The sequence below is a fragment of the Actinomadura oligospora ATCC 43269 genome, assembly GCF_000518265.1.
Classification (GTDB): Bacteria; Actinomycetota; Actinomycetes; order Streptosporangiales; family Streptosporangiaceae; genus Spirillospora; species Spirillospora oligospora.
The window spans coordinates 971790-1028105 of record NZ_JADG01000003.1; the positions used below are offsets into that span (position 1 = coordinate 971790).

The 56316-nt window shown below is 70.5% G+C and carries 51 protein-coding genes and 3 pseudogenes (2 of these 54 running past the window's edge); 29 read left to right on the plus strand and 25 right to left on the minus strand.

Annotation, left to right across the window (positions count from 1 at the left end; genetic code table 11):
* Both P696_RS0103870 and P696_RS0103875 read right to left on the minus strand, forming a co-directional pair.
* Window positions 1-490 carry the beginning of a hypothetical protein gene (locus tag P696_RS0103870; RefSeq protein ID WP_026411291.1) on the minus strand. The gene continues 1775 nt to the left of window position 1, outside the view, so only the first 490 of its 2265 coding nucleotides appear in the window; the start codon lies at window positions 488-490; the stop codon falls past the left edge of the window.
* Window positions 491-590: 100 nt separating this feature from the next.
* Window positions 591-1325, minus strand: coding sequence for a VOC family protein (locus P696_RS0103875; protein ID WP_026411292.1), 735 nt, complete (start codon window positions 1323-1325; stop codon window positions 591-593).
* Between the two features lie 78 nt (window positions 1326-1403).
* Between P696_RS0103875 and sigJ the strand changes: the two genes are divergently transcribed.
* From sigJ to P696_RS0103895, 4 genes are all read left to right on the plus strand, one after another.
* Entirely contained in the window at window positions 1404-2276 is an 873-nt protein-coding gene (gene sigJ / locus P696_RS0103880) for an RNA polymerase sigma factor SigJ (RefSeq protein WP_026411293.1), read from the plus strand.
* Window positions 2277-2343: 67 nt separating this feature from the next.
* On the plus strand, window positions 2344-3510 hold the full coding sequence (locus tag P696_RS43120; RefSeq protein WP_034482812.1) for an NAD(P)/FAD-dependent oxidoreductase: 1167 nt from the start codon (window positions 2344-2346) through the stop codon (window positions 3508-3510).
* Window positions 3511-3668: 158 nt separating this feature from the next.
* Window positions 3669-4295 carry an SAM-dependent methyltransferase gene (locus tag P696_RS0103890; protein ID WP_026411294.1) on the plus strand — a complete coding sequence of 209 codons (627 nt, stop codon included), beginning with the start codon at window positions 3669-3671 and terminating at the stop codon, window positions 4293-4295.
* 17 nt (window positions 4296-4312) lie between these two features.
* A complete protein-coding gene (locus P696_RS0103895) occupies window positions 4313-4804 on the plus strand; it encodes a DinB family protein (RefSeq protein WP_026411295.1) in 492 nt (163 codons plus the stop codon).
* Window positions 4805-4822: 18 nt separating this feature from the next.
* Here P696_RS0103895 and P696_RS0103900 read toward each other — a convergent pair whose 3' ends face one another.
* Window positions 4823-6151 carry a M14 family zinc carboxypeptidase gene (locus P696_RS0103900; protein WP_026411296.1) on the minus strand — a complete coding sequence of 443 codons (1329 nt, stop codon included), beginning with the start codon at window positions 6149-6151 and terminating at the stop codon, window positions 4823-4825.
* Window positions 6152-6177: 26 nt separating this feature from the next.
* Here P696_RS0103900 and P696_RS0103905 point away from each other — a divergent pair, with 26 nt between their 5' ends.
* Window positions 6178-6792, plus strand: a complete 615-nt coding sequence (locus P696_RS0103905) for a TetR/AcrR family transcriptional regulator (RefSeq protein ID WP_026411297.1) — start codon at window positions 6178-6180, stop codon at window positions 6790-6792.
* A 22-nt stretch (window positions 6793-6814) separates the two neighbouring features.
* On the opposite strand, the gene P696_RS0103910 is transcribed toward P696_RS0103905, so the two are convergent.
* On the minus strand, window positions 6815-7780 hold the full coding sequence (locus P696_RS0103910) for an NADP-dependent oxidoreductase (protein WP_245627486.1): 966 nt from the start codon (window positions 7778-7780) through the stop codon (window positions 6815-6817).
* 209 nt (window positions 7781-7989) lie between these two features.
* Here P696_RS0103910 and P696_RS0103915 point away from each other — a divergent pair, with 209 nt between their 5' ends.
* The 3 genes and pseudogenes from P696_RS0103915 (at window position 7990) to P696_RS57860 (ending at window position 9316) form a co-directional block, all read left to right on the plus strand.
* Window positions 7990-8418 carry an Rrf2 family transcriptional regulator gene (locus P696_RS0103915; protein WP_026411299.1) on the plus strand — a complete coding sequence of 143 codons (429 nt, stop codon included), beginning with the start codon at window positions 7990-7992 and terminating at the stop codon, window positions 8416-8418.
* Between the two features lie 21 nt (window positions 8419-8439).
* Window positions 8440-8709: pseudogene (locus tag P696_RS59180) on the plus strand (MFS transporter); the annotation flags it as partial.
* Window positions 8710-8713: 4 nt separating this feature from the next.
* Window positions 8714-9316 carry an MFS transporter gene (locus tag P696_RS57860; protein ID WP_281174912.1) on the plus strand — a complete coding sequence of 201 codons (603 nt, stop codon included), beginning with the start codon at window positions 8714-8716 and terminating at the stop codon, window positions 9314-9316.
* 203 nt (window positions 9317-9519) lie between these two features.
* Here P696_RS57860 and P696_RS0103925 read toward each other — a convergent pair whose 3' ends face one another.
* A complete protein-coding gene (locus P696_RS0103925; RefSeq protein ID WP_157429502.1) occupies window positions 9520-10026 on the minus strand; it encodes a DinB family protein in 507 nt (168 codons plus the stop codon).
* A gap of 681 nt (window positions 10027-10707) precedes the next feature.
* On the opposite strand from P696_RS0103925, the gene P696_RS0103930 reads away from it, so the two are divergent.
* On the plus strand, window positions 10708-11514 hold the full coding sequence (locus P696_RS0103930) for a VOC family protein (RefSeq protein ID WP_026411301.1): 807 nt from the start codon (window positions 10708-10710) through the stop codon (window positions 11512-11514).
* A gap of 60 nt (window positions 11515-11574) precedes the next feature.
* Here the strand turns inward: P696_RS0103930 and P696_RS0103935 are convergent, their stop codons facing one another.
* On the minus strand, window positions 11575-11910 hold the full coding sequence (locus P696_RS0103935) for a hypothetical protein (RefSeq protein ID WP_026411302.1): 336 nt from the start codon (window positions 11908-11910) through the stop codon (window positions 11575-11577).
* A 520-nt stretch (window positions 11911-12430) separates the two neighbouring features.
* Between P696_RS0103935 and P696_RS57865 the strand changes: the two genes are divergently transcribed.
* Both P696_RS57865 and P696_RS0103950 read left to right on the plus strand, forming a co-directional pair.
* The gene (locus P696_RS57865; RefSeq protein WP_026411303.1) at window positions 12431-13003 is read left to right on the plus strand and encodes a hypothetical protein; all 573 of its coding nucleotides are present in this window, start codon (window positions 12431-12433) and stop codon (window positions 13001-13003) included.
* Between the two features lie 988 nt (window positions 13004-13991).
* Complete coding sequence (locus P696_RS0103950) at window positions 13992-14423, plus strand: hypothetical protein (RefSeq protein WP_026411304.1); 432 nt, start codon at window positions 13992-13994, stop codon at window positions 14421-14423.
* 247 nt (window positions 14424-14670) lie between these two features.
* On the opposite strand, the gene P696_RS57870 is transcribed toward P696_RS0103950, so the two are convergent.
* Window positions 14671-15111, minus strand: a complete 441-nt coding sequence (locus tag P696_RS57870; protein ID WP_342668994.1) for a helix-turn-helix domain-containing protein — start codon at window positions 15109-15111, stop codon at window positions 14671-14673.
* Window positions 15085-15573: pseudogene (locus P696_RS57875) on the minus strand (AraC-like ligand-binding domain-containing protein); the annotation flags it as partial. The gene P696_RS57870 and the pseudogene P696_RS57875, both read right to left, overlap by 27 nt.
* A 132-nt stretch (window positions 15574-15705) precedes the next feature.
* Here P696_RS57875 and P696_RS0103960 point away from each other — a divergent pair.
* From P696_RS0103960 to P696_RS0103985, 6 genes are all read left to right on the plus strand, one after another.
* Window positions 15706-16695 carry a HEAT repeat domain-containing protein gene (locus P696_RS0103960; RefSeq protein WP_245627487.1) on the plus strand — a complete coding sequence of 330 codons (990 nt, stop codon included), beginning with the start codon at window positions 15706-15708 and terminating at the stop codon, window positions 16693-16695.
* Window positions 16696-16698: 3 nt separating this feature from the next.
* Window positions 16699-17703, plus strand: coding sequence for a HEAT repeat domain-containing protein (locus tag P696_RS0103965; protein WP_026411306.1), 1005 nt, complete (start codon window positions 16699-16701; stop codon window positions 17701-17703).
* Window positions 17704-17815: 112 nt separating this feature from the next.
* Window positions 17816-19597, plus strand: coding sequence for an aminotransferase class I/II-fold pyridoxal phosphate-dependent enzyme (locus P696_RS0103970; RefSeq protein ID WP_211245598.1), 1782 nt, complete (start codon window positions 17816-17818; stop codon window positions 19595-19597).
* A complete protein-coding gene (locus P696_RS0103975) occupies window positions 19594-20397 on the plus strand; it encodes a phosphatidate cytidylyltransferase (protein WP_026411308.1) in 804 nt (267 codons plus the stop codon). Before P696_RS0103970 ends, P696_RS0103975 begins: the two co-directional genes overlap by 4 nt.
* A gap of 116 nt (window positions 20398-20513) precedes the next feature.
* Entirely contained in the window at window positions 20514-22724 is a 2211-nt protein-coding gene (locus P696_RS0103980; protein ID WP_026411309.1) for an MMPL family transporter, read from the plus strand.
* A 5-nt stretch (window positions 22725-22729) separates the two neighbouring features.
* A complete protein-coding gene (locus P696_RS0103985) occupies window positions 22730-23902 on the plus strand; it encodes a sensor histidine kinase (protein WP_026411310.1) in 1173 nt (390 codons plus the stop codon).
* 68 nt (window positions 23903-23970) lie between these two features.
* Here P696_RS0103985 and P696_RS0103990 read toward each other — a convergent pair whose 3' ends face one another.
* Window positions 23971-25095 (minus strand): FAD-dependent oxidoreductase, encoded by a 1125-nt coding sequence (locus tag P696_RS0103990; RefSeq protein ID WP_026411311.1) that lies wholly within the window; start codon window positions 25093-25095, stop codon window positions 23971-23973.
* A 53-nt stretch (window positions 25096-25148) separates the two neighbouring features.
* On the opposite strand from P696_RS0103990, the gene P696_RS0103995 reads away from it, so the two are divergent.
* The 3 genes from P696_RS0103995 (at window position 25149) to P696_RS0104005 (ending at window position 27465) form a co-directional block, all read left to right on the plus strand.
* Entirely contained in the window at window positions 25149-25841 is a 693-nt protein-coding gene (locus P696_RS0103995) for a TetR/AcrR family transcriptional regulator (RefSeq protein ID WP_026411312.1), read from the plus strand.
* An 87-nt stretch (window positions 25842-25928) separates the two neighbouring features.
* Window positions 25929-26633 carry a PIG-L deacetylase family protein gene (locus P696_RS0104000; protein ID WP_034483201.1) on the plus strand — a complete coding sequence of 235 codons (705 nt, stop codon included), beginning with the start codon at window positions 25929-25931 and terminating at the stop codon, window positions 26631-26633.
* 142 nt (window positions 26634-26775) lie between these two features.
* Window positions 26776-27465, plus strand: coding sequence for a right-handed parallel beta-helix repeat-containing protein (locus tag P696_RS0104005; RefSeq protein ID WP_026411314.1), 690 nt, complete (start codon window positions 26776-26778; stop codon window positions 27463-27465).
* A gap of 96 nt (window positions 27466-27561) precedes the next feature.
* On the opposite strand, the gene P696_RS0104010 is transcribed toward P696_RS0104005, so the two are convergent.
* Together P696_RS0104010 and P696_RS59010 are read right to left on the minus strand one after the other, a co-directional pair.
* Window positions 27562-27972 carry a DUF6069 family protein gene (locus P696_RS0104010; RefSeq protein ID WP_026411315.1) on the minus strand — a complete coding sequence of 137 codons (411 nt, stop codon included), beginning with the start codon at window positions 27970-27972 and terminating at the stop codon, window positions 27562-27564.
* Between the two features lie 89 nt (window positions 27973-28061).
* On the minus strand, window positions 28062-29816 hold the full coding sequence (locus P696_RS59010; RefSeq protein WP_084336734.1) for an NAD(P)H-binding protein: 1755 nt from the start codon (window positions 29814-29816) through the stop codon (window positions 28062-28064).
* A gap of 158 nt (window positions 29817-29974) precedes the next feature.
* On the opposite strand from P696_RS59010, the gene P696_RS43140 reads away from it, so the two are divergent.
* From P696_RS43140 to P696_RS0104035, 3 genes are all read left to right on the plus strand, one after another.
* Window positions 29975-30973 carry an AraC family transcriptional regulator gene (locus P696_RS43140; protein ID WP_051466749.1) on the plus strand — a complete coding sequence of 333 codons (999 nt, stop codon included), beginning with the start codon at window positions 29975-29977 and terminating at the stop codon, window positions 30971-30973.
* Window positions 30974-31092: 119 nt separating this feature from the next.
* Window positions 31093-31446 carry a hypothetical protein gene (locus P696_RS0104030; protein ID WP_026411316.1) on the plus strand — a complete coding sequence of 118 codons (354 nt, stop codon included), beginning with the start codon at window positions 31093-31095 and terminating at the stop codon, window positions 31444-31446.
* A 729-nt stretch (window positions 31447-32175) separates the two neighbouring features.
* A complete protein-coding gene (locus P696_RS0104035; RefSeq protein WP_281174913.1) occupies window positions 32176-33006 on the plus strand; it encodes a sensor histidine kinase in 831 nt (276 codons plus the stop codon).
* 65 nt (window positions 33007-33071) lie between these two features.
* Here P696_RS0104035 and P696_RS53925 read toward each other — a convergent pair.
* From P696_RS53925 to P696_RS0104065, 6 genes and pseudogenes are all read right to left on the minus strand, one after another.
* Window positions 33072-33728: pseudogene (locus P696_RS53925) on the minus strand (glycosyltransferase); the annotation flags it as partial.
* On the minus strand, window positions 33722-34306 hold the full coding sequence (locus tag P696_RS53930) for a hypothetical protein (protein WP_084336736.1): 585 nt from the start codon (window positions 34304-34306) through the stop codon (window positions 33722-33724). The gene P696_RS53930 and the pseudogene P696_RS53925, both read right to left, overlap by 7 nt.
* Before the next feature lie 58 nt (window positions 34307-34364).
* Window positions 34365-34973: a D-Ala-D-Ala dipeptidase VanX gene (vanX, locus tag P696_RS0104050; protein WP_026411319.1), complete on the minus strand. Its 609-nt coding sequence runs from the start codon at window positions 34971-34973 to the stop codon at window positions 34365-34367.
* Window positions 34970-36010, minus strand: coding sequence for a D-alanine--(R)-lactate ligase (gene vanA / locus P696_RS0104055; RefSeq protein WP_026411320.1), 1041 nt, complete (start codon window positions 36008-36010; stop codon window positions 34970-34972). The genes vanX and vanA overlap by 4 nt, the downstream gene beginning before the upstream one ends.
* Window positions 36007-36993 (minus strand): NAD(P)-dependent oxidoreductase, encoded by a 987-nt coding sequence (locus P696_RS0104060; RefSeq protein ID WP_064743889.1) that lies wholly within the window; start codon window positions 36991-36993, stop codon window positions 36007-36009. Before P696_RS0104060 ends, vanA begins: the two co-directional genes overlap by 4 nt.
* Window positions 36994-37299: 306 nt before the next feature.
* Window positions 37300-38259, minus strand: a complete 960-nt coding sequence (locus P696_RS0104065; protein ID WP_026411322.1) for a helix-turn-helix domain-containing protein — start codon at window positions 38257-38259, stop codon at window positions 37300-37302.
* A 123-nt stretch (window positions 38260-38382) separates the two neighbouring features.
* On the opposite strand from P696_RS0104065, the gene P696_RS43145 reads away from it, so the two are divergent.
* A complete protein-coding gene (locus P696_RS43145) occupies window positions 38383-39516 on the plus strand; it encodes a sialidase family protein (RefSeq protein WP_051466751.1) in 1134 nt (377 codons plus the stop codon).
* 137 nt (window positions 39517-39653) lie between these two features.
* Here the strand turns inward: P696_RS43145 and P696_RS0104075 are convergent, their stop codons facing one another.
* Window positions 39654-40676: a CinY protein gene (locus P696_RS0104075; RefSeq protein ID WP_157429504.1), complete on the minus strand. Its 1023-nt coding sequence runs from the start codon at window positions 40674-40676 to the stop codon at window positions 39654-39656.
* Between the two features lie 410 nt (window positions 40677-41086).
* Between P696_RS0104075 and P696_RS0104080 the strand changes: the two genes are divergently transcribed.
* Entirely contained in the window at window positions 41087-43474 is a 2388-nt protein-coding gene (locus P696_RS0104080; RefSeq protein WP_026411324.1) for a WD40 repeat domain-containing protein, read from the plus strand.
* A gap of 742 nt (window positions 43475-44216) precedes the next feature.
* On the opposite strand, the gene P696_RS0104090 is transcribed toward P696_RS0104080, so the two are convergent.
* Both P696_RS0104090 and P696_RS0104095 read right to left on the minus strand, forming a co-directional pair.
* Complete coding sequence (locus P696_RS0104090; protein ID WP_026411325.1) at window positions 44217-45185, minus strand: alpha/beta hydrolase; 969 nt, start codon at window positions 45183-45185, stop codon at window positions 44217-44219.
* Between the two features lie 105 nt (window positions 45186-45290).
* A complete protein-coding gene (locus P696_RS0104095; protein ID WP_026411326.1) occupies window positions 45291-45608 on the minus strand; it encodes a putative quinol monooxygenase in 318 nt (105 codons plus the stop codon).
* A 149-nt stretch (window positions 45609-45757) separates the two neighbouring features.
* Between P696_RS0104095 and P696_RS0104100 the strand changes: the two genes are divergently transcribed.
* The 3 genes from P696_RS0104100 (at window position 45758) to P696_RS0104110 (ending at window position 49547) form a co-directional block, all read left to right on the plus strand.
* Window positions 45758-46663, plus strand: a complete 906-nt coding sequence (locus P696_RS0104100) for an AraC family transcriptional regulator (protein ID WP_026411327.1) — start codon at window positions 45758-45760, stop codon at window positions 46661-46663.
* Between the two features lie 157 nt (window positions 46664-46820).
* On the plus strand, window positions 46821-47570 hold the full coding sequence (locus P696_RS0104105; RefSeq protein WP_026411328.1) for an SDR family oxidoreductase: 750 nt from the start codon (window positions 46821-46823) through the stop codon (window positions 47568-47570).
* A 456-nt stretch (window positions 47571-48026) separates the two neighbouring features.
* A complete protein-coding gene (locus tag P696_RS0104110) occupies window positions 48027-49547 on the plus strand; it encodes a ricin-type beta-trefoil lectin domain protein (RefSeq protein ID WP_026411329.1) in 1521 nt (506 codons plus the stop codon).
* Window positions 49548-49604: 57 nt separating this feature from the next.
* Here the strand turns inward: P696_RS0104110 and P696_RS43150 are convergent, their stop codons facing one another.
* The 5 genes from P696_RS43150 to P696_RS57885 all read right to left on the minus strand — a co-directional run bounded on the left by P696_RS43150 (window position 49605) and on the right by P696_RS57885 (window position 53734).
* The gene (locus P696_RS43150) at window positions 49605-50597 is read right to left on the minus strand and encodes an MFS transporter (RefSeq protein WP_084336741.1); all 993 of its coding nucleotides are present in this window, start codon (window positions 50595-50597) and stop codon (window positions 49605-49607) included.
* Window positions 50598-50606: 9 nt separating this feature from the next.
* Window positions 50607-51053 carry a DUF2871 domain-containing protein gene (locus P696_RS0104120; protein WP_026411330.1) on the minus strand — a complete coding sequence of 149 codons (447 nt, stop codon included), beginning with the start codon at window positions 51051-51053 and terminating at the stop codon, window positions 50607-50609.
* A 163-nt stretch (window positions 51054-51216) separates the two neighbouring features.
* Window positions 51217-52527, minus strand: coding sequence for an FAD-binding oxidoreductase (locus P696_RS0104125; RefSeq protein ID WP_026411331.1), 1311 nt, complete (start codon window positions 52525-52527; stop codon window positions 51217-51219).
* Between the two features lie 73 nt (window positions 52528-52600).
* Window positions 52601-53050: a DUF4267 domain-containing protein gene (locus tag P696_RS57880; RefSeq protein WP_026411332.1), complete on the minus strand. Its 450-nt coding sequence runs from the start codon at window positions 53048-53050 to the stop codon at window positions 52601-52603.
* Window positions 53051-53095: 45 nt separating this feature from the next.
* On the minus strand, window positions 53096-53734 hold the full coding sequence (locus P696_RS57885; RefSeq protein ID WP_026411333.1) for a hemerythrin domain-containing protein: 639 nt from the start codon (window positions 53732-53734) through the stop codon (window positions 53096-53098).
* 129 nt (window positions 53735-53863) lie between these two features.
* Here P696_RS57885 and P696_RS0104140 point away from each other — a divergent pair, with 129 nt between their 5' ends.
* Window positions 53864-56316, plus strand: the 5' portion of a protein-coding gene (locus tag P696_RS0104140; RefSeq protein ID WP_026411334.1) for an ATP-binding protein. Its footprint extends 766 nt past the window's final position; only the first 2453 of its 3219 coding nucleotides appear in the window; it begins with the start codon at window positions 53864-53866; its stop codon lies beyond the right edge, outside the window.

Here is a 56316-nt window from a genome sequence, read left to right on the forward strand (position 1 = left end):
GGACGGTCAGCAGCCCACGCAGCTGCTCGGCACGCGTGAGGTCGGAGGAGATGTCGATGAGCGTCGAACGCGCCGCCCGTCCGAGCGGGCACACCACCAGGGCGCGCCGTGAGCCCGAACGGTCCACCTCCAGCATCCACACGGCGCCGCCCCGGTTCGTCCAGTCCGCGTGGGGACGCGCGGTGGCCAGGACGTCGCGGCAGCCGCGCAACGGCCACCAGCCTCCGGTGTGATACCTGGTCCGGCTGAAGACGATGGCGGCGGCGATCGTCGGGTGACCGGTCGCGGTGACGCGCGCCTGCAGTTCCAGATCGTCGCCGAAGACGTCCTTGTTCGCGACCAGGTGGCGGAGGAACTCGATGTTCCCCTCGTCCAGGACGGTCTCGACGAGCCGCGCGGGCAGCGGCCCCCTCGACAGCGCCTCAGCGAAGCAGTCGGCCGCCGACGTCAGCAACGGACGCCAGTCCGCCTGGTCGGAGGTGGCGAACAAGGTGGAGAACGCACGCTGGACGGTGTTGATGAGTGACTCCCGCTGGACCCGATTCGGCCCGGAAGCCTAGCCGCTGGAAGATCACCCTCGCCACCCGTGGTCAGCGGGGGGTGAGGAGGCAGAACTCGTTGCCCTCGGGGTCGACGAGGACCCTCCAGTGGAGATCGGACTGGTCGATGCCGGGGGCGGTGGCGCCCAGGCCGCGCAGGCGCTCCTCCTCCGCCGCCATGTCGTCGCCGGGGTAGGGGCAGACGTCGAGGTGGACGCGGTTCCACACGGTCTTGCGGTCGGGGGTGCGGACGAACTCCAGGTAGGGCCCGACGGCCTTGGAGGAGCGCATGCTGGCGTGGTCGTCGGCGACCTCGTGGACGGTCCAGTCCATCGCCTCGCCCCAGAAGCGGGCCATGGCGCGCGGGTCGGCGCAGTCGACGACCACCGCGGCGATCGGGCCGGTGTCACCGTAGACCGCCCGGGGTTCCAGGACGCAGAACTCGTTGCCCTCGGGGTCGGCCATGACCGTCCAGGGGACGTCGCCCTGGCCCACGTCGGCGTGGGTCGCGCCGAGCCCCTCGAGGCGCGCGACCAGTTCCTCCTGGTGGGCGGCCGAGGTGGTGGCGAGGTCGACGTGCACCCGGTTCTTGACCGTCTTGGGTTCCGGACGGTTGATGAGGTCGATGCAGACGGCGCTGGGGTCTGGGTAGGCGAAGTCGGCCGGTGTGATGCCGCTGCCGTAGTCCTCGTGCTCGACGTCCCAGCCGAGCGCCTCCGCCCAGAACCGGCCGAGCGCGGCGGCGTCGTGCGCCTTCATGTTGATCTGCACCAGTCTCGTTGCCATGGAAAGATCGTAAATGCCGCCGTGACCTGGTTCGTCATGGCCGGGCGCAGGATCGATTCAAGGGGCTGGGGGCCGCGGATGGAGCCGACCGGCACGTTGGCGGAGGCCGACTGGGACGCGCATCGTCCCGCCGTCTTCGGGGCGGCCTACCGGATCCTCGGCAGTGTCGCCGAGGCCGAGGACGTCACGCAGGACGTCTGGTTGCGCGCCGCCGGCGCCGACCTGTCCGAGGTGCGGGACCTGCGGGCGTGGCTGGTGACCCTGGCCGCCCGGGCGTCCTACAACGTGCTGAAGTCGGCGCGCGTCCGGCGCGAGTCGTACGTCGGGCCCTGGCTTCCCGAACCGCTGCTGACCGGGCCCGACGCCGCCGCGCAGGTGCTCATGGACGACATGGTCGGCACCGCGATGCTGGTGGTGATGGAGACGCTCAACCCGGCCGAACGCGTCGCGCTGGTGCTGCATGACGTCTTCGGCTTCTCGTTCGCGCAGATCGCCGAGGTGCTCGGCGGCACGCATGCCGCGAGCCGCAAGCTCGCCTCCCGCGCGCGGGCGCGGGTCGCCGCCGCCGAGAAGCAACCCCGGGCGTCCAGGGCCGAGACCGAACGCGTCCTCAGGGCGTTCAAGGCCGCCGCCGATGCGGGCGACATGGCCGAGCTGGTCAGGCTGCTGAACCCCGAGGCCGTCTACGTCGCCGACGGCGGCGGCAAGGTGACCGCCGCGCGCAGGCCGGTCCTGGGCGCCCGGACGATCGCCCTGCTGGTGGTCAGGCAGATCGAGATCAGGCGTCCCGAGACGTTCCGGATCATTGAGGTGAACGGACGTCCGGCCCTGGCGACCTACCAGGGCGGCGAGCTGGTCTGGCTCGACACCGTGGAGGTCGCCGACGGCCGGATCACGACCCTGCGGAGACTGGTCAATCCAGAGAAGTTCGCTCACCTCGGTCACATCTGAACCCGCCGCCTTGTCTCCCTGCCGCCCCCGATCCGCGGGGGCGGCAGGCTGAGAAGGGGACACGACGATGGCGCACGTTGTGATCATCGGAGGCGGGTTCGCGGGCGTGTGGGCCGCGGCCGGAGCGGACCTGGCACGGGAGCGGGCGGGCGGGGCCCGGGATCTGCGGATCACGCTCATCGCGCCGAACGACCACCTGGTGCTGCGGCCGCGCCTCTACGAACCGGAGCCGGACCTGGCCAAGGTGGAGCTGCGCAGGATCCTCGAGCCGATCGGCGTCCGGCACCTGCGGGCGACGGTGAGCACGATCGACACCGCCCGCCGCGTGGTGGTGGCGGACGGTCAGGAGGTCGCCTACGACCGCCTGGTCCTGGCGTCCGGCAGCCGGCTCGTCCGGCCGCAGGGCCTGCCCGGCGCCGAGCGGCTCTTCGACATCGACACCCTCGACGCGGCCCGGCGGCTCACCGACCACCTGCGCGGCCGGGAGGACTTCACCGCCGTGGTCGTCGGCGCCGGGTTCACCGGCCTGGAGGCCGCGACCGCGCTGGCCTCCAACGGCCGCGTGCTGCTGGTCGACCGGTCGCGGGTCGTCGCGCACGCCCTCGGCCCGGGCCCGCGCGGCGAGATCGAGAGGGCGCTGGACGAACTGGGCATCGAACGCCGCCTGGTGACGACGGTGACCGAGGTCGGCGACGGCTACGCCCTCCTGTCCGACGGCACCAAGGTCGACGCGGACGTGGTGGTCTGGACGGTCGGCATGCGGGCCAGCGAGCTCACCCGGCAGATCGGCGACAGGCTCGACCACCTCGGCCGGGTCCCGGTGGACCGGCGGCTCCGCGCCCTGCCCCACGTGTTCGTCGCCGGGGACACCGCCGCGGCGCCGTTCGACGAAGAGCACACGGTCATGCAGGCGTGCCAGCACGCCACCCCGCTCGGCAAGGTCGCGGGCCACAACGCGGCGGCCGACCTCCTCCACGTGCCGCTGCGCGACTTCACCCCGGGCCCGTACGTCACCTGCCTGGACCTGGGTGAGGCGGGCGGCGTCTTCACCCGGGGCTGGGACCGGAAGGTGATGGCCCGGGGCGCCGAGGGCAAGGAGATCAAGGTGCGGATCAACCAGGCGATCCACCCGCCGGTCGACGACGCGGAGAAGATCACCGCCGCCGCCGACCGCGTCCACATCGAGCTGCCCTTCTTCCCCCGCGCGGAGGAGACACCCGCTCCCGACGCCTGACCCGGCCAGCACGCGGCGGCCCGAAGTGGCCGCCGCGTGCGCAGGTCAATCCCTCACCGCAGTCGCCGGGCTGAGACCTTCTTGCTGGAACGGCAAGATTTCGTGCCGGATCGCGGCGTGCTGGCGAAACTGGGCTCTTCCCGACAGAGGAGCCCACGATGAGCACCACCGATCCGGTGACCTTCTGGGACGGCGTCTACGCGGGCCGTCCGATATCCGACGGCCCGCCTCCGAACGTCCGCCTCACCGAGACCGTCACGAACCTGCCGCCCGGTGACGCACTTGACCTCGGATGCGGCACCGGCGGCGACGCGCTGTTCCTCGCCCGCCAGGGCTGGCAGGTCACCGCCGCCGACATCTCGGCCGTCGCGGTCGACCGGCTCACCGCCCTCGCACGCTCACACGGCCTCGGCGACCGGGTCACCGCCGAGCGGCACGACCTGCGCGCGTCCTTCCCGCAGGGCGAGTTCGACCTGATCTGCGCCCACTACCTGCACACCCCCTTCGACCTGGACAGGTCGGCCGTCCTGCGCACCGCCGCGCACGCGCTGCGCCCGGACGGACGGCTCCTGGTCGTCGACCACGGCTCGGCCGCGCCCTGGTCGTGGAACCAGGACCCCGACATCCGGTACCCGCGCCCCTACGAGGTCGCCGCGGCCATCGGCCTGGACCCGGCGTCCTGGACGGTCGAACGAGCCGACACACCCCGCCGGATCGCGACCGGACCGGCCGGACGCACGGCCGAGGTCACCGACCACGTCCTGCTCATCCGCCGCACCGCCTGACCAGGAGGGAGACCACCATGCCCAGCACGCCGCGCCGCGCCGACACCCCGCCGCCCCGGACCGGAGGCACCGAGGCCGAGACCCTGCGCGGCTTCCTCGACTACCTCCGAACGTCGATCGCCGCGAAGGTCGAGGACGCCCCCGAACCCCAGGCGCGAACAGCCGTGGTCCCGTCCGGGACGAACCTGCTCGGCCTGCTCAACCACCTGACGTTCGTCGAACGCTCGATCTTCCTCGGCGACGCCGTCACCGACTGGCAGGGCACCTTCCAGGCCGCGCCCACAGACAGCGCGACCGACGTCGTGACCCGCTACCGAGAAGCCGTCCGGCACGCGAACGAGGTTCTCGACGGCTGCGCCGACCTCAGCGCGCCGCTCCCGCGACCACGCCCGGGCCGTCCCGCCCCCAGCGTCCGCTGGGCGCTGACCCACATGATCGAGGAGACCGGCCGTCACGCGGGCCACGCCGACATCCTCCGCGAACTCATGGACGGCACAACCGGCCGCTGACCAGCGACCGAGTAGGGCTCAAGCCGTCCCTGGCGTGGGAGCCGCGACCGCGCGGCCTGCGGCGAGCAGGACGGCACCGAGCTGCACCGCCACCAACCTGCGGATGTCGATCGCCGAATCCGGGCCTTCGGCTTCAGCCTCGGCGATCCAGCGGTCGAAGCGCTCGGCGAGCAGTCGGCGTTGGCCGCGGATGGCCGGGGTCGGGTTGCCCGCGGCGATCTCGGCGTCGAGCATGCGCAGGAAGGTCCCGAGCAGGCGAAGCCGGAACAGGTGCACCGCCTGCCGCTGGTCGAACTGCTCGGCGACCGTGGCGGGCCGGTCAGGGCCGGGAAGCGATTCGGCCCGCTCGGTGAGGGTGCGGAGGGTCCGCAGCGTGGCCTCGGTGGAGCGCCGGAACGGCGAGGCCACGGTCAGGTCGTCCGTGACGGCCGCCAGTCCGGCCCCCAGGAGATCGATCAGTTCCCGCCGGTCGGCCGCCGCGGCCGCGACGACCCGCTGGTATCCGGCGCCGGTGTCGGTCTCGTCGGACACCCGCGCGTCCGCCCACATCGGCACCTCGGTCACCAGGTGCAGCGCGCCGAACCGCGCGGCGTAGTCGGCGCTGCTCGCGCCCGCACCGAACGCCGCGCCGATCTGTGCTCCGCCGAGCGTCGCGTAGACGGCCGGGGCGATCGTCCGGGAACCGGGCAGTTCCGGCTCGCCGTGATGCAGCGGCAGGCCCTCGAGTCCAGGAAGGTCGGCCAGCTGCCGGGCGAGCGTCGCGTCGTCGCGGTTGAGGTAGAAGAACGCGCCCTGGTGCTCGCCGTTGTGCAGGGAGCAGACCAGGGACGGCTCGACCTCGTCCATGAGCCGCATCAGCGCCGCCGTCTCCGGCAGCGGGCGATCGAAGTGGTAGTCGCCGACGGACAGCGGGAACGTCCACTCGACCTGGTCTGCCAGGTCCGGACGGTAGAAGTGCCCGGCGTAGGCGCGACGGTCGCCGGGCCTGCCGAACCAGCCCTCGTTGAGCCGCGCGCCGTCCGGGTCCACGCAGGCGATGAAGTGCCAGCGGTATCCCAGTTCCGCGCGCAGCCCGGCGTCCTGGCACAACAGGTCGAGCAGCGCGACGACGGTGAGGAAGCCGACCGGTTCGTTGGGATGCGGTCCGCCGATGACCACCGCGTCCGCCGGGCCGTCGCCGACGGTCAGCGCGCGCAGCGGCTCGCCCAGCCGTGACGTCCCGATCCGCCTCACCTGGACGAGGTCGGGATGGGCGGCAACCAGCGCGTCCAGCTCGGCGTTCAGGTCGTCCACGGACGGGAAGGCCGTCCGGCTGGGCACCCGGCCCATGTACTGCTCTAGTTTCATAATCCGGTTACTGTAATAATGAGATTATGAGAATGACAAGGGCGGAGACCAAGGAACGCAACCGCCGCGCCCTGCTGGACGCGGCCCGCGGGATCGTCGCCAGGGACGGCCACCGCGCCAGGCTCGAGGACATCGCCGAGCAGGCCGACCTGACCACCGGCGCCGTCTACTCGCTGTTCGGCAGCAAGAACGGCCTGCTCATCGCCCTGGTCACCGATCACCTCGGCCCGCACTACGACGGGATCGAGCAGGCCGTCCCGGCCGACCTGGACCTGCGGGCGGCCGTCAACGCCTTCGCCCGCTACTACCGGCGCATCTGCGACGACCCCGACGCGCTGCGGCACCTGTCGTTCGAGACCAGCCTCCAGGACGCGGCGCTGCGGGATCCCGACCTCCGGGCCAAGCTCGCCGCGTCCATCCAGGCGCACGAGCAGCGCCTGACCGAACTGTTCGCCGGACGATCACATCAGGGGGACGCCGTGTCGCCGCGGCAGGCGCAACGGCTGGCCACCGCGTTGCGCGCGCTCATGGCAGGACTGAGCCAGGGCGTCATCCTCGGCCTGTCGGAACAGGGATCCGAGGAGTACTTCGCCGACACCGCCCGCGCACTGACCGCCCCCCAGGTTCTCGGCCCGCCCTGACCTCGGGCGGCGCCCGCCCGGGCTAAGGATGAAGCACGATCTTGCCGTGGGTGTGCCGTCGCTCCAGCTCACGGAACGCCTCACGCACCTGCTCCAGCGGGTAGGCGCGGGCGATCGGCACCTCGACCTCTCCCCGCGCGGCGAGCCGGGCCAACTCGCCGACCACCACCGCGCACGCCGCCGAGCCCTCTCCGAAGGTCCGCGCGCCGACCCTGGCCGCGGCATCCCAGTCGCGGATCGTGTTGATCCGCTCGGGACGGACGCCCAACTTCACCGCCAGGTCCACATAGCCGTCACCGAAGGTGTCGATGAACGCGTGGATCTTCCCGTCACAGGCTTCGCGGATCCGTTCGGCGACACCGTCCCCGTACTGGACGGGGACGACGCCGCGAGCCTCCAGCCAGGCGTGGTTCGCCTTACCGGCCAGCCCGATGACCGTGGCGCCGCGCCGCCGCGCGAGCTGCACCGCGAGGGACCCGACACCGCCCGCCGCGCCGGACACCACGACGGTGTCGTCCGGCCCGGGATCGACCGCGAACACCGAGGCGTACGCGGTCGTGCCCGCCACGTACAGCGACCCGGCCACGTCCCACGACAGCACTTCCGGCCGCGGCGTCAGGTTCACATCGTCCGCCACGACGTACTCCGCATGGCTCGCCCGGCCATGGGTGAAGCCGAGGACCTCATCGCCCTCCGCGAAGCCGCGCACCTGCGGACCGGTCTCCACCACGACGCCCGCCAGGTCGCTGCCCTGCCCGGACGGGAACGACGCCGGCCAGCGCCCGTGCCGCGCGCCCTCGCGGATCATCACCTCACCGGGCTGGATCCCGGCCGCGCGCACCTCGACCAGCACCTGCCCGGGCCCGGGCGCCGGACGCTCCACCTCGTCCACCCGCAGGACGTCGATGCCGCCGTACTCGTGGAACCGCACCGCCTTCATCGCGCGTTCACCGCTCTCCTCGTCAGGGATGGGCCCGGATGCCCACATCGCGATCATGCTCCTGACCACGACACCCCGGAAGCGGAGCGCTCACCCTAGGACCGCCACTCCGACGATGCGCCAGACACAAGCCGCCTGACGAACCGAACGGTGCGTCCCGTCCCGTCCCGCTCGCGGGCTGGACACGGACGTACGTGTCGTAACAGAATCAGTTGCGACAGGGCGGCGTCCGTCCGTTTCGGGTGATGGGAGGTTCCATGAGTGCGAACAGTCGCATGACCGTGGCCACGCACACGCTGACATGGATGGCACTGGTCTGCCCCAGGCGGCCCGAGGGCATCGTGACGTCCGACCAGATCGCCGCCAGCGTCAACACCAACCCCGTCGTCATCCGCCGCATCCTCGGCGGCCTGCGTGACGCGGGCCTGGTCGTCTCGCGTCGCGGCCAGGGTGCGGGCTGGACGCTGGCCCGCGCGCCGGAGGCGATCACACTGAAGGACGTCTACCTGGCCGTCGAACCCGACCCGCTCATCGCGCCGCACCCCGCGACGCCCAACCAGGAATGCCCGGTCGGCCGCGGCATCCCGCCCGTCCTGCGGAAGGCGTACGACCGCGCGGAGGAGTCGATGAAGGACGAACTGGCCACGGTCACCGTCGCCGACGTCCTCAGGGAGACGGTCACCTGAGGCCCACCCTCCGCCGCCGTCGCCGCGGCCACCGCGCTCGCGCCACCGGAACGTCGCGGCCGGGCCATCGCGACCGTCATGACCGGCCTCAGCGCCGCGACCGCGCTCGGCGCGCCCATCGGAACGGCGATCGGCAGCCTCACCGGCGACTGGCGCGCCACCATGCTGTTCGTCTCCGCGCTCGGCGTGCTCGCCGCCGCGGGCATCGCGCTGTTCCTGCCCGCGATCCCCGTCCCCCCGGCGGTCCCGCTGAGCGCGCGTCGCGCCGCCGGCCGACCGGCGCATCGTCCTGACCCTGCTCACCACGCTCCTCGCCTACACCGGCCTGTACACCGTCTACTCCTTCATCGGCGAAAGCCTCGACCGTGCCACCGGCGGCAGCGGCACCACCCTCGCCGCCCTCCTGTTCGTGTGGGGCCTGGCCGCCACCGCCGGGACCCTCGCATCAGGCGGCCTGACCGACCGCTTCGGCGGCCGTCGCGTCATCAACACCGCGATCGTCCTGGCCGCGACCGACTTCGCGCTGCTTCCCTGGACGAGCGCGCACCTGCCCTCCACCGTCGTGGCACTCCTCGTCTGGGGCGTCTGCGGATGGGGCCTCCTGGCTCCCCAGACCCATCGCCTCATCGCCGCCCTGCCGACGGCCGCACCCCTGCTCACCGGTCTCGCCTCGGCCACGGTCTACGTCGGCGTCTCCGCCGCTCCCCTGGTCGGACAGGCTGGGATGGCATATTTCGGCGCCCACTGGCTCGGCGCCGTCGGCGCGGCGTTCATCGCGCTCGCCCTCGTGACAGCGGAAGCCGCCCACGCAGTCATCCACCGAACCCCGCCCGCCAAGGCCGTCCCCAGCGCAACAGCAGCGCGCAGCGCCCGCCGCCCCGTACCCAGCAAGGACTGAACGGCAGTCCTGGGACATCTCGCCGATCGCGCTCTCTTCGGGGAACCGGCAACGGTACGTGACCGCCCGGCGGCGTCCAGGGATGGTGGCGCGCAAGCGGAGTTCACCTATCCACCCCGACCGCCTTCAGCGCGCCCCAGACCAGCAGGGGAACGAAAAGTCACGCCACCGTCGGACCGAGCCACCGCCCGAAACCCATCCCGTCAACAGCTCAGAATGCGTTGGATATCCCAGGCATGGTGCACAGCGTCGTGCGCGTTGTTGCGAGCGACGTCCTCGGCGCGCTGGGGACCGCGCCCGGCGTGTTCGAGAACGGTCCCGTCCTCCAAGGCCAGGGACACCGACTCCGCCCAAGCCTCCGCCGCCCCGCGCAGCGACCACAACGCCCCTGCCAGCGAGATCTCGTTGTAGCCACGGGCGCGCGCGAGAAGATCCGGGTCGTACCCGGGCACGGCACGCACATCGGTCAGGCGCGCACCGACGAGGCGTTCGGCCCAGTTGCGCAGGTTGTCGGTGACGTGGCTGACATAGGCGGCCACGTTCCAGGCGAGGTCCGGATGCCGCTCGTCGCCCCGCCGCCCTTCCACGAGCCGTCCATACCGCGCGGGCACGTCCCGCACCAGCGCCACCGCGTCGCCGGGGCTCAACGACCAGTCGAACCCACATTCCCGACACGGGTCCCCGTAAAAGCGCGCCCCCCACAGCTCCATCCCCACACCCTAGGACCACCACGCGAACGATGTTGAAGTGCGCGAGCGTGCCGGACCCGCCCGGGGTCATCGCGGATGGCCGTCCGAGGCGTGACGGTGCTCCCCGACGACCTCGGCGCCGGACCCGCGCCCCTCACCGGCGTGCTCGTCGGGTATGTACTGGTTTCGACCAAGGGCCCAGTGGCTCGTCCGGCAGGCCACCGAGCTCAGCGCCGTGAAGCCGGGGGCCGGATGCTTCCCGGCCAGAAGCGCATTGGCCGGCCTCGCGTGCTCGGTCCGGCCGAGTTGACCGCGCTGCGGCGCTTGGTGGGCGAGGGGGTGTCGGTGACCGAGGCCGCGCGAACGCTCAAGATCGGACGATCCACCGGTGACCTGAGTGCCGCCAGTCCCGCGGGTTCGGGCCGGAGAATGGCGGACGGGCTCCCCAGTGCGTTCCCAGCACCTGCTCACCGCCGCCCACCCGGGCCACACCAGCGGCGTCATCGGCGGACGACCTCCCCACGACGACGCGAGCGAGGGAGGGAGCGCTGTCACTCGGCCTGAACGTCTTCCAAAAATCAAATATGCGCTGATTCGCGAATTGGGCAATAAAAGATGGGCCGGACGCGGCGGCGTTTGAGTGAATCGGGTGCCGGTATAACCCCTTCAGAAGGCATTCGGGAACCTTGTGGAGGCTGAATCATGCCCGAATTCAACGGTCCGTACCCGTCCGGCACTCCGTGCTGGGTCGATCTGATGGTCCCCGACCAGCAGGCGGCCCTTGACTTCTACTGCAGCCTGTTTGGCTGGGAGGGCGAGGTCGGGCCGTCCGAGACCGGGGGCTACGCGGTCTGCACCCTGCGAGGCAAACCGGTCGCGGGGATCATGGCCGCGATGAACCCGGACGGCAGCAAGCCCGACCCGATGCCACCGGTGGCGTGGACCACCTACCTCGCGACCGCCGACGTCGACGCCACCCAGCGGGCGGTCACCGACAACGGCGGGCAGGTGATGGTGCCCGCCACGGACGTGATGACGCTCGGCCGGATGGCCGTCGTGAGCGGCCCGACCGGCGCGCTCTTCGGCCTCTGGCAGGCGAAGGACTTCCACGGTGCGGGCATCGTCAACGAGCCGGGCGCGGTCATCTGGAGCGAGCTCAACACCAGCGACACGACCGCCGCCAAGGCATTCTGCGCCGCCGCGCTCGGCATCGACGTCGAGCCCATGAAGGAGGCGGAGGGCTACTTCGCGCTCAACGTGGCGGGCCGGACGGTCGGGGGAATGCAGTCCCTTGACAGCCTCATCGGCCTGCCACCCGGGGTGCCCTCGCACTGGCTGACGTACTTCGCGGCCGAGGACACCGACGCCACGGTCAGTGCCCTGTCTCGCGCGGGCGGCATGGTCCTCAAGCCGCCACACGACATGGTGGCGGGCCGGATGGCCGTCGTTCAGGACCCGCAGGGCGGCACCTTCGCGGTCATCAAGCCCGCCCCGATGGAGTCCTCCTGACCGCGAAGCCGCACCGACCGCGAAGCCGCACCGACCTGACCGTTCCGCGTGGTCCGGACGTCACCAGGTCTCGTGGTCGATTCCCGTCGTGATGATGCGCAGCGCCCTGAACGCCGCGTACGGACGGTCGTCTGAGGACATGCCGCCCGCCAGCGGCATCGGCAGCTTCGGAAGGAGAACCGACACCACGTCGAGCCGCTGCTGCTCGGCCGCGAGGACGAGCAGGCCGGAGGTCGGGACCTTCCGCTTGGCGGGAGCGATCTGAGCGGTCTCCGCGTACCTGCGCGCGAGGTCCTCGTCCGTGAGGGCCTCTGGTTCGTCGGTCGACAGGTTGTTGCGGTCGGCGAACTCCCGCAGTCCAGAAGGGTCCGGACGATCGGCAGCCGGTGATCCCACGAGCCTTGCTGTTCCGCCAGTGCCTCGCGCGCACGCTCGAACCACTGGTCGGCGCGTTCCTGGTCGCCGAGCGCCGCGTGTGCTGCGCCGCTTCGAGAAAGGACCGGAACAGGTCGTCCAGGGTGACCGAGCCGGGAGGCGGCCACTCCTCGGACGCCCCGGACACCGTGGGACGGCCGTGGAACGGGTCGAGGAGCTCGCCCACCTCGTCGTCCTGGACCTGCGCCTCCGCCGTGGGCGCGTCGGGGAAGACGTCCAAAGGGCCCCAGTGGGTGGGCCAGGCGTGGCGGCGGTCGACTGACCAGGCGAGTGCCGCGCTCAGGTCGTCCTCCCGTCCCGGAGGGGCGATCACGACGCCCTGGGGGAAGGCGACCGCCCACGTCTGGGCGTCGAGCGCGAATGTGGGGTTGGGCTCGTCCCACATGTCCCCGCCGAGGTCCTTGCCGTCCAGGAGCAGAGGGCGGGGCGCGGTGGGCTGCCACAGCAGTGTGAAGTCGCCGGTGATCTCACCGGTCTCCGCGTGCGGAAAGCGCAGCACGGTTCCGCCCAGCACGACCAGCATGTCGTCGGCGCCCCAGTGCAGGCCGGTCGCCTTCTGCGGGGCGTCGAACGTGCGCAGCCGCTCGGCGCGTTCGTCGCCGACCGCCCAGACCTCGATCCGCCCGTCGGCGGTGAGGCAGGCCGCGCGGTCGCCGTCCGGCGCCCAGGCCCAGGTCTGGAGCACCAGCTCGTGATTCGGCTGCCGGACGGCCACGTTGATGTCGTGGAGGTGACGTCCGCTCCGGTCCACGATCCCGACGCGCGGATGGTCGACGTCGTGCCCGGGGTAGCCGATGACGGCGAGGTGCGTGCCCCACGACAGGTGGACGTTCTGGAAGGGGCGTCGCCGAACTTCGGAAGGGTGGCGATGTCCTGGCCGGTCGCCGCGTCCGCGATGACCAGCTCCTCCGCGCGGTGGAAGGCCAGGACGGACTCGTCCCCGCTCCAGACGGCGGACGGCGACGACGAATCCTCGTCGCCCTCGACGTCCCACGCGAGTTCTCCCGAGGCGACGTCGATCGTGCAGATCCGGCCGTCGCTCGTGGTGCCGTAGACGCGCTTCCCGTCCCGCGACCAGGAGGGCCATTCGAGGACGAAGTTCTCGTACTCCTCCTCCTCTTCGTCGTACCGCGCCTCCCTGGCCTCGTCGTCGACCACCGGGACGGTTCTGGTCTGCTCGGTCGCGAGCGTCACGATCGAGCCGCCGGTGTCGGAGTCCTCGTCCCAGGGCGTAGGCGCGCTGCCCGTCGGGCGCGAACGCGAACGGGTCCGGTCGGCCGTTGTAGGTGAGGCGGACGGTCTCGTCCGGCTCGCCCTCCTCGCCGCCGAAGTCGCCCACCGCGAGGTACCGTCCGGACGGGCTGAGCGCCGCCGTGCTGATCTCGACGCGATGCGCGTCGGGATGCCGCCGGAACTCGTCCGGGGTGAGCTCGGCGACGACAGGGGTTCCCCGCGTCCTCCAACGCGGGGGACAACGCCTGGAGATCGGGCGCCCAGCCCTCGACCGCCCGTAGCCAGCCGCGCGTGGCCTGGTCGGACGTCGAGGAGGAGTAACGCGTGACCGCCTCGGTCAGCTCCTGCCAGGTGAGGTCGTGCCATGGCTTGGTCTTGAGGACGGGCAACTGCCACTCGCGTTTGACGGCGGCCCAGTGGTCGGCGCGCGCCGCCACCGACCGACCACGTGATGGCCGAACACGGGGGTTGAGGAACAACTCTGAGATCGTGCGCTAAGCCGTCTGCCGGTTCGATAGTGGATTGACCTGGGATTCCAGTGTGCTGGAGCCTTCGTGGATCGTTTGTCGATCTCCAGGGGTTGCCGGTCGAGTTCCTGACCGACGAAGATCGATCTCACATGTCGGGCAAAGGGGTTCAGCGGCCCGTGAGAAGTCCTGCTCCGCCTTGACCACACACTCCAGGAGACGACGATTAACGAGCCCCACGAGCGTGAGTATTCGGCGACGGAGTCGGCTGACGACGAATACCTGGTCCGTAGTTACTACCTCCTCGAATTCCTCTACGAGGAGACGCCGAACTGCTTCGACGTGGGCTACCTGGCGTCCGACCCGGCAGAGCTCCGCGCCGCGCTGGCGGACCAGTACGAGAACCATCGAAACGGGGGATTCGGCGAGCAGGTGTGTCTCTGGGTGGCTCAGCATGGAACGCTCACACACGCCTACGACCTGAACCCGCTGATCCGCACCCCCTGCCTCGACGGAGTCGTCCGGTCGCTGACCGAAATCCGAAAGATCGCGGCAGCCGAACTGTTCGAATACGACAAGCACCACACGTCAGGGACGTTCACCTTCGACCTGGACGCCGTCCTCGCAGCGCTGCCACCCCTTCTGGCCCCGCTGGCCCAACCTGGAGAAGAAGATCTCATCCTGTCCGTTCCGGAAGAAACCGACCTTTACGCACTGCCCATATTCATCCGTGACCAAGAATGGCTTAGTTATGGTTGGACAGACTTTTCCTGACCAGTCCCCACCAGGACGAGCTGGTGGTTCGGAGAGGCATTGACACCCAGACACGGCGCGGCGGCAGCTGCCGGTGTTCGCGGTGGTGAGGACGGTGGCGCAGCTGGTGCTGTTCGTGCTGCTCCGGCTGGTGATGGGACCGCTGATGGCGAACGCGCTGTCGCCGCCGTGCCGGACGTCGTCGCCACGACCATCGCGCAGGCGGCGCGGCCAGGTGGGCTCAGCAGCGCGCGCTCGTTCGTGTCGATCAGGATCGTTCGCGGGGGCCCGCGTCCAGGCCCCGGTGATGGGGCGCGAGCGCGTTCGTGCGGAACTCCTGGGGGGACAGGCCGTACCGCGCGCGGAACAGCTTGGTGAGGTGGCTGGCGTCGCCGATGTGCCAGCGCGCCGCGATGGCGTAGGCGGGCAGGTCGGCCAGCGCGGGGTCGGCCGGCTCGCGCCGGATGTGCTCCAGCCGCCGCCTGCGGACATGCTCCCCGACCGTGAGGCCCTGCCGCTGGAACAGCACGTACAGGTAGCGGACGGAGATGTGGTGCGCGGCGGCGATCGACGCCGGGGTGAGCGCGTCGGCGAGCCGGGCGTCGATGTGCTCGATGACCCGGTCCAGCAGCGCGGTACCGGTCGGTTCCGGCGTCGTCCGCGCGTCCCGTAGCAGCGTGTCGACCATGTCGTTGATGTGCCCGCCCATCGATTGGCGGGACAGCGGGCCGAGGGCGGACGCGTGGTCCGCCAGCTCGCCGAGCGCCGCGGCCAGCACCCGTCCGGCCGCCGAGTCGCCCAGCCGCGCGTCGGCGGTGGCGGCCCGGGGTGGCCGGACGACCAGGTTGACCACGAAGTACCAGTACGGGCCGCTGAGCTCCAGCAGGAAGGGCCGCGCGTTGGTGTAGAGCACCAGGCCTCCCGGGCCGAGCCGCGCGGACCGCCCGTCCTGTTCCAGCGTGCCGCCGCCGTCCAGCAGCAGGCCGAGCATGCCGCCGGCGTCACGGCCCGGCCGCGGCTGCACCCGGACGCCCGGTGCGCGCCGCGGAAGTCGCAGGCGTTGCTGGGCCCCAGCCGGTAGGGCCGGATCTCCGCCTCGTAGGGGTCGCTGGCGTGCACCCGCACGGTGTCGAAGGCCCGTGCCCGCTCCGAGCCGGTGTCGAGATAGCCGAACACCAGCGCGCCGTCGTCCCGAATCTCGACCGGCGTCAGAAGCTCCCTCGTCGTGCGCCCCGGTACCACCGGTGTGCGCTGTTGTACCAGCTCACCGGCGGCCCGTACCAGAGGCTCCTTCCATCGACGTGTGAAGGAGGTCACCGTGGACGTGCTGCTGGCGGTCGTCGCCCAGTTCGGCCTCTACGGGCTGCTCACGCTGGGACTCGCGGTGATCTTCGCGGCGAGCCGGGTGGTGAACCTGGCGCAGGCCGACCTGGCGATGGTCGGCGCCTACGTCGCCGCCAGGCCGCGGCCGCCGAGGTGCTGGCGGACCTGGGCATCTCCTGACCCGCTCCAGTACCGGGGCTCAGCGGCCCGCTCCGGTGCCGGCCGCACCGGTCTGCCCCCCGGGCTTGACCTTGACACTGTGACAAGGTCTTCACTGGTGTTCGAGGAGGTGGTCCCGATGGCCATGCCGCTGGAGGACACGCACGTGACACGGGCGCTTCAGGCGTTGGAGAACAGCAGTTCGTCGGTGCGGTTGCGGGCCGCGATGGCGGTCGGGACGGCGCCTGACCCGCAGTTCGTCGACAAGCTCATCGCGCGGTGCGCGGTCGAGCCCGAGTTCTTCGTGCGGGACATGCTGACGTGGGCGCTCACCTGCCACTCACCTGCGGAGACGGTACCCAGGCTCATCGATGAGCTGGGTTCGGAGACCGCCCAGGCGCGGAGCCAGGCGTTGCACACGTTGTCGAAGATCGGGGACCCGCGGGCCTGGCCCGCGATCACCCGGGCGCTCCTGACCGACGCCGACGACGAGGTGGCGCGGGCCGCGTGGCGGACGGCGGCCGGCCTGGCGCCCGAAGGGGAACGGGCCGAGCTGGCCGGAGTGCTGGCGACGCAGCTGGGGCGCGGTGAGCGTGACACGCAGCTGAGCCTGAGCCGGGCGCTGATCGCGCTCGGTGAGCTGATCCTTCCGATCCTGCGCGCCGCGATGACGCATGCCGACGCTCGGGTGCGTCAGCACGCGATCGTCACCGAGCGGCTGTTCCACGACCCGAAGGTCGGGTTCGACTTCGCGATCGAGGAGGCGAAGCGCCTGGTGGCCCTCGGCACGATCGGCCAGGAGGAGGCGTAGACGGTGTTGATCGGTGACGTGGCGCGACGGTCCGGGGTCAGCGCCCGCATGCTCCGGCATTACGAGTCGCTCGGCCTGGTCCGGCCGACGGGTCGTACCGGGGCGGGCTATCGGGAGTACTCCGGTGAGGACATCCGGCGGATCTTCCATATCGAGAGCCTGCGGTCGCTGGGGTTGTCGCTGCGTGAGGTCGGGCTCGCACTGGACGATCCCGGTTTCAGGCCGTCGCTGCTCGTCGACGATCTCATCCGCCAGACGCGGGAACGCCTCGCGCGGGAGACCGAACTGCTCACGCGGCTTCGCCGGATCGACGCCGCCGAACCCGCCGACTGGCAGGACGTCCTGCAGATGGTCGCGCTCCTCCAGGACCTGGGGTCGCAGAGCGCGGGGAAGCGCCAGCAGGCGGCCCTGTCCTCGGTCGACGAGGTTCCGGTCCCGGTGGACGCCCTGGCCGAGGCGGCACTGGACGAATCGGACCCGAACGTCGCCGGGGCCCTCCGATGGGCCCTGGCGCAGTCGGGTGATCGCGGATTGCCACGCCTGGCGGACGGCCTCCACTCACCGGTCGCCGAGGTGCGGAAACGCGCCGTCCAGGCCATCGCCGAAATCCCGGACGATGAGGCGACCGCGCTGCTGCACGACGCCCTCACCAGTCACGACACCGTCGTCCGCGGCTACGCGGCCCTGGCACTCGGGACACGCGGGGTCGCCGACGCGATCCCCACCCTCGTCGAAATGATCATCGAGGGCACGAACGACACCGACGCGGCCGACGCACTGGGCGCGCTCGCGAGCGACCCCGCGCTGGCGGACCGGATCGCCACCAGCCTCGTGGACGGCCTCACCCGAGACGCGAGCGAATCGTCCGCACGCCGACGCCTGACACAAGCCCTCGCGGACATCCCGGGAACCACGGCGTCCCGTGCCCTCACAGACCTGTCGCATGACGAAGACCAGGCCGTCGCCCTGACCGCCGCATACATCCTCAAGCTGCGCGACGCGCGATAGCGGGCTCCAAGGCTTCGACGGTGAAGCTGAGTACGGGCTCCAGGGCAGGTGAGTACGGGTACTCAGGCGTGCGCGTGACGGCCCCTCCAGAGTGGCGGAAGAGGTGATGAACATGAGTAATGACCAGCTGATTCCGGGAACGCCCGTCGTCGAACCACCAGTCACGACGGTCGTCGACGGCTTGGAACTCCGCCTGTCGACGGAGGAGGACCACGAGTGGATCCGCCGCCTTCGCCACGAGGTGTACGCGCGGGAACTCGGCCAGCACTCCCCCAACGCCACCGGGATGCTCACCGATGAGCTCGACGGGAGCAACGTCTACATCGTGGCCGTCCGCCAGGGCGAACCGGCCGGGTTCATCAGCGTGACGCCGCCCTGGGCGGGCCGCTATTCGATCGACAAGTACGTGCGGCGGGACGAGCATCCGGCGTTGCGCGAGGACGGGCTGTTCGAGATCCGCATCCTGGCCGTCGCACCGGACCGGCGGGGCGAGATGATCGGCAAGCTGCTGATGTTCGCGGCGCTTCGCTGGGTGATGGCGCACGGGGGCAGGCGCATCGTGGCGATGGGCCGGGTCGAGTTGCTGTCGATGTACCTTTCGCTGGGGCTCGCGTCCACGGGCACGGCGGTGCGCTCGGGGGCCGTCGATTTCCAGTTGATGACCGGCGACGTGGCGGGGCTCGTCGGGCAGACTCTGCGACGGTACGGACCGCTCCTGCGTGACCTGCGGCGGACGGTGCGCTGGGGACTCGAGGTCCCCTTCCTGCCCGAGGACGAGTCCTGCGCGCACGGCGGCGCCTCCATCGAGGCGTTGGGACGGTCGTTCGACACCCTGGACGCGCATCGCGACGTGGTGCCCGCCGACGTGCTCGACGCCTGGTTCCCGCCCACTCCCGCCGCGGTGGCGGCCCTGACCGGCGGGCTGGACTGGATCGCGCGGACCTCTCCCCCGGTGCAGGCCGAGGGCCTCGTGGAGGAGATCGCGCTTCGCCGGGGCGTCCCCGCGAACACCCTCGCCGTGGGCGCGGGCTCCTCCGACCTGATCTTCCGCGCGTTCCGGGGCTGGCTGGACGCCTCCAGCCGCGTGCTGCTGATCGACCCCTGTTACGGCGAGTACGCGCACGTGGTCGAGCGCGTGGTCGGCTGTCGCGTCGACAGGTTCCCGTTGAGCCGCCGGGAAGGCTGGCGGATCGACCCGGAGCGTCTGGCCGACGCCCTGCGGAACCGTTACGACCTGGTGGTCATCGTCAATCCCAACAATCCGACCGGAGTGCATCTCGACGCCGCCGAGCTGCGGCGAGTACTGGCGGGCGCGCCCAGCGAAACCCGGCTCTGGATCGACGAGACCTATGTGGGCTACGTCGGCGCGGACCAGTCGCTGGCGTCGTACGCGGCGGCGGCCGACAACGTCGTCATCTGCACCTCGCTGTCGAAGATGTACGCCCTGTCGGGCCTGCGGGCGGCCTACCTCACCGCGCCGCCGCCGCTCGCGGCGGAGGTGCGGCGGTGGACCCCGCCGTGGCCGGTGAGCCTGCCCGCCCAGATCGCCGCGGTGAACGCGTTGCGCGACCCGGCGTACTACGCCGATCGTTGGGCGCAGACCGCGGTGCTGCGCGCCGAGCTCGCCTCCATGCTCACCGGGGCCAGCGGGAATTCACAGGTCAGCGAGTCGGTGGCGAACTTCGTCCTGCTCACCCTGCCGCAGGACGGCATCGGAGCGGCCCGGCTCGTCGATCAGTGCCGACGGCGAGGCGTGTTCCTGCGGGACCTGTCGCCCATGTCCCCGGCGTTCGAGGGCAGGACGGTGCGGATCGCCGTCCGTGACGCCGCCGCCAACGCCCGCATCGCGGCCACGGTCGCCGAGGCGCTGAACGTCCCGCGTGGCGGGGCGTGACCGGGGTCGGCGGCCTGGTCCCCTACCTCGCCGGTGCGCTGCTCGCCGGTGGCGTCGCGGTCGGGCTCTCCCGGCGGCGCGAGTACGTGCTGCGGTGGTGCGCCTGGGCGGTGGGCGTGCCCGTCGTGGTCGGCGCCCTCTACCTGGGCCCCGTGGGTGCGGCCGTCCTCGCCGCTTCGGTAGGGCTGGTGTGCGTCCTTGAGTACGGCGCGCTCGTCCGTCTCCCTCGGCTGGATCGCGCGGTGCTGGCCGTCGCCGTGCCGGTGGCGCCCACGGCGGCCTGGCTGGCTCCGGCCCAGTTGCCTCGGCTGCTCGCCGTCGCCGTCCTGGTCGTCGCTCTGGTGCCGGTCCTGGCCGGTGACGCGAGCGGCGGGCTTTCCAGGTTGTGCTTCGGTGTGCTGGGGGTGGTCTGGTTCGCGCCGCTGGCCGGTGCGGTCCTGCTCGGCCCGGTGGTCCTGGCGTTGTTCGCCGCGGTGTCGGTCGCCGACATCACCGCGTCGTTCGGCGGCCGGCTGCTGGGCGGGCCGGTCCTGTCCCCGTTGTCACCGGCCAAGCACTGGAGCGGCCTGCTGGCCGGGGCCGTCGCGGGACTGGGGACGCTGGCCGCACTGGGCGCGCTCACCCTCCCCTGGGCCGTCGCGGTGGCGGTCGGCGCCCCGTTGGGGGACCTGCTGGAGTCGATGGTCAAGCGGGGCGCCGGGACCAAGGACTCGGCCTCCTGGCTGGCGGGCGCGGGCGGCCTGCTCGACAGGCTCGACTCCTTCCTGCTCACCCTCTCGCTCGCCCTGCTGCTCGCCTGAGGAAACCGAGCCCGCCCTCCGTTCGTCTCGAACGGCCGTGTCCACCGATCGGTGGACGCGAGGTTCCACCGGTCGAGGCTGTCGGGGGCGGGCGCCGCGCGATCAGCATTGTCCACATGCTCGATTTTCCTGTACGTGTGGCCCGCTGGAGCGCCTGGCATCCGTGGCGGGCGATCGTCGGATGGTTCCTGTTCGTGGCGCTGTGCCTCGGCATCGGCATGGCGGTCGGCGGCAACTCCGCCAAGTCCGAGGACTTCCGCATCGGAGAGGCGGGACGGGCGGAGGCGCTGGCGGCCGAGGGCGGTCTCCAGCAGCGGGCCGTGGAACGGGTGCTCGTCTCCGCGCGGCCCGGCTCCGGACCGCTGGACGCGGCGGCCGCGACGGCCGCCGCGTCGGACGTCGTCCGGCGGATGAGGGCGCTGCCCGACGTGTACTCGGTCTCGGCGCCGGTCCGGGCGGCCGACGGGTCGGCGGTTCGGGTGGACGTGGTGTTGCGGGGACCGGAGCTCGAGGCCGAGAGCCGCCTCGCACCGCTGCGTGCCCAGACCGAACAGGCACAGGCCGCCCATCCAGACCTCCGGATCGAGGAGACCGGCAACCCGTCCATCGGCAAGGCCGTCGACGGGCTGCGCGACCGCGACCTTTCGAAGACCGAGATGGTCTCGCTGCCGATCACCCTGGTCACCATGCTGGTGGTGTTCGCCTCGCTCGCGACGGCGCTGGTGCCGCTGCTGCTGGCGATCTCCTCGATCGTCGCGTCCGTCGGGCTCTCCCTGGTGGCCTCGCACGTCTTCCCCGACAGCGGGGTCAGCGTCAACATCATCCTGCTGATCGGCATGGCGGTCGGCGTCGACTACACGCTCTTCTACCTGAAGCGCGAGCGTGAGGAGCGGACCCGGTCGGACGGGCGCCTGAGTCCGCAGGCCGTGGTGGAGCTGGCGGCGGCCACCTCGGGACGGGCCGTCGTGGTCTCCGGGCTCGCGGTCATGGTGTCCAGCGCGACGCTGTACCTGGCCGACGACGTCATCTTCTCCTCCATCGCCACGGCCGCGGTCCTCGTCACCCTGGTCGCCGTGATCAGCTCGATGACCGTCCTGCCGGCGCTGCTGGCCAAGCTCGGTGCCCGGGCGGAGCGCCGCAGGGCACGCCGGAGCGGGCGCGCTGCCCGCCGCGGCAGGACGATCTGGACGCGGCGGACGACCTCCGGCGCCGGACCGCTCACCTCCGCCCTTCTGCGGGCCACCGGCAGGCGTCCCGCCGTCACGCTGCTCGCCGGGCTGGTCGCCATGCTCGCCCTGGCCGCTCCCGCCCTCAACCTCAACCTGACCGACATGGGTCCGGAGACCTATCCCCGGTCCCTCCCCGAGATGCAGACCTTCGACCGGCTCAACACCGCGTTCCCCCAGCTGAAGGCCATGAACCAGGTCGTCGTCCGCGCCGACGCCGGTCACGAGAAGGAGGCGGTCGCCGCGCTCCGCGACCTCGCGCGGCGGGCGAAGCCCGACCCGGACACGGCCGGCACGGCGAAACTGCGCACGTCTCCGGACGGCCGGGTCAGCGTGCTGGAGCTGGCCGTGCCGCACTACGTGAGCGACAGGGCGGCCCAGCGGTCCCTCAGGAAGCTCCGCGAGATCCACGTGCCGGAGACCGTCGGCAGGCTGACCGGTGTCGAGGCCGCGGTGACCGGGGACGTGGCCCGCTTCGCCGACTACCCCGAGCACCAGAAGCGGCGGCTTCCCCTCATCATCGGGGCCCTCCTGCTGGCGACCTTCGCGATGACGGTCTGGGCGTTCCGCTCGGTGGTCCTCGGCCTGGTCGGCATGCTGCTCAACCTTCTGTCGGCGGGCGCGTCGCTCGGCCTGCTCGTGCTGGTCTTCCAGGGCGGGTGGGCGGAAGGGCTGCTCGCCTTCCACTCCACCGGCTCGATCGGTTCGCGCGTCCCGCTGCTGCTGTTCGTGATCCTGTTCGGCCTGTCGATGGACTACCAGGTGTTCGTGATCAGCCGGATCCGGGAGGCCGCCGCGCGCGGCGTGCCCACCCGGCAGGCCGTCCTCACCGGCATCGGCGGCTCGGCCGGGGTCGTGACCAGCGCGGCCTTCGTGATGGTGACGGTCTTCGCCAGCTTCGTCCCGCTGCACATCATGGAGATGAAGCAGATGGGGTTCAGCCTGGCGGCGGCCGTGCTGCTGGACGCGTTCGTCATCCGCGTGGTGATCCTGCCGTCGCTCATGCTGCTGCTCGGCGACGCCAACTGGTGGCCGTCCCGAGGCATGCGCCGGGCGCAGACCGGCGCTGACACCGGCCGTCCACTGGCGAACATAAGCTGACCGGCATGATTCCGGCATGGCAGCCCAGCGACCGGTACCAGCTGCGCAGACTCCACCGCTGGTACTCGGTCCTGTGGCTGGTCTTCGGCCTGGTCCCCCCGGCCATCGCCGTCCTGGTGGACGGCCCTCCGGCGGCGACGAAGCACAGCGCGTTGGCGCTGCTCGCCGTGCTCGGGCTCTGCTACGCGGTCCTCAGGCGGTGGCCCGGCAACCCCGTCCTGCGCCCGCAGGTCTTCCTCGTCGTCCTCGCGCTGGGCCTGGGCGCGCAGTCGTACCTGCTCAAGGGGGGTGCGGCGATGTTCATCATCTCCCTCCCCCAGTTCTGGATCCTCGGCGGACGGCCCCGGCGCGCGATCACGCTGAGCGGGGCCGCCGCCGTGCTCACCCTCCTCGGCGGAGCCGTCAGCGCGGACATCTCCGACGGCAATGCCGTCTTCACCTGCATCGGGTACGTCGCGGGAGTCCTGGTCGGCCTGCTGATGCACTGGTACATCCGGCAGAGCGACGAGCGCGCCCGCGTCCTCGCCGCGGAGCTGGAGGAGACCCAGCGGCGGCTGCTCGAGGCCCACCGCCGTGAGGGCGCCGCACAGGAACGCGAGCGTCTCGCACGGGAGATCCACGACACGCTCGCGCAGGGCTTCGCCTCCATCATCGTCCTGGCCGAGGCCGCGCGATCCGGCCTCGGCCCGGCCGCCGGCGAGAGCTCCCGGCAACTGCTCTCCATCGAACGCACCGCCCGCGAGAACCTCGCGGAGGCGCGCGCCCTGGTCGGCTCGGCCCCGCGCGCCGTGCAGGGCTCGGTCGCCCAGGCCCTGCGGCGGACGCTCGACCGCTTCGTCGAGGACACCGGGCTGACCGCCACCGCCGACCTGTCCGACGTCGAGTGCGACCAGCAGGCCAGGATCGCCCTGCTGCGCTGCACCCAGGAGTCGCTGGCCAACGTCCGCAAGCACGCCGCCGCCACGACGGTCGGCCTCGTCCTCGCCCAGGAGCGGCACGGCATCGAGCTGGAGATCACCGACGACGGCCGCGGCTTCGCGGTCGCGGGCTCCAGTGGCTTCGGCCTCGACGGCATGCGCGACCGGCTGGCCGAGCTCGGCGGCGAACTCACCGTGACGAGCTCCCCCGGCGACGGAACGCGCGTCCTCGCTCTGATCCCCAGGAACCAGGATTCGTGACACCCGCGGCTTGGGCAGTGTCCCGCCGTCCCGGAAACGGAGATGCCGCGCCGATTCGAGTCCGGCCGTCAGGACGGCTGGACTTCGTCCCACTGGGCGAGTGCTTCGGCGGGGTCCGCGCTCACGAGGCGTTCCAGACCTTCCGCCGTCAACGCCGCCCACCTGCCGGCCCGTGCCCACATCTGTTCCTCGAAGGCGCGGACGGCCTCGTCCAGCTCTCCGAGGCCGGACGCGTCGGCGATGGACTCGGCGAGTTCAGCGCCTTCCAGCATCGCGAGGTTCGCGCCCGCCCCCAGCGGGGGCATGAGGTGAGCGGCGTCGCCCAGCAGCGTCACCCCGGGAACGTGGGTCCAGGTGTGGGACACGGGCAGAACGTAAAGCGGACGGTGGACGAAGGCGGTGCCATGCCCGAGAAGGTCGAGGACGGGAGCGGCCCAGCCGTCGAACAGGGCCAACAGGGCTGACCGGACGGCCTCGACGTCGTCCATGCTCGCGTCCGCGTGCCAGTCCAGCGGCGCGCGGAACTTGGCGTACACCTTGACGTGACCGCCGCTGTTGCGCTGGGCGACGACCGAGCGGTTCACGCCGTACACCGCCAGCGACCCGTCGCCGACCAGGCGGGCGAGGTCGGGGTGGCGGGTGTCGACGTCGTCCAGGGAGGTCTCGACCGAGGTGACGCCGGTGTAGCGCGGCGTCGCGGACGAGACCGCCGGGCGGACCCGGGACCAGGCGCCGTCCGCGCCGATCACGAGGTCGAACGTCTCCTGGCGTCCGTCCGCGAAACGGACCAGCGCGCCGTCCCGGGCCTGCGGCACCACCTCGGTCACGCCGCGCCCCCACTGGACGTCCAGAGGGCCGAGCAACAGGTCACGGAGCTGCCCGCGGTCGATCTCGGGATTGGCCAGGTCGTCTGGACTGGGCCGCCAGTCGCGAAGGACGGTCCCGTCCGGGCCGAGGATGCGCATCGCCTGCCCCTCGGGACGGGACAGCGCCCGGAACTCCGCCGCCAGACCCGCCTTCTCCAACGCGAGCTGGCCCATCTTCTCCTGCAGGTCCAGAGTGCCGCCCGGGGGTCGGGCGTCAGGTCCGGGCTCGCGTTCGAGGACGGTGACGGAATGACCCCGTCGGTGCAGAACACGAGCGAGGGTCAGGCCGCCGGGACCGCCCCCGACTACGGCTATACGGTGTCTCATGTCGATACACTGTATTTTCCTAATACGCTGTATCGCAACAGTACGATGTATCCATGACTGTGTGGGATCGGCCGGAACCGCCGACGCGCCCCGCGCCACTCGACCGGGAGCGGATCGTCGCCGCCGCCGCCGCGCTGGCCGACGAGGGCGGCCTCGAGGCGGTGTCGTTGCGCAAGGTCGCCGCCCGGCTGGACGTCGGCCCGATGCGGCTGTACGGATACGTCTCCACCAAGAAGGAACTGTTCGACCTCATGGTGGACGAGGTCCTCGGAGAGATCCTCCCGGAGGAGCCGCCCGGCGACTGGCGGGAGGCGCTGCGCGTCCGCGCCCACCGCACCAGGCAGGCCGCCCTTCGCCACGAGTGGCTCACCGACCTGCTCGGCGGCCGTCCGACCCTGGGGCCGAACGCCCTCGCCCTGAACGAGGCCACGCTGGCCGCCCTCGACGGCCTCGCCGACATCGACACCGTCCTGCGCGCCGTGGAGACCGTCGGCGCCTACTTCAACGGCGCGATCAGCCGCGAGATCGCGAACCTCCGCGCCGAGCGCGACACGGGCCTGTCCAAGCACGACTTTCAGCGGGCATCCGGCCCGCATCTGACGAAGATGCTGGCCACGGGCCGCTTCCCCACGCTGAGCAAGGCCATATACGACGGCAGGGACGTGGACGCCGAGGAGTCCTTCGCGACCGGTCTTGAATGGGTCCTCGACGCCGTGGCCGCCAAACTCGACGCGAACCCGGCCTAACGCCCAAGTCCCGACACACGGCCCGCAGGAACGACGTGCGACGGGGCCCCGAGCTGCGGGCCGGAACGGCCGGACTACGCTGTGATCATGCGTCCGGTTGCGGAGGACTGGCAGCGCGCGATGACGATCGTCGCGCACCCCGACGATCTGGAGTACGGCGCGTCCACGGCCGTGGCCAAGTGGACGGCGGCCGGGAAGTCGGTCGTCCAGGTGCTGGCCACCCGGGGCGAGGCGGGCATCGACTCGATGGAACCGGCCGAAGTCATGCGGATCCGCACCGCCGAGCAGATCGCCGCCGCCGAGGCGGTCGGTGTCTCGACGGTGGAGTTCCTCGACCAGCCGGACGGGATGCTGGAGTACGGGCTGCCGCTGCGCCGCCTGATCGCCCAGGCGATCAGGCGCCACCGGCCCGAGGTGGTCGTCTCGCTCAACTTCCGGGAGACCTGGGGGGCCGGGCAGGGCTTCAACATGGCCGACCACCGGTCACTGGGCCTGGCGGTGGCCGACGCGGTCCGCGACGCCGCCAACCGATGGGTCTTCCGCGATCTGGCCGAGGAGGCGTGGCAAGGCGTGCGCTTCGCCCTGTTCGCCGGTTCCCCGAACGCTGAACACTACGTCGACGTGACCGGCCATCTGGAGGCGGGCATCGCCTCCCTGACCGCGCACCAGGTCTACTTCAACGGCCTCAGCCAGGATTTCGACCCGACCGGCTTCCTCACCCACATGACGGCCACGATGGGCGAGCAGGCCGGCGTGACCCACGCGGTGACCTTCGAGCTCATCGAGCTGTAACACCTCCCGGTCCGCCCTCCATCCGGACCATGTGGCGGAGTTTCGGGCGGACCGGAGCGCGTCGGCCGGTTTCGGACAACATCGGCGTTGTTGATCTCCGTAGGATCACCCGCGTCTCACACCCGATCACAGGACGGACCTGATGCGCCGACTCCTCCTGCCCGTGACCGCCGCCGCCCTCACCGGCGGCGCGCTCCTCGCCGTTCCCGGCGTCGCCGACGCCGCGACGTACGCGTGCAAGGGCGCCCAGAAGGGCGTCTACAGGATCTGCCTCTACAACCAGAGCGGCAAGAAGATCAGCGGCAAGACGTTCGCGAACGCCCAGAACGGCATCTTCATCAAGAGCTCCCGGAACATCACCATCTCCGGGAACACCTTCAAGAACCTGCACGGTTCCAAGGGGTACGCGGGCGTCCACATCCAGGACTCCACCGGCATCACGATCTCCGGGAACACGTTCACCAAGCTCAGCAACGCCGGGAACATGCACGGCGTCTACCTGGTCCGGACGTCCCATGTCCGTATCACGAAGAACACGTTCTCCTACATCTCCGGCGACCCGGTGCGCGTCCGCGACGCCAGCAACTACAACACCGTCGACAACAACAAGATGACCCACTCGGGCAAGTACGCGCTGTTCAGCGAGTGGGCCAAGCTCCCGCCGTACGGCAATGAGAAGTGCGGCAAGGGCAACGTGCTGAAGAACAACGGTTACCGCCTCAACGCCTCCAAGCAGGTCAAGGTCCTGTCCGGTGGCAAGGGCAGCCCGCCGAAGTTCGGCTACTGCCGTCCCGCGGGCGTCAAGGACGCCGGCGGCAACCACAAGATCTGACCGCCCCGCCCCACGTCGGGCCGCGCCTCCAACGCGGCCCGACGTGGCCCGGCCCGATGAGGCGGCGCCAAGGGTCGTGCAGCCAGGTGCACCCGCTCAGGTTCGTCCGCGCAAGGTCGGGATGAGGATGGCGGCGACGGTGAGGTGGATCAGCGACAGCGTGGTCTTGGTGCCCAGGCTGGCCTCGGCGAAGAGCATCGGCGCGAAGGACAGCGCGAGCACCACGACGGCGAGGACGCTCCAGGCGGCGACGGCCCGCCTGAGGAAGCGCTCCATCAGGGCGAGCGTGCCCCAGCCGAGCATGGAGATCACGAGCGTGACGCCGGCGACGAGGGGCAGCCCGATCGTCTGCGGGCCCTGCCCGTTGTGCTGGTCGACGCGCAGGTGGGCGCCCAGCAGGTGGGCGATGAGCCAGAGTGCGCTGGTGGCGAGTACCGCGACGCCGACGGCGGCGGCTCTGGTCCTTCGGCGTCCGGTGGCCTGGGGTTTCTGCGTGAGCGTGGTCATGGGGGTGTTCCTTTCCGTCCTGTCGGACCGGGCTGAGGGAGCGGACATGGCGTGAGCGGAGAACATCCGCGTCGATGGCGGGGCGGCCGTCAGGGGCGGATGGTGAGCTTTCCGTGGGTCCCGCCCGCCTGGCTCCTGTCGTGGACGAGCGCGAGGTCGGCCAGCCCGTGGGACTCGGTGACCTCGACCGTCAGCTCGCCGCTGTCGATGAGGCCGACGATCTCGGCGAGCTGACCGGGATCGTTGCGGGCCACGAAATGGACGGCCGTGACCCGAGCGTCGGCGGGTGCCTCGACCGGCGTGGCGACCGAGACGATGACGCCGTCCGGACGGACGAGGGGAACGAGCTCGGAGGCCGCCTCGGGGGTGATCGCGGCGAGGTTGATGACGGCGTCCACCGGGCCGTCGAGCACGTCGGCGAGAGTGGTGCGGGTGTAGTCGATGATCTGGTCGGCGCCGCGCGCGCGGACGGCGGCGGCGCTGCGCCCGCTCGCCGTGGCGATCACCGTCGCCCCGGCGCGTCCGGCGAACTGGACGGCGAACACGCCGACGCCTCCCCCCGCGCCGTTGATCAGGACGCGCTGCCCCGGGACGAGCCGGGCGTGTTCGTACACGGCCTGGTAGGCGGTGAGCGCGGCGACCGGGACGGCGGCGGCGTCGGCCAGCGCGATGCTCTCCGGGGCGGCGGTCAGGAGGCCCGCGGGGGCGGTGACGTACTCGGCCGCCGCACCGCCGTGGTCGAGGCGGCCGATCACCCGGTCGCCGACGGCGAACGGGCCGGCCGCTCTCCCGGTTTGCGTGACCGTGCCGGAGACGTCGAAGCCGAGGGTGAAGGGCGGCTTCACGGGCAGCACGTCCCGCAGCAGCCCGGCGCGCAGTGCGGCGTCAGAGGGGTTGAAGGAGGTCGCGGCGACCAGGATCAGCACCTGATCCTGGTCGGGGACCGGGAGCGGCACCACCTCGTGACGGATGACGTCGGAGCCGCCGAACTCGTGGACGCGCGCGGCGGTCATGGTGGCGCGGAAGGCACCGGAGTGGTCGGCCACCCACTCGCGGAACGTCCGGGCGGGCGTCCCGGTGACCTTCTCCACCGTCGAGGTGACCGGCCCGGGCTCGTCCACGAGCTCGGCCTGGGCTTGGAGGACGCCGTCCACGACGGTGTCCGGCCAGCCGCGTTCGAGCATTTCCCGACGCGCGGTCGTCGTCGGTGTCTCGATCCAGCGCACCGGGCGGCCGATCACCTCGCCGATGATGCGGGCCTGCTCCGCCTGAGTCAGGGTCTGGGGGCCGGTCAACTCGTGGATCACGCCCTGGGGGCCGTCACCGGTGAGCGCGCGCACCGCGACGGCGGCGATGTCGCGTTCGTGGATCGGGGCCATGGCGGCGGCCCCGTACGGGCCGCGCACCGCATGTTCGGCGCGGACCTGCGCCGCCCACCGCAGAGTGTTGGCCGCGAAGACGTGTGGCCGGAGGAACGTCCACTCGAGCCCGCTCCGCTCGATCGCCCGCTCGATCCGCCGTTCGTGGTCGCGCACCGCCGCCGACGAGAGGTAGACGACACGTCGGGCGTGTTCGGCGATCGTGTCCAGGACCTCGCGCATCCCCTCAGCCGTGGCGAACGGCCAGACGAGGAAGACCGCGTCGACGCCTTCCAGAAGGGCGTGCAGGGTATGCGGTTCGGTGAGGTCGCCGCGGACGAACTCGATCCCGGCGCGTCGCCCCACCGCGTCGGGATCGCGGACGAGCGCCCGCACCGCGGTCCCCGCGTTCGCGAGCTGAGCCGCGACCTGCCTGCCCACCGTGCCGGTGGAGCCCGTGACCAGGACCTTGGCCTGCCGATGCATCCGTGTTCCTCTCCCCCAGGAGCGCGGCCCGCTGTGCGACCGCGCGCCGACTTCGTCCTGTAAGGAACAGTAGGGAGGCACGGGAAGATCTCCTATGCGTCACAGTCCTTGTTTCATGCGTGATCGTCTTCGACGCTCTCCCGGTATAGATTCCAGCCGTGGACGTGCTCAGCGACGTGATCGGCATCATGCGTACCGGACGGCCCCGCGCGGCGCGCGTTCTCTGGCACGCCCCCTGGGGGCAGCGGTTCCCCTCCGCGCTAGGCTCGGCGGGATTCCAGGTGATCCTGCAGGGCTCGTGCTGGCTCATCCCGCCGGACGCGGGCGCGCCTCCCGTCGCGCTGGGGACGGGCGATGTGGTGCTCTTCCCCCACGGACACGGATACGCCCTGGCCGACGCCCCCACCACACCGCTGGACGAACCCCACTGCGATCCGCTCGACGAGGCCGACCTCTACGTCTCGACGTCCATCGGCGACCCCTCGCGTGGAGATTCCACGATGACGCTCTGCGGCGGCTACCGGCTCGACCCGACCCGGGCCCACCCGCTGCTCCAGGGGTTGCCCGACCTCGTCCACATCCCGGCCCGCCTCGGACGCCGCGACCAACTGCGCGCCGCCGTCGACCTGCTGGCCGGCGAGATCGACCATCCCCGGCTCGGCACCGACACCATCGTGCCCACCCTGCTCGACACGCTTCTCCACTACGTCCTCCGGGCCTGGTTCGAGGAGAATCCCCATCGCGGCGCGGGCACCGGATGGGCGGCGGCGCTGGCCGATCCCGCGATCAGCGCCGCGCTCCACGCCATCCATCGCGCTCCGGCCCGTCCCTGGACGGTCGCGTCCCTGGCGGCGGAGGCGGGACTCTCACGCGCGGCCTTCGCCAAGCGCTTCAGCGGCATGGTTGGCCAACCACCCCTGACCTACCTGACGTGGTGGCGGATGACCACCGCGGCACGCCTTCTGCACACGTCCGACACCCCGCTCGCCCAGGTGGCGTCCCAGACCGGCTACAGCTCCGAGTTCGCCTTCGCCAACGCCTTCAAGCGCGAGTACGGCACCGCCCCCGGCCGCTACCGCAAGCAGCCCCCAGCGCAAAGCCTCCCCCGGCGAGTTCCTCTTCGGCGGTCCTCGGGTAGCAGTGCACGCAGATCCTAGGATCGTGCACGATCAGACCAGGACATCGGCCAGAGAACGAGCCATTCTCAGCAGGAAATCGCATCGGTATTGCGAGGCCAATCCGTCGCGCAATGCCATTCACCTCAGGAGGATCTCCGATGCGCCTGCGCGCCACTGCGATCGCCGCCGTCGTCGGCTCGGCACTGCTGATCTCGCCACTGGCTCAGGGAACGGCTCTGGCCACCACGTACACGGTGACTCGGACATCTCCCTGCGGCTACATGACCGGTACGTACACCTACAACGCGATCAGCGGCACCGACCTGTTCCGCGTCACCTACAACGGCACCGTCCAGAACACCTGTGACTATACGGTCCCCCTGTCCGCTCAGATGACGTGGGCGGGCGGCGGACGGGACGTGGCCTTCGATTACTACAACGCGGGTGAAAAGCTGCCGGTCAGCTTTGCCGAGAGTTACGTCAAGGACGTGCGCTTCGCGCTCTACGGCTGACCAGCACCGAGAAGGCCTGCGGCGTCCCCTCGACGCCGCAGGCGGGCTCTTCCACGCAGTGCCGGAACACCTCGAGGACCGCATCGAAAACTCCCGGCCAAGGGCCATCGTTCGGGTACGGGCTCATCGACGATTCATGCGCGAAGCCGCGAACATAGGCCCCCGCTTTCGAGAAGATGATGAAGTAGTCATCGCCCGAACCGTTCCGCATTGAGGCCAGCTCTTCCCCGGACGCCAGGACAATTCCCGCCCACCGACCCCCTTGACCACACCCGCCACATGCCGCCAGCGAAGGCGGCACCGTCTTGCCAGGCTGCACGCGGTTTTCGATACGTCGGCGAGATCCCCCCGCTCTTACGATGGAGAGCATGCGTGTGCTGGTTGTCGAGGATGAGCCTGCCGTCGGAGCTGGACTGCGCACAGGGCCGGACACCGGGAGCGCGGGAGGCGAACGTGGATAGGGCGCCTGGGTTGAGCGTCCGCCTCAAGCTCACCTTCAGCTATGCCGGATTCCTCATGATCGCGGGCGCCCTGCTGCTCGCCGCCGTGTGGGTGTTCCTCCTACGAGGACGCTCGAAAGGCCTGTACGTTCCCGATCTGTCCGACTTCCTGCGAACCCTCGACCCAGGCGGCAACTTCGGCCCGGCCGTCTTCGTCCCGGCCGCGATACTGGTCCTGGCGTTCCTGCTGGTGTTCGGTCTCGCCGGAGGGTGGATTCTCGCCGGGCGGATGCTGGCCCCGCTGGCCCGCATCACCGATGCCACGCGCACGGCTGCGAGGGGGTCGCTCTCTCACCGGATCAGGTTGGAGGGGCGCCAGGACGAGTTCCGAGAGCTCGCTGACGTCTTCGACGGCATGCTCGCGCGGCTCGAAGCGCACGTCGCCGAACAGCAGCGCTTCGCGGCCAACGCTTCCCACGAGCTGCGAACTCCACTCGCGATCACGCGGACCCTGCTCGACGTCGCCCGCGACGATCCGAGCCGGGAGGGCAGCGAGCTCGATGAACGCCTCCGGGTTGTCAACGCCCGAGCGATCGACCTCACCGAGGCACTGCTCCTGCTCAGCCGCAGTGACCAGCGCTCCTTCGCTCGCGATGACGTCGATCTGTCCCTCATCGCGGAAGAGGCCACCGAGACGCTCCTCCCGCTCGCCGAGAAGCACGACGTCGTCATGGAGACCTCCGGGGACATCACCCCGACCACCGGGTCTCATGCGCTCCTGCTGCAGTTGACCACGAACCTCCTGCACAACGCGATCGTCCACAACCTGCCGGAGTCCGGCACCGTTCGGGTCAGCACCGCTGTCGGTCCTGAGGACGCCGTGCTCACGGTCGAGAACACCGGCGAGAAGCTCAGCCCGCACGTGGTCTCCACCCTTACTGAGCCGTTCCAGCGCGGCACCGAACGCGTCCGCAGCGACCATGTGGGTGTCGGCCTCGGCCTGGCGATCGCCAAGAGCATCACCCAGGCGCACGACGGAACGCTCTCGCTCACGCCGCGCGCCGATGGCGGGCTTCGCGTCACGGTACGGCTACCCGCGACGGCTCGGCAGATCCCGTAGTGGGACGAGATTCCAGCCTGGCCGGTGTACCTGCGTCGCTCGTAGAACCCGTGCGCGTCCGGTGTGCCGGCCGCCGACGCGTGGGCCGACATCGCCGCGATCCGCTCGGGATCGGTGAGCACCGGGATCAGGGTGGTCTCGATCCACGTCGGATCGAGGTCGGCGTCGTCGACGAGCAGTGCCCCACCGGCGGCGATGACCGGCTCGGCATTCAGCCGCTGCTCACCGCCCCGCAGCGGTAGCGGGACGTACGCGGCCGGCAGGCCGACGGCGGCCAGTTCGGCGCACGTCATCGCCCCCGAGCGACAGATCACGAAGTCGGCCGCGGCGTAGGCGTACTGCATCTCGTCCACGTAGGGCATAACGACGTAGGGCGGGTCGGCGGGGTCGCGGTCCGGCCCTACGACCACCTGCCGCGGCCCGGTGATGTGCAGCACCTGCACGCCGGCCGCCCGCACCGCGTCGCGCAGCCTCCCCGGCGTTTGCAGCAGGGCCCGGTTCAGCTTGCGCGGCAGCGGCGCCGGCGGGATGAGTTCGAGCGGGTAGCCGCGGGCGGGAATGAGCGTGGTGTCCAGGCCGCGGACGGTGCCGAGGGCGGTGATCTCGGCCCCGGGCTCCAGCCGGCGCAGGGCGTCGGCGAAGTTCATCGCGGGCTCGATGTGCCCTGCCGAATGGCCGCCGGCGACGACGACGCGCGGTGGCGGCTCGCCTGGAATCACCATGTCCTCCTGATCATTATTCCTCGTTTCGCGTGAAACCGTTCGAACACATGCATGGGCAGCGATACGGAGTCCGAATTGTGGGAGTAGCCTGACGGATTATGGAACCGCACTAGACCGCCATCGACCGCATAGACCAGGACGAGGTGGCCCCCACGCTGGGGTTCGCGAGTGGTTGGTTCGCGAATCTCAGGTGATACTGACGCGATCAGGGCCTGCCCTGGTTCCACCTTTCGGCCGGATACCTGAATGGGCGTGCGCTCGACCAGTTCGCAGTGGAATCCGAATTGTGAGCCGACCCAGGCCATGAACGGCCGGTAGATGAGTCCCTGGACCTTGCCGGAGGGCTCCACCACGTAGCAGCCCCGATCGAGGGCTTGCGCGAGGAGTTCACCCATCGGTAGCCGGATGTCTGTCCAGCCGTGGAGCAGCGACTGCAGACACGCCAGACCGCAGACCTTGCGGGACCAGAACAGGTACTCCTCGCTTGAGCGGTATCCGTCGGAGGCCCAGTCGTGCCGTCGCGACGGATCGGCGCCACCCAGGAAGACCTCCAGCCCGGAGGGGCCGGTGCGCCGCATGACGACCTCGTCGTTGCGGTCCGGATTCCCCCACTGGGAGATGTAACGGAGACTCCGATCACGTGATGGGAAAGTCGAAGTAGACATCAGGATGGGGCTCGTTTCTCAGCGTGTAGTGCCACCATTCGCAGTCGTAACGATCGAATCCGCAGTCCTCCATGATGGAACGGAGATACTCACGGTTCTGGACCTCGGATGGCGTGATTTCGCTGGCCTGATGACGTGAGATCGGGTCCATGAGGTCATGGCCGCCACCCATGGGAACAAGCTCACCGGTGGCAAGGTGAAAGAGGGTCAGATCGACCGTGCCGCCCCTGCTGTGGCCCGACTTCGCGGCCACATATCCCTGCTTGACCATGTCGGCCCGGTCGATGTTCGGGTAGTGGTGCGACTTGGTCCGGCCATCCTCGGGCTGTTCCGACCAGCGGAGGAAACAGTCGACGGCGCGTTGGGGGCGATACCCGTCCCAGAGAAGCAGCCCGAAGCCGAGGGAGGCCGCCTTCTCGCGCACCTGCTCCAGAGCCGTGCACAGGAACCGGGTCCCGACGATTCGATTCGCGAGATAGCCGTCCACCGGTTTGCCGGTGAAGTTGTCCCAGGTGGCGTACTTGGCGTCCCAGCGGACGCCCGGAACCCAGTCGTCGATGTAGACGAAGTCGCCGTTCATCGCCTCGTCCCGTGCAGTGCCATCGAGATGAGCCGGTCGATCACGTCCGAAACCGACAGTCCCGCGGCGGCCATCATCCGCGGGTAGCGGCTGTAGGACGTCATGCCGGGCATGGTGTTGACCTCGTTGAGCACCACCTGTCCGTCGTCGGTGAGGAACATGTCGACGCGGGCGAGTCCCTTGCAGCCCAGGGCGCGGTAGATGGTCTTGGCGGTCTGCTGGGCGAGCCGGCGCGAGTCGTCGGAGATGTCGGCGGGAACGATGAACGTCGAGTTCTCCGAGCCGGCCTCGGGGGCGTCCTCCTGATGGATCCTGAAGAATCCGTGCGAGAGGTCGACGCGGTCCACCTCACCGGTGACCAGGCCGGATCGTTCCTCGAGGACCGCGCAGCCGATCTCGCCGCCGGCCACCGCCTCCTCGATCAGAACCTTGGAGTCGTACTGTCGCGCCGCGCTCAGCGCGCTCGGCAGCTCATCCTTCCCGGTGACCTTACTGACGCCGAACGATGAACCTGATCGGGCCGGCTTCACGAACACGGGATAAGGGAGACGGTCGGGGTCGACCTTCCCCTCCTCCGCGACGACCCAGAAGTTCGGCGTGGCGATTCCTGCGCTCCTGGCGACGGTGTAGGCCAGGGACTTGTCCATGCACACGGCCGAGCCCTGAATGTCGCAGCCGACGTAGGGGATGCCGGAGAGCTCCAACAAACCCTGGATCGCGCCGTCTTCGCCGAGCTTGCCGTGAAGTACGGGGAAGACGAGGTCGAGGCGCACCGTCTCGTAGCCCCCCTGCCCCATGACCAGCAGACCGTGCACGCTTCGGTCAGGTGACAGCGTGACGGGACGGGCGCTGCCGTTCTCCCAGTCCTCGGCGGGGCCGTCGCACAGTTTCCAGTCGCCGTCGGCCGTGATGCCTATCCAGAGCGGCTCGTACTTCTCGGTGTCGAGGTTCCCCGCCACCTCGCGTGCCGACTTGATGGAGACGAAATGTTCCTCGGAAGCGCCTCCGAAGATGAATCCGACCTTCAGTCTGCTCATGCTGTTCTCTCCCTCTCGAAGCTCAGGCAGTTGATGAGAGTGTTCTCGACGATGTCTTTCAGGGCGTGGTCGGTGTCATAGGCGGAGTGTGGACTGATCAGCACATTCGGCAGACGCTGCAGTCGCACCAGGGCCTCGTTCTCGAAATGCCTGTTCCGGCAGTCGGCGTAGAAGATGCCTTCCTCGCCTTCGAGGACGTCCAGTGCCGCGCCGCCCAGCCTGCCGCTCTCCAGTGCGGCAAGGAGCGCCTCAGTGTCGAGCAGCGGTCCGCGACCCGTGTTGACGATGTACGCGCCGGGCTTCATCCGCTCGATGCGATGGCGATCGAGGAGATGGTGGGTGTCCGGGGTGAGCGGGGTGTGGAGCGTCACGATGTCGCTCAGTTCGATCAGTTCGTCGAACGGCACGTGGTCGGTTGAGGCATGAGATCGGTTGTTGTGGGTCAGCACGCGGCAGCCGAAACCTCGCAGGCGGTGGATGACCGCCGTGCCGATGCGGCCTGTGCCGATCACCCCGACGGTCAGGTCCCGCAGCTCCTTGCCGCGAATGTCGCTCAGCCGATAGTCATGGGCTTCGGTGCGGCGGATGGTGGATTTCGCGTGGCGCACGGCCATCAGCATCAACATCAACGTGTAGTCGGCCACGCTGTCCGGCGAGTAGGCGACATTGCCGACCGAGATACCGACGCGCTCGGCGTACTCCAGGTCGATGTGGTTGCAGCCGATGCTTCTGGTGGAGATGTATTCCACACCGGCTTCGCTGAGCGCCAGAAGCGTGGAATCGGTGACCTGGGTCTTGTGGCTCACGCTGATGCATCGGTTGCCACGTGCCAGTTCAGCGTTGGTCTCGCAGACGGCGGCCTCGGTGATGGTGAGCGAAAATCCGAGGCGTGCCCCCATCTCCTGGAACAAAGCGGCATCGTCCTGGCCACATCCAAAGACCGCGAGTCCCGTCGGCGGGATGGACGGGGAAGATGGGGCCATCGTTCGGGCGCGACGGTCCGTGATCGCTTCGCTGTAGATCGAACCCAATTCGCTGGGGGGCATGTCTCAAGTCAAGACTGCGCCGTGTTGTCAGCACGTAGGCAGATTTCGATAAGCGGACGATATGTCGCCCTGAGCTGACCGTGCAGGGTGCCGCCCGGGCGGGACGCAGATCGGTTACTTCCCCCGGATGACCGAGGCCGAAAGAACGTCTCCATCAAACCGAAGCGAAAACCCGCTGCCGCCGCTACTGGCCGTTCCAATCCTCCTCACGGGCCAATCCCGCCCGGCTGTCGGCGGTGCTGGTCAGGGGGCTTGGTCGAGGTCGCGGGCGGCTTGGAGGCCCGCTTGGAAGCGGGTCCGGGCGCCGAGGCGCTGCATGAGTTCGCTGACGCGGCGGTTGAGCGTCCGGACGCTGATGCCGAGTTGCCGTGCCGCGGCGTCGTCCTTGAGGCCCGCGGCCATCAGCGTGATGAGCTGCCGGTCGAGGTCCTTCTCGACCGGGAGGTTCTGGCCGGGGATGGGGATCGCGCTGGCCCAGAGCAGCTCGAACAGGCGGACCAGGGCGTCCAGCAGGTTCCCGGCGTGGATGACGAACGCGCTGTCCACCATCTCCCGCTCGTCGCTGCTGAACGGCAGGATCGCGGTCGTCCCGTCGGCGATGGCGAGCTTGAGCGGGATGCCCACGTGCACCCGCGCCTCCTCTCCGGCCGCGATGGTCTGCGCGAACGTCTCGAACGCGCCCGGGACCTCCAGCGCCTCGGGCGCGTACAGGCCGCGCACCCGCACGCCGCGCGCGAGCATCTCCAGCTCCGCCTGGTTGGGTTCGGCGGGCTCCTGCGCGTAGGGCGGCCGGTCCAGGACGAGCACCTCGTGCCAGGCCGCCCGCTGGAGCCGGTCGAACCGCGCGGCGACCGAGTCCCGCCCGAAGAGGATCTCCACCTGGTCCTCGGGACGGTGCCGCGCGTCGACGGGCAACTCGGCGAGCAGCGCGCGGGCCGTCGCGCGGGCGCTGGTCACGCGCTCCTGCCAGCGGGTGGCCAGCATCTCGACCGCCGCGTCCGGACGGGCGGCGGCGAACCTGACCGGCAGGCCCGGCAGCGGGTTGACCAGGCCGATCTCCTCCAGCCGGGCCAAGGCCGGGTCGAGCTCGGCAGCGTCGACACCGGCCCGCGCGGCCAGCTCATCGCGGGTGAGCGACGAGTGGCGCAGCAGCAGGCGGTAGATCCCCTCGTCGGCCTTCGCCACCCCGAACGCCTCCAGCACGGCGCGTCCCTCCCAGGGTGACGTGTTCTCGACGTGGCAACCGTCCGCCACCCAAGATCGTGGACGGGGGCCTGGATGATCACGTTACCTCCTTTTAGGACACCCAGAACTGGAGGAGCCCACGTGAAGAGCCTCGTGACACTCATCGCGACGGCGGGCATCGGCCTGTCCCTTTTCCCCGGCACCGCCGGAGCCGCCACGTCCGCGGACGCCGGATCCGCGTGGCGGCAGCCGAACTGCAAGACGGTCGAGGGCGACGGCTCCGTCTCGTTCACCCGCGACGGCGGCCGGAGCGTGGCCCCGACGACGGGCGTAATGCGTCCGGTGAAGTACGTGATGGGGCTGGAGGCGCTCGCGCGTCCGAACCAGCTGCTCGCCGTCGACGACCGTGGGCAGTTGGAACGTTCCATCGATGCCGGATGCAGCTGGAGCACCCTCGCCTCGCTGTCGAGATTCGGCCACTGGTCGATCAGCCCGGCGTCCGACGGGACGGCCTACGTGTGGAACTTCCGCGGTGACCGCGTGTACCGCGTGGACGGGGAGCTGGTGTCCAAGGAGCCGGCGTTCGACGCGGAGCGCCTGGGCGGCCTGGTCACCCTCACGGTCGACCAGCGGAAGCCGGGACACCTGCGCGGCGTCACCGAGGAGGGACAGGTGCTCGACTCGCGCGACTCGGGACGGTCGTTCCGTTCCATCGGCGCCGTCCCGGTCAAGGAGGCGGGCCCCAACTTCCTCCTCTACGACGCGAAGGTCGCGCCGTCCCGTCCCAATGACATCGTGGTCGGCATCTCCGACGTGGGCGCCTTCACCAGCCACAACGGCGGACGGACGTGGCGGCGCACCAAGATCGGGCAGGCCGGTGACAAGGTCAACGGGTTCACCGTCGCGATGTCGCCGATCGACCCGCGGATCGTCTACCTCCAGGCGCTGAACGTCACAGAGATGGACCGCGGCGGTCGCGGCGGCGGGCGGCACCTGTACCGCTCCGCCGACGGCGGGCGGTCGTTCCGCCCGGTGGCCGACCAGGGCGGCGAGGTGACGATCACCAACGGGGGCCTGGTCAAGCCGAGCCCGTGGAACCGTGACGTGGTGTACTTCGAGTACGGCGACCCGGTGTACCGGACCTCGCTCTACACCCTCAACACCCGCACGCGCGAGCTGTCGATCGCCCGCAATCCCCACGACAGCATCAAGTCGATCGCCTTCAACCCGGGTGCCCGCGACGTCATGTACCTCGGCTTCGTCGAGGAGCGCTGACCGCACACGCTGACCGCCACCGAGGACGGGCCCCGGCCCTCCTCGATGGCGGTGGCGGTGGGTGCCCATCGCCTGCTTCACCAGCACCGCTGCACGGCCGTCCGCGCCGATCGTGGTCTCCCGGGTGGGAGGACCGTCTACCGGCAGTCCTTGCTGGGGTTGTCGTGGGTGAGGGCGCAGGCCATCCGGCTGCCCTTCCCTGCGGGGTAGCGCTTCTCCAGCGCGTCCACCACGTCCCGCCACTGGCTGCGGGTGTCGGTGACGGCGAGGGTGACCGCGCGAGAGAAGTTGTCGGCGATCCGGCCCCGGTCGGTGCGCGGGTCGGAAGCGTGTCCGGTCGACGGGTCGATCAGCCCCAGGTCCTTGTTGAGCGTGTGGTGCCTGAGCCGCTTGCCGCCCGAGCAGCCGAGCTTCTCACCCGACCCGGCGGCCGCCTTGTCGAAGCATCCCGTGGTGAGGGTCTCAGGGACGTCCGCGGCGGTGGGCCGGGGCTCGGCGAACAGGCGGAACAAGGGTGAGGGAACGGAGCGGCCGAGGCCGGGCGGGTTGGTCACCCCGATGGGGCCGGACCCGGCGGTGTCGGCCCAGTTGCTGTGTGAGTAGAAGTCCTGGACCGCGTGCAGACCCCGGCCGAACTGCTCGATGACGTCGCACTTGGCACGTCCATGGGTCTGGTTGAACACGCAGCGGAAGAAGAGGCTGACCTGTTTGGAGTCGACCGCGCCCTTGCTGTTCAGCAGCCGCGCGGCCTCGGTCACCGCGTTGTTCATGCGGTCGTGCGCGTGGCTGACGCAACCCAGCAGGTGCTTGGTGGCGTCGGCGCGACTCTGCAGGTATCCGCTCTGGACGAGGTAGTCCGCGTTGTCGCAGTGGGCTTCCTGCTTGAAGACCTCGCTGCCCAGGTCGGGAGCGCCGATGGCGCCGCCCTTTCCCTTGGCCCCGGCGAGCTCGCTCAGCGAGTCGGGCTCGAAGCAGTAGTTGTCGCTCGCCTTTCCGCCAGGACAGGCCAGCGCGGATCGGGTGATGCGCTCGTGCTCGGCGCGCTGCCCGAACTTGTCGGTGAGGGTGCCGAAGGAACGCGCCGCGGGGGCGGTTCCGGCCAGTGCCGTGCATGCGACGGCTCCGGCGACCACGGCGGTCAGGGTCCTGGACGTGTTCATCAGGCCTCCCATCGATGATCGATTCCAACGAGGGCTTCGACTCACCCATGGGGCCGCCGCGCAGCGGCCCTACGCACGGAAGGGACCCGTCCATTCCTTAACGCTCCGTGGTCGATCGCCGACGGAGGTCATCCCATCGAGAGGGCTCGTCGAACCCTCCGCACCACTCCTGCCACTCTTTCCTCACCCGAGCGTCCAGGGGCAGCGGGAAGATGGCGCTTAGCGCTGATCCGCAGGTCGACAGGGTTGTTTCTCGTGTCAGGCTGATCGGGGGACGGGACGCCCTGGTCGGGCAGGTCGCCCAGTGCGGTCCGGCGTTGGGTATCCGACGGCCCGACGGTCCGGCGTGTTGAAACTCGGCTTTCAAGGGAGGCCGAGAACGTCGGGGGGATGCGCCAACATGATCAACTATGTCCGTCACCGACCTGTACGGGGCGCGGGTGCTAGCGCTGTCCCCCGACCGCCTGCGCGTCCGGCTCCGGATCTTCGTCGTCCACTATGACGAGACCGAGCTGCCGGACGATCCGGTACTGATCCTTCGCATCCTCTGGGACGGCGCGCAGGGCGGGCCGCTGGCCGAACATCTGGAGCACTACGAGCTCTTGGACGAGGGGTGGATCGGGGTCAACACGCGCTGGTTCGTGCAGGGGTACGAGCGGCTCGTCACGCGAAACCAGGACACCGACCTTGCGGATTACGAGGGCGAGCTGGAGAACGGCGGGTGGCCGGAGGAGAACCGGCTGCTCCAGGCCGACTACGAGATCACGGTGACCGACCCGCGCTGGCTCGACCATCTGAGCCTCGGGACGAGCTGGGCCTCGGGCTGGTACCCGAGCCCGATGAGCCGGATGCGTCCCGACGAGGCAGCCGAGATCCCCGACCTGAACGAGACGGTCGCCAGGCTCGTGCCGTTCCCCTACCTGGAGGACGGTGCCGACCTCAACGGGCTCGCGTTCTCCGACGACGGGAGCTCCCTGGGCGTGTGCAACGAGGCGGGTGACGTGGTCGTGCTGGACGCCGGTACGTGGGAGCGGCGTGCTCCGAGGGACGGCGAGACATTCGACTTCGTCCTCGTTCCCCCTCCCTCGCTGCCGGTCGAGGACGACGACGACTTCGCTGTAAAAGCGGTCTCGCGCGGGTCGACGACGCTGGCCGCGCGCGGGTCCGAGCTGTTCGTGGTGGAGTCCGGGAAGGTCGCGGGCAGGTTCGAGGTCGGGGGCGAGGAGGTCGGCGGGCTCGCGTTGAGCCCGGACGGACGGTTCGGCGCCGTGTCCGAGCTGGCCACCGGCGATTTCCCGGTCGTCTGGAACCTGGCCGACGGGCGGCCCGTGCTCCGGTGTCACGACCGGTCGTGCGTCGACTTCCTGGCCTGGTCGCCCGACGGCCGCTGGCTCGCGGCCGCCACGCGCCGCCAGGTGAGGGTCTACGGGGTCGGCCTGCCGGACGAGCCTCCCTTCGAGCTCCGGCAGGAGGGGACGCCGGACGAGGCTCTCCCACCACTGGAGGGCCTCGCCGAGGTCGAGCTGTATCTGGGGCTCGGCAACCCGCACGCTGTACGGGCGGCGCTGGAGCGGCTGAGCGGGGACGAGTACCGGCGTGGATGCGACCTCTGCGTCGAGAACGGGGCCGACCTGCCCCGTGACCATCCGCTGGCGGAGGTACTCACGACGCTCGACGGCGATGCAAGGTCGATCGCGCTGTCGCGATGGCTGCGGGGCATGACGAGTCACGAGGCAGGCGATGAAGCGGACGCGATCGCCGCCTGGCGCGAGTCCGCCGCGACGGGCGTTCGGCCTTTCTCGACCCGGTCGGGCACGGGGCTCGCGGTGCTGGGCGCGGCGACGCCCGAGGAGCTGGACGATCGTCTCGTCGTCGAGCTGGCGAACGACCTTCTCGACCGGAAGGACGACCGCGCGCTGGCTGCCTTCCAGATGGCCCCTGAAAGCGGGCCTGCGGCGTACGGGATCGCGCGCGTGCACGAGGAGAACGACGCGGTCGCCGAGGCCATCGAGGCGTACGAGCGCGCCGTCGAACTCGAGGAGGGCGTCGACATGCCCGATGCTCTGTCGAGGCTTGGCCTGTTGCGCCAGCGCCTCGGGGACGCTGAGGGAGCGGTCGAGGCCACGCGGGAGGCGCGCGAGAGGGCCGTCACGCGAGACGACCGCGCCGCCACCGCCCAGGCGCTCGGAATCGTCCTGGTGAACCAGGAAAGGTGGGCAGAAGCTCAGGTCGCGTACCAGGACGGAGTCGACGCGCTCAACGAGGCCGTGGCGCACGGCAGGGTCTGGTGGCCCCGGCACACGCTTCTCACCCTGGGCCAGGTGCAGGAGAAGGCGGGTGACCACGACGCCGCCCGCACGACCTTCCTGCACCTGGTCGAGCTCAACAAGGACCACGAGGGTGACCAGGAGCGAGAGATCTGGACGCTGGCCTGCGCTTGGCTCGGCATCATGGCCAAGGACGCCCGGGACGTCGTGACGGCCGAGGCGTGGTTCCAGCAGGTCATCGACTCCGGCTCCCCCGAGGGCAACCGGGCGTGGGCGACCGCGCATCTCGGCGAGCTGCACCACTGGCTCGGCAACCATGAGGACGCCGCCGGGTACTACGCGCGAACCCTCGAACTCGGCGACGAGGACGTTCTCGTCGCCGAGGCCGCCTACCGGCTGGGTGAGCACAAGGCCCGCAAGGGCGAGATCGACGAGGCGATCGCGCTGATGGAACGGACCCTCGCCACCGGCTTCGACGGGTTCGACTTGGACGCGAACGCGCTCCTGGAGACGTTGCGCGGAGTGACGTGAGCCTGACGGTGGGGCATGACCGATTGGCGGGTTGACGGGTTCCAGGAGCTCCGCGAGCTGGGTCGCGACGCACAGGGCGGGTGGGGGGTTGAGGAACATCGGAACGAAAACCGGCGCTAAGCCCTCGTCGTCCCTGGTGAGCGGCTGACAGGACGTCGGCTGCGGGGCCGGGTCGAAGTCGTTCCACGAATAACGCCCTGATATCTGCGGCATCGCTGATCACGACCTGCGGCGACGTTCTCGGGGCTGTGCACGAAGCGGCCCCGTTATCTGTGGCAAGGGGGGAAGCGGTGCCCGCCGTCGTATGACTGCCCGTCGGGAAGGCGTTGACCGTCCGCGCGGCGGCCGACGTGTTCCTCGACTCGCTCGACAACGCGAACACGCTCCGGTCGTACGGCATTGGCGTCGGCAAGACCGCCGAGCACCTCGGTGATGCCCGCCCGCTCGTACGGCCAGGCCCGCGCCCTGCTCGACGCCTACACCGCAGTCGGCGGGGTGCCGGGCACGGGCTGGGACCTGCACGAATACCTCATTCTGGTCTCACCCACCTCGGCGAGGCCGGGGCCAGCCTGCCCATGCTGATGGCGAAGTCCCGGCACAAGCAGCCGGAGAACGTAAGGCGCTACTTTCACCCCTCGGCGGAGGCGATCGCCGAGGTCACCAGCCTGCTCGCGCCCGGAGACAGCAGTCGCTGAGGTCTTAGCCAAGACTGAAGCCTACGACCGAAACTCGTCGACTTCACCTAAGCGGCGGGGTTCGTGGACAGGAGCCGGGCGAGCCAGTCGGTGCGGGTTCGGCGGGCTGTGGCCGAGATGTGTGCCTGCGGGTGCAGGGCGTCGAATCCGTGGAAGCCGCCTGCCCAGACGTGGAGTTCGGCCTGGCCGCCGGCCGCCCAGATGCGGGTGGCGTAGTCGGTGTCCTCGTCGCGGAAGACTTCGGCGGAGCCGGTGTCGATGTAGGTGGTCGGCAGGCCCGCGAGGTCGTCGGCCAGGGCGGGTGAGACGTATGCGGGTACCTCGTCGTCGGTGAGGTCGCCGAGGAGGCAGCGCCATCCGAATCCGTTCATCTCGCGGGTCCAGACGCCGGGCCCGTTCGAGTACTGGAGGCTGGAGGTGGTGGTGTTGCGGTGGTCGAGCATGGGGCCGATCAGGACTTGGGCGGCGATCGTCGGGGTGCCGAGGTCGCGGGCCAGCAGGGTGACGCCGGCGGCGAGGCCGCCGCCCGCGCTGGCACCTGCGACGATGATCCGGGCTGGGTCGATGCCCAGTTCGGCGGCGTGGTCGGCGATCCAGAGCAGTCCCTGGTAGCAGTCGTCGACCGGGATGGTGCCGGTGGACTCGGGCGCGAGCCGGTAGTCGACGGAGACCACGACGGCGCCGAACTCGTCGAGCCACTCCAGCGGGATGTCGATCTGTGAGAAGCGGTCGCCCATGACCATCCCGCCGCCGTGCATCCAATAGACGCAGGGTGCGGCAGCGGTGCGATCGCTGTTCGCGGGGCTGAAGACGGACAAGGGGATCGGGGTGCCGTCCGGACTCGCAAGGGTGACCTCGCGCCGGTCGATAGCGCGACCTTCGAGGAGGAGTTCGACGGGCATCGAGGAGAAGGGGCGTACCTGGGCCAGCACTTCCGGGCTGAGCTGGGACATCAGCGGCATGTCGGCCAGGAGTTCATGCAGTTCGGGGTCGAGGGAGGGGCGTGCTGTGGTCATGGTCGTTGCCTCTCGTGGGTGGTGGCGGGCCGGTCGGGCGAGGACGGGGGCCACCTCGGTGGGCACCGAGGCGGCCGAGGCTGGGGGGGTGGGGTGTTCGGCGGGTCAGAGGGCGGATTTGCCGCGGACCGGAACGTGGTCGGTGTATTCGGAGTCCTTGGCGAGCAGCGGGTCGATCTGCGCCACGATGGCCTGGGCGGTTCTGCCGGCGAAGACGCGGTGGTGGTCCTCCTCGCTGGTCCAGCCTTCGGCGACGTGGACGACGTCGGGGTCGGACGCGGAGCGGGAGACAAGGTAGACGAGGCAGTGTTCGCTCGCGCCGGGGCTGCCCTCGTTCAGTCCGGTCAGCAGCAGGTCGACGAGCTGGTCGCCCATACCGGGCCTGGCGGTCAGGGTGGCGCTGAAGCCGTAGTTGGCAATCATGGATTCCTTCTCTTCCTCTTCGGTGATGGAGTGCGGTGATTCCATTAAAGCGAGTTGACCTGCGAAAACGTTAGACAGATACTCGTTTGTACTTGCACGATCCTCGCGACTTCGGGAACCGCGGCGCGGAATGGTGCTGCAATGGACGCATGTACCTCGAAGAACTCCGCACCCTGCTGGCCCGCCACGCGCGGCCCGACTGGACCACCGCCGTCGACGGCGTCCTCATCTCGAAGGTCGACCGCCCTGATCCGCCGGCGCCTTCGATGTCCGGCACGCTCCTGGCGGTCATCGCGCAGGGCGCCAAACGCCTCGCCCTGGGCGAGAGGGTGTTCGAGTACGGGCCCGGGCAGTACCTGGTCGCATCCGTCGATCTGCCTGTCACAGGGCAGTTCACCCAGGCCGACCCCAAGCAGCCGGCGCTGGGGTTCGGTCTCGTCCTGGAACCGTCCGCCGTTGCCGAGCTGCTGCTTGAGGCCGGGCCCGGAGACGCCCCCCGGAGCAGCGGGGGCGCGCCGTCGGCGATCGCCGTCAGTGACGCTCCGGCCGCACTGCTGGACGCGGTGGTCCGGCTGCTGCGCCTGCTCGACGAGCCCCGCGACCGGGCCGTACTGGCCCCGCTGGTCAAGCGCGAGATCCTGTGGCGTCTGATCACCGGCGAGCAGGGTGCGACGGTTCGCCAGCTCGGCTTGGCCGACAGCAGCCTCAGCCACATCTCGCGGGCCGTGCGCTGGATCCGCGAGCACTACGCGCAGCCCTTCCGGGTCGAGGACGTGGCGCGGCAGTCCGGCATGGGCGTCTCCGCCTTCTACCGCAACTTCCAAGCGGTGACCGCGATGAGCCCCATCCAGTTCCAGAAGCAGATCCGGCTCCAGGAGGCCCGGCTGCTGCTCGCCACCCACCCCGGAGACGTCACCGGAGTCGGCCACCGCGTCGGCTACGACAACCCGTCGCAGTTCAGCCGGGAGTACCGCCGCCAGTTCGGCGCGCCCCCCAGCCAGGACGCCGCCCGCCTGCGTCAGGCCGTGCGTGCGCCGGCAGATCTCCTGCCCTGAGCTGGGCGGCTTTACTGGAGGATCGTGCAAGGAGTAGCGAGGATAGTTCTACTGTCTCCGCAGGTCAGAACGATTCAATGGGATCACCGGTTCTCCCGTGGAGCAGGAAGATGCCTGCCCACCCGTATGGATCCCACCACATCGCAAAGGGCACAACATGAAGACGGTTCTGATCACTGGTACCTCATCCGGGTACGGGCGGGAGACCGCCCTCTACTTCCACTCGCAGGGGTGGAACGTCATCGCCACGATGCGGACGCCGCGTCCAGGCGTCCTTCCTGAGTCGGACCGGCTCCGCGTCATCGAGCTCGACGTGACCAGGCCCGAGAGCATCACCGCCGCGTTCGAGGCCGAGGGCCCCATCGATGTCCTGGTCAACAACGCGGGCGTGCCCTCGATCAGCGTGTTCGAGGGCACCCCCATGGCCCGAGTGCGGGAGGTCTTCGAGACCAACACGTTCGGCGTGATGGCGATGACGCAGGCGGTGCTGCCCCAGTTCCGCGAGCGTGGCTCCGGCGTGGTGGTCAACGTGACCTCGAGCGTGGTGCTGGGGCACATGCCGCTCTCGGCCGTCTACAAGGCGAGCAAGATGGCCATCGAGGGGTTCACCGCATCCCTCGCGCTCGAGCTCGCGCCGTTCGGTGTGCGGGCGAAGACGGTCGAGCCGGGCGCCTGCCTGACGACGAACTTCGCGGCCACCGCGACGAAGGGCGCCTCGCTGGACGAGCTGGTCCCGGCGCCCTACGCACCATGGGCGAAGAAGGCCATGGGCGACTTCACGGGCCAGGACCTGTTCACCAAGGAGAGCGACGTCGCCGAGACGGTGTGGCGAGCCGTGCACGACACGACCGGCCAGCTGCGATTCCCCGCCGGCCCCGACGCGGTCTCGCTCTCCCAGGCGAAGTGATCAGCCGGCAGGCAAGGTCACGCCGCACTGACACCAGGAGCCGGCCCCGCGCCCACGCACCGGGTCGGCTCGCCGTCGGGCGCTCACCCCGACGAACGGGAACCTGACCAACAACGAGAAGCCGGGCCGGTTTGTCCTGGGCCACGGTCACCGCCGGGACGCCGTCTACGACCGGCCGCCTGCCGACAGAAGGCGTACCGGGCACGCCGGGCCGCCGAGCGGAGGCGCGAAGCCGTAACAGCCCCGGCCGGTGTGACGGCTCCCGTACCCCTCTCCGGGGACATGGGCGGCCATCACGGGTCGATGTCGAAGTCGGAAGTGGTCCCGGCCTGACGGGCCGTCCCGCCTGTCAGGCCGTCCCGAAAAAAGTTGAGCAGGTTTCATGTTTGGGTCTTCCGGGGAAGGCGGTCAGCCGGTAATTACCGGAAGTGACAACCAGCCCGGGAGGTTCCCCCCATGTCACATCCCAGGCCACGGCTGAGGACCTGTGCCGTCGCAGCCACCGCCGCCCTCTCCCTCCTGTCCCTCGGCGCGCTCGCCACCCCCTCCGCGAGCGCCGCCCCCGCCACCCCCACCCTGACGACGAGCACGCCCCTGCCCGCCGAACTGGAACAGATCCGCGCGGCCGAGGCCACCAAGCTCTACGGCAGCCCGGAGGAGCGTCCGATGGCCCAGCGCAAGACGGGGCTGGTGTCCATCGGCGACTCGGAGATCTCCGGCGAGGGCGCCGGCTCGTACTGGCCGGACACCGCCGGCCCGACGAACTGGTGCCATCGTTCGCAGGAGGCCGCGATCTACCGCACCACCATCCCGGCCGACGTCTCCACCAACGTCGCCTGCTCGGGCGCGGCCAGCTACCACATCAGGATCGGCGGGGTGAAGCAGTACGCCGACCAGCTCGTCCAGAGCGACAACCTCGCGATCAAGGCCCGCAACACCCGCGTCAAGATGGTGGTCGTGGTCGTCGGCGCCAACGACGACATCCAGTTCGGCCCGGTGATGACCGACTGCGTCGAGCGCTGGGTGCTCTCCAAGGGCACCTGCGAGCCGACCTACGCGCCGGGCTGGCAGACCCGCGTGGACGGCATGGTGCCGAAGGTGGCGGCCACCGTCACCGACCTCAAGCAGGTCATGCGCGACGCCGGGTACACCGACGACGGTTACAAGCTCGTGCTGATGAGCTACCCCTCCCCCATCAGCCCCGACATGGCCGACAACCCCAACTTCCCCGGGAAGCTCCCCGGCGGCTGCCTCGGCTACGACTCCGACGCGGCCTGGGGCCGCAACACGGCCGTCCCCGCCTTCGAGCGCGGGATCCGGAAGGCGGCCCAGCAGTCCGGGGCCTACTACCTGGACGCCTCCCGCCTGTTCCACGGGCACGAGGTGTGCATGGAGAGCACCTGGGCGCGCGGCTTCTTCTACGACGGCTCGTTCCCGCCGGACGAGAACTCCGTCCGGCAGTCCTACCACCCCAACGCCACAGGTCACGGCGCGTTCGCGTCGTGCTTCAGCCAGTTTTACGACTCCGGACTGCGCGAGGCGTCGTGCGCCGACCCGGCGTCCACCAACAGCCCCAAGCTCTACCCGGGCGCATGGGACGACAAGTTCAAGCCGCTGAAGAACCAGTCCACCGGCCAGTGCCTTGACAGCGTCGGCGGCTCGTCCCGCAACTACACGGCGGTCGTGGGCTGGAACTGCCACGGGGGCCGTAACCAGACCTGGTGGTATGACCCCACGTACAAGTCCATCCACACCGGCCTGTCCCACGACCGTTGCCTGGACTCCCGGGACATCGCCGCCCCCACCGCCGCCATCCTGTGGAACTGCCACGGCGGCACCAACCAGCAGTGGACGATGCCCGCGGACGGCACGATCCGCCCGGCAACCGCGAACGGGCTGTGCCTGACCCAACCGGTCGCCGACAAGGCCGTCGCACTCCAACCCTGCAACGGCTCATCAGCCCAACGCTTCGCCTAACCCCGCCCACGCGGTAGGCCCCAGGAGCCAGGCGGCTCCTGGGGCCTACCCACACACTCACGACGTGACCCCGGACGCACGTTGATCCTTCTCGGTGGCAACAGCGAGGGAGGAGAGGAGCGTTGCGGCGGCGAGGCTTCCCCAGAGGCCGGCCGAGCCTCGGGCGGCGAGGGCGGTGACCAGCGCGGTGGCGCTACCGGCGTAGATGATCTCGCCGATGGTGCAGACGACGGACACCGCGGCGATGGCCGGGACACCCCAGCCGTGTCCGAGGGAGGTGGCCGTGAGGAAGCCGAGGTAGGACGCGGCCAGCACCACGCCGGAGAGGGCCAGGACGGTCCGCCGGGAGAAGCGGGACATGAGGACGGTGACCGGCACCTGCAGGGTCACCACCAGCACGGTGTTGGCCACGAAGACGGCTGCCGGCCACATCGGGGACGCGTGGAACCGCGTCACCAGGACCAGCGGGATCGCGACCTCGGGGACGTTGAGGCAGAAGACGTAGACCACGTTGGTAGCAAGGAGCACGAGCATCCGGGGTGCGGGGTCCTTGTCCCGGTCCTCGTCCGGCGTGGCCTCCGCTGGACGTGCGTGCACGTGGACCGACCACGCCAAGGCGGCTGCGGCGAGGTAGGCGAGCGCGGTGACGGCCGCCAGCGCCCGCAGCGCGGTGGTGCCGCCCGCCAGGCACACCGTGGCGAGGAGTGCGCCGACGCCCAGGGCGGCGTTGCGCAGGGCGCGGGACCCAGCGAGGGCGTTGTCGCGATCTCGGCCCTGGGCGACCGTCGCCACGAGCGCTGCGTGGGCGGCCGGCCACGCCTGGTTGCCGATGCCGAGGAAGAGCGCCGCCGCCGTGAAGAGCCAGACGTGCCCTGTCGGGGCGGCCAGCAGGAGCGCCACGCCCAGCACTCGCACCAGCGTCGACGCCGCCACGACGGTGCCGCGCGCGCCGCGGTCCAGCCAACGTCCCACTGCGGGCATGCACACCAGGCCCGCGACGATGCCGACCGTCATGGCGGTGCCGGTGACCGGCGCGGACAGCCTCAGCACCGCGGCCGGTCAGGACGCGGGCGACCGTCGCTCTTCGCGGTCGGTGGTCGCGGGGGCTTGGGCGATGCGCTTGCCCAGGTTGATGAAGAAGAAGACCAGGCCGACGGTGAGCGCGATGTGGCCTCCTCCGGCGATGTGGGCCGCTATCCCGGGCGTGGAGTGACCGAGGACGGTCAGCGTGCCGCGGACGGTCATGACGGCGACGGTCATGACGAGACCGGCGTTGTAGGTCCAGAAGAACGCGTTGAAGAGCCTGCCCGCCGACAGGGTGAACAGCTTCTCCAGCACCAGGGCGATCAGGAAGAAGAGCATGCCGAGCGCGAGCACGTGGGTGTGGACGAGTCCGAGCTGGGAGTCGCCGGTGAAATCGTTCAGCTTGGTGATCTCGCGGTAGTAGAGGCCGCCGACCAGCCCGACGATCATGTAGGCGTGAGCGGCGTAGTAGAGCTTCTTCACAAGGGTCCTCAGGGTTCCGGCCTGGTCACGACCGGGGCCGGTGGGTGGTCAGGATCTGGCGGGGGTCCAGGAGTTCTCGGACGGGGTGACGTTTTGTGAAGCGGGTTCGGCGCGGCCCCGCCACCCTGGTGGGCGGAGGGGCCGGGACCAGCTCGGAACGGCCTTAGCCGAGCACCGGGTAGTTCGCGCGGAAGACGTTGTGCGGGTCACGGGCCCGCTTGATCTCCCGCAGCCGCGCGAGCACGCCGCCGGAGAAGGACTGCGACGCCGTGTCACCGGGAGACAGCACGGTGTACGGCTTGCGGCCGCTGACGTAGGCCTTCAGGTCGGCCACGACCTCGTCCTGCTTGGCGCGCGTCGCGTCGGCCGTGTGCGGCAGGCCGAGGCCCAGCAGGCCGAGCAGGTACGGCTCGGTCACCGCGCCGCTCGCACCGGCCCCGTCGCCCGGCTCGGCGAGCGCCCCGCCCAGGTGCCTGATCTGCATGTTGATGAGCGGTGCGACCGGCTTGGCCAGCAGGAGGTCCACGGCGTCCGCGTCCAGGCCGGTGAGCAGCTCGGCACGAGTGATGGACGGGACCGGGTCGGTGGGTTCGGCGGTGATGGCGCCCAGGTCGGCGACCGGGACGATGCCACGGCTGTCGGAGATCGCGCCCTCGATCTTGTCGATGCGCGCCAGCAGGTCCGCCCCCTGAGCCGCCTCACCCAGGTAGGCGAGGTCCAGGGTCACCATCGGCGGCGCGCCGGGCGGCTGGAACCGGTTGATCCAGACGCTGAGTTCGCGCGGCGCCTCGGCGGTGAGCTCCAGGAACGTGTCGTACACCTCCCTGGTCCGGTGCTCGGGCCAGACGACGCGTCCGCCGTACATGGTGGGCACGGGGTACAGCTCGAGTTCGAGCGCGGTCACCACCGCGAAGTCGCCGCCACCGCCGCGCAGCGCCCAGAACAGCTCGGGATCGGACTCGGCGGTCACCCGTGCGGGCTCACCGTCGGCGTCCACGATGTCCAGGGCCCGCACGCTGTCGGAGGCGAAGCCGTGCTTGCGGCTGAACCAGCCGACACCACCGCCCAGCGTGTAACCGGTCACGCCGACCCCGGGCGCGCTGCCGGAGAGTCCAGTGAGACCCAGTGGTCCGGCCGCCGCCAGCACCTGCCCCCACTTCGCACCCGCGCCGACCCGGACGATGCGCTCCTCAGCGCGCACCTCCACCTCGTTCAGCAGGCCGGTACGCAGCAGGATCACGCCTTCCACGTCACCCGAGGCGCCATGCCCGGTCGGCTGCGCGGCCACCGTCCTGCCCGTCCGCCGTGCGTACCGCACGAGCGCCGCCACGTCATCGGCGTCCGCGGCCTCCGCCACGGCCGTCACCGGCTGCCTGACGGTGAGGTTCCACGCTGTGGTCGCCTGTTCGAAGCCGTCGTCACCGGGCAGGAACACGCGTCCCTTGATGACACCGCGCAGATCGTTGATGGTCATTGTCGTCTCCCTTTCACGAACTCTCAGATGGTGCTTCAGCGATTGCTCAGGCCGCCCCTCGGGGCGTGCGGCGTCAGGCGCGGTGCGCGCCGGGCTGTGCGGCGGGCGCCGGGGCGGCGGCGTCCTGGGACGTGCGGGCCTTGCTGGTCTCGCGGAGGATCAGCAGGCCCGTCATCGCGATCAGCGCGGAGGTCAGGCCGTGGATGCCGAACGCGGCGGCCTTGGAGCCGTGGTGGGCCAGGACGGTGATCATGTCGCCGAACGGGGCGGCCGCCGTCATCAGCAGGACCCAGCCCAGGGCGCGGCGGTGGCCCGTCACCAGCAGGATGCCTCCGGCCAGGCCCATCGCGTTCTCGCGGTTGCCCTTCACGTTGAGGAAGCCGCCGCCGTCGCCCGAGGGCCAGTGGGGCAGGCCGAAGCCCGGGGCGACCGTCTCGGGGCTCAGGACGAAGGACAGCCCGAGGTAGAAGCTGAACAGGACGACGGCGGCGGCCAGGACGGTGTTGACGTTCTTCAGCGACATGGTTCTTCTCCTTGGACGTTCGGGTCGGGTCGGGTTGGGCGGGGTTCAGCCGCGGACGCGGCGGATGTAGCGGGCGTAGCGGGGGCGGCCGAAGACGTGCCAGATGGCGCGGGCCGGAGTGGGAAGACCGCTCAGGACCAGGGCGCGCTCGGCCGGGTCGGCGTCCTCCAGGACGGCGCCGAAGAGCATGAACAGGGTGAGCTTGGGGGTGTTGTTCACCATGTGGTCGCCCAGGGACGCCCACTCCTGCTCGGTGATGTGCTTGGCCGCGAGCGGGAGGAGGGTGGCCTCCTCGTCGTCGATGTGTTCCAGCACGACCGCGCGGTGCTCGGACAGGGCGGCCACGAGGGTGTCGCGTTCGTCGGCGCCCGCGGCGGCCTCCCAGGCGGTGACCGCGGCGTCCACCCTGGTCAGGGTGGCCGCGATGCGCTCGTGCTGGGCCTCCATCCGCAGGACGATGTCGGCCTCCAGGTCCACCCGGGCCAGCAGCGGCGGCCACAACAGCTCGTCCTCGCCCTCGTGGTGGTTGTGCAGGCCCAGCCGGTAGAGGCGGAAATGGTCGGCGATCACCTGGGCACGAGCGGTGTCACCCGGGGCGACGTCCGCGACGAGCTCCATCAGCAGCCGTGTCTCACGGCGGAAGACGCGGTGGACGATCTTCATGTCCTGGGTGTCGACGCTCATCGGATTCCGCTTCCTGTGGGGTGCGACCGGCCGGTTGCGGCTGGTCGGTTGCGCTGTGTTCAGCCTGCTCCCGGGCATTTGGAGGGGACTTGGAACCGACTTGGACCGTCCACGTACGATGTGCGGATCATGGTTTTCATCCGGGTGCTGGGCGCGTTCGCGACCGACGTGGACGGAGAGGCCGTCCACCTCGGCGGGCCTCGGCAGCGGGGCGTGCTGGCCCTTCTGGTGGCGGCGCGCGGGCAGGTCGTGCCGGTCGATCGGATGATCGAGGACCTGTGGCGCGGGGAGCCGCCCGCGCGGGCGCTGATGTCCTTGCAGGCGTACGTGTCCAACCTGCGCCGGCTGCTGGAGCCAGGACGTCCGCCGCGCACGCCGGCCCGGTTGCTGGTGAGCGCGTCGCCCGGGTACGCGCTGCGGCTGCCGCCGGAGTCGGTCGACGCGTGGCGGTTCGAGGGCCTGCTCGACCAGGCCCGCGCGGACGCCGACCCGCGCGCCGCCCGGGCCCGGCTCGCCGAGGCGCTGGGACTGTGGCAGGGACCGGCGTTCGCCGAGGTCGCCGACGAACCGTGGGCGGCCGCCGAGACGGCCCGGCTGAACGAGCTGCGCCTGGTCGCCACCGAACTGCACGTCGCGGCGGGTCTGCGGACCGGCGACCCCGCCGCGGTGGTTCCCGAGGCCGAGCGGCTCACCCGCGACGAGCCCCTCCGCGAGGAAGGCTGGCGGTTGCACGCCCTGGCCCTGTGGAGCAGCGGCCGCCAGGCCGACGCGCTGGCCACGCTCCGTCGCGCCCGCGGTGTCCTCGCCGAGGAACTCGGGCTCGACCCCGGCCCGGACCTGACGGCGTTGGAGCAGGCCATCCTCACCCAGCGCACGGACGTCCTGCGCGAGACCGTGCCCCCACCACAGCCTCCGCCGTCCGCACCGCCGCCGAGGTCGGCCCCGATCACCGAGGCGACGTTCGTCGGACGCGAGGAACAGCTGTCGGCGCTGGTCACCGCCGCCGCAGAGGCCGCCGCCGACGGGGCCCGCATCGCCCTTGTCACCGGCGAGGCCGGGCTCGGTAAGTCGACGCTCCTGGAACACCTCGGCAGGCGGCTCGAACGTGACGGGTGGCTGGTCGCCGTCGGCCGATGCCCCGAGGTCGACAGCGCGCCGCCCGCCTGGGCCTGGACAGAAGCATTGCGAGCCATCGCCGCGACTAGGCCCCCGGGCGAGTTCGCGGACGACCTCGCGCCGCTGCTCACCGACACCGGACCGGTGAACGCCGACGCCACCGCCGGACGGTTCCGCCTGCGCCAAGCCGTGTGGAAGTGGCTCGCGGCGGTCGCCACGGACCGGCCGGTCGTCCTCGTGCTGGACGACCTGCACTGGGCGGACGCCGCCACGCTGGAGCTGCTCGGCGGCGGCCTCGGCCTGCGAGCCCCGATCCTGATCGTCGCCGCTTACCGCGCGGACGAGAGCGAACACCTCACCGACACGCTGGCCTCCCTCGCGCGCGCAACACCCCTCCGGCTCGCCCTGCCCGGCCTGGACGACACGTCCGTCGCGCAGCTCGTCCGGACCGAATGCGAGGCCGACGACGAGACCATCGCCGGGATCGCCGAACGCACCGGCGGCAACCCGTTCTACGTGCGCGAAAGCGCCCGGCTGATGAACGGCGAAGGCGCGCTGGTCGCCCTCTCCGAGGTCCCCGAGGGCGTCCGGGACGTTCTCCGCCGCCGCCTCGCGCGCCTGCCCGAGGGGGGCGTGTCCGTTCTCCGGCTCGCCGCGGTCGCGGGCCGGGAAAGCTCAGTGGACGTCCTCGTCAAGGCCGCCGACGCCGACGAGGACGGCGTGATGGACGCCCTGGACGCGGGTGTCATCGCCGGGCTCCTCGACGAGCCCGGACCGGGCCGCGTCCGCTTCGTCCACGCCCTCGTCAGGGACACGCTCGTCGCCGACGTCAGCAGACTGCGCGCCACCCGGATGCACGCCCGCATCGCCGACGCCCTGGAAGGCACGGACGACATCGCGGCGCTCGCCCACCACTACGCGCGCGCCGGTTCGCCGAAGGCCGTCGGCTACTGCGTCCGGGCCGCCGAGCTCGCCGAGGCCCGCTACGCCCACGACGTGGCGGTCTGCCTCCTCACCGACGCCGTCGCCAACTCGACCGGACCGGACGAACGCGTCGACCTGCTCGGCAGGCTGCTGCGCGCGCAGATCCGGGCGGGAGCCGTCGCAGCCGCCCGAAAGACACGCCGTGAAGCCGTGGAGTACGCGGAGTCCCTGGGCCGCGACGACCTGATGATCGCCGCATTCACCGCGTGGACGGAGCCGACCGCCTGGCAGTCCCGCACGTACGGCACGGTGGACCGGCCCATCGTCGACCGCCTGAGCCGCCTGCTGAAGCGCGACCTGCCGCCTTCGGTGCGGTCCCGGCTCCTGACGGCGTACGCGAACGAACTGGTCGGCGAGGACGACCCGACCGTTCCGCAGGCGGCGCAGGAGGCACTCGACCTCGCCACCGACCCCCGGCTGCGGGCCGCGGCGCTCGTGATACTCGCCGAAGTCCACGGCGACGCCGAGCACTGCCGGGAGCT

Excerpts from the sequence above, each read along its gene's own strand:
- P696_RS0103875 (WP_026411292.1), bottom strand. The coding sequence starts at position 1,325 with ATGGCAACGAGACTGGTGCAGATCAACATGAAGGCGCACGACGCCGCC.
- sigJ (WP_026411293.1), top strand. The coding sequence starts at position 1,404 with ATGGAGCCGACCGGCACGTTGGCGGAGGCCGACTGGGACGCGCATCGT.
- P696_RS43120 (WP_034482812.1), top strand. The coding sequence starts at position 2,344 with ATGGCGCACGTTGTGATCATCGGAGGCGGGTTCGCGGGCGTGTGGGCC.
- P696_RS0103890 (WP_026411294.1), top strand. The coding sequence starts at position 3,669 with ATGAGCACCACCGATCCGGTGACCTTCTGGGACGGCGTCTACGCGGGC.
- P696_RS0103895 (WP_026411295.1), top strand. The coding sequence starts at position 4,313 with ATGCCCAGCACGCCGCGCCGCGCCGACACCCCGCCGCCCCGGACCGGA.
- P696_RS0103900 (WP_026411296.1), bottom strand. The coding sequence starts at position 6,151 with ATGAAACTAGAGCAGTACATGGGCCGGGTGCCCAGCCGGACGGCCTTC.
- P696_RS0103905 (WP_026411297.1), top strand. The coding sequence starts at position 6,178 with ATGAGAATGACAAGGGCGGAGACCAAGGAACGCAACCGCCGCGCCCTG.
- P696_RS0103910 (WP_245627486.1), bottom strand. The coding sequence starts at position 7,780 with ATGTGGGCATCCGGGCCCATCCCTGACGAGGAGAGCGGTGAACGCGCG.
- P696_RS0103915 (WP_026411299.1), top strand. The coding sequence starts at position 7,990 with ATGAGTGCGAACAGTCGCATGACCGTGGCCACGCACACGCTGACATGG.
- P696_RS0103925 (WP_157429502.1), bottom strand. The coding sequence starts at position 10,026 with ATGGAGCTGTGGGGGGCGCGCTTTTACGGGGACCCGTGTCGGGAATGT.
- P696_RS0103930 (WP_026411301.1), top strand. The coding sequence starts at position 10,708 with ATGCCCGAATTCAACGGTCCGTACCCGTCCGGCACTCCGTGCTGGGTC.
- P696_RS57870 (WP_342668994.1), bottom strand. The coding sequence starts at position 15,111 with ATGGGCGGGCACATCAACGACATGGTCGACACGCTGCTACGGGACGCG.
- P696_RS0103970 (WP_211245598.1), top strand. The coding sequence starts at position 17,816 with ATGAGTAATGACCAGCTGATTCCGGGAACGCCCGTCGTCGAACCACCA.
- P696_RS0103980 (WP_026411309.1), top strand. The coding sequence starts at position 20,514 with ATGCTCGATTTTCCTGTACGTGTGGCCCGCTGGAGCGCCTGGCATCCG.
- P696_RS0103985 (WP_026411310.1), top strand. The coding sequence starts at position 22,730 with ATGATTCCGGCATGGCAGCCCAGCGACCGGTACCAGCTGCGCAGACTC.
- P696_RS0103990 (WP_026411311.1), bottom strand. The coding sequence starts at position 25,095 with ATGAGACACCGTATAGCCGTAGTCGGGGGCGGTCCCGGCGGCCTGACC.
- P696_RS0103995 (WP_026411312.1), top strand. The coding sequence starts at position 25,149 with ATGACTGTGTGGGATCGGCCGGAACCGCCGACGCGCCCCGCGCCACTC.
- P696_RS0104000 (WP_034483201.1), top strand. The coding sequence starts at position 25,929 with ATGCGTCCGGTTGCGGAGGACTGGCAGCGCGCGATGACGATCGTCGCG.
- P696_RS0104005 (WP_026411314.1), top strand. The coding sequence starts at position 26,776 with ATGCGCCGACTCCTCCTGCCCGTGACCGCCGCCGCCCTCACCGGCGGC.
- P696_RS0104010 (WP_026411315.1), bottom strand. The coding sequence starts at position 27,972 with ATGACCACGCTCACGCAGAAACCCCAGGCCACCGGACGCCGAAGGACC.
- P696_RS59010 (WP_084336734.1), bottom strand. The coding sequence starts at position 29,816 with ATGCATCGGCAGGCCAAGGTCCTGGTCACGGGCTCCACCGGCACGGTG.
- P696_RS0104030 (WP_026411316.1), top strand. The coding sequence starts at position 31,093 with ATGCGCCTGCGCGCCACTGCGATCGCCGCCGTCGTCGGCTCGGCACTG.
- P696_RS0104035 (WP_281174913.1), top strand. The coding sequence starts at position 32,176 with ATGCTGGCCCCGCTGGCCCGCATCACCGATGCCACGCGCACGGCTGCG.
- P696_RS53930 (WP_084336736.1), bottom strand. The coding sequence starts at position 34,306 with ATGCGGCGCACCGGCCCCTCCGGGCTGGAGGTCTTCCTGGGTGGCGCC.
- vanX (WP_026411319.1), bottom strand. The coding sequence starts at position 34,973 with ATGAACGGCGACTTCGTCTACATCGACGACTGGGTTCCGGGCGTCCGC.
- vanA (WP_026411320.1), bottom strand. The coding sequence starts at position 36,010 with ATGAGCAGACTGAAGGTCGGATTCATCTTCGGAGGCGCTTCCGAGGAA.
- P696_RS0104060 (WP_064743889.1), bottom strand. The coding sequence starts at position 36,993 with ATGGCCCCATCTTCCCCGTCCATCCCGCCGACGGGACTCGCGGTCTTT.
- P696_RS0104075 (WP_157429504.1), bottom strand. The coding sequence starts at position 40,676 with ATGAACACGTCCAGGACCCTGACCGCCGTGGTCGCCGGAGCCGTCGCA.
- P696_RS0104080 (WP_026411324.1), top strand. The coding sequence starts at position 41,087 with ATGTCCGTCACCGACCTGTACGGGGCGCGGGTGCTAGCGCTGTCCCCC.
- P696_RS0104090 (WP_026411325.1), bottom strand. The coding sequence starts at position 45,185 with ATGACCACAGCACGCCCCTCCCTCGACCCCGAACTGCATGAACTCCTG.
- P696_RS0104095 (WP_026411326.1), bottom strand. The coding sequence starts at position 45,608 with ATGATTGCCAACTACGGCTTCAGCGCCACCCTGACCGCCAGGCCCGGT.
- P696_RS0104100 (WP_026411327.1), top strand. The coding sequence starts at position 45,758 with ATGTACCTCGAAGAACTCCGCACCCTGCTGGCCCGCCACGCGCGGCCC.
- P696_RS0104105 (WP_026411328.1), top strand. The coding sequence starts at position 46,821 with ATGAAGACGGTTCTGATCACTGGTACCTCATCCGGGTACGGGCGGGAG.
- P696_RS0104110 (WP_026411329.1), top strand. The coding sequence starts at position 48,027 with ATGTCACATCCCAGGCCACGGCTGAGGACCTGTGCCGTCGCAGCCACC.
- P696_RS0104125 (WP_026411331.1), bottom strand. The coding sequence starts at position 52,527 with ATGACCATCAACGATCTGCGCGGTGTCATCAAGGGACGCGTGTTCCTG.
- P696_RS57880 (WP_026411332.1), bottom strand. The coding sequence starts at position 53,050 with ATGTCGCTGAAGAACGTCAACACCGTCCTGGCCGCCGCCGTCGTCCTG.
- P696_RS57885 (WP_026411333.1), bottom strand. The coding sequence starts at position 53,734 with ATGAGCGTCGACACCCAGGACATGAAGATCGTCCACCGCGTCTTCCGC.